This is a genomic window from Amycolatopsis sp. NPDC059235, assembly GCF_042754125.1.
GTDB lineage: Bacteria > Actinomycetota > Actinomycetes > Mycobacteriales > Pseudonocardiaceae > Amycolatopsis > Amycolatopsis albidoflava.
In genome coordinates this window covers 1-54327 of record NZ_JBHZAG010000023.1, presented here as the reverse complement: position 1 = coordinate 54327, position 54327 = coordinate 1, and the positions used below count along the sequence as shown (strand labels likewise).

Sequence of the window (54327 nt, the reverse complement as noted above, 5' to 3'; positions counted from 1 at the left end):
CGCCTATTCCACTCCGGGCGACGGATTGGTCGCGGATCTCAAGCTGATGAACCGCGTGGCGGTCCGCCGGAACGGCACTGCGGTCGTCGGCCCCGGCACGCGGCTGATCGACGTCTATCACGCGCTGGCCGCGGAAGGCCGCGCGCTGCCGGGCGGAACCTGCGGTTCGGTCGGCATCGCCGGGCTCGCGCTCGGCGGCGGAATCGGCGTGCTGATGCGGAAATACGGGCTGACCTGCGACCACCTGGCCGGTGCGAAGGTGGTGACGCCGGGCGATCTGCGGGTGCGTTCGGTCGACCCTGGTTCGGACCTCGGCTGGGCGCTCACCGGCGGAGGCGGCGGGAACTTCGGCGTCACCACGGAATTCACCTTCCGCACAGTGCCCGCGCCGCCGCGGGTCACGGTGTTCGTGGTGAACTTCCCCGAGGGATCCGGCACCGACGTTTACGGGGCCTGGCAGGACTGGATCACCGCCGCGCCAAGGGAATTCTGGTCGAACATCTCGGTGCTCGGCGGCCCGAATCCGGCCGCGGGCGTCCCCGGCTGTCTCCTCGGCGGCGAGCAGCAGGCGCGCGAACTCATCGCCGACCTGGAACGCCGAGCCGGAGTCAAGGGCACCGTGAGCGGCTTCCAGGAGACCGATTATCTGGGTGCGATGGATTTCTGGTCCGGAAACCTGGGACGTCGCCGATTCATGGCCGCGTCTCGGGTTCTGACAAGGAAAGCGGATCCGGCACAGATGAGCGCGCTCGTCACCGGCGAGACGAAAGTCGCGCTGGAAGTGAACCCGCTCGACGCGGCGGTCTCCGACGTCCGGCCTACCGACACCGCGTTCGCGCACCGCGGCGTTTTCGGCGACGTGCAGGTTTATCTCAGCGCGGACCCGGACGTCGACCGGGAGACGGCGAAGCACGAAGTGAACGACGTCCAGGCGCGGCTGGCGAAATTCGCCACCGGCGGCGCGTACGTCAACTACATCAACGACGACCAGAAGGATTGGGCCACCGCGTACTACGGGGTGAATCTCGGGACGCTCCGGGCGGTAGCGGCGAAGTACGACCCGAGTGGGGTGCTCGCGTTCGAGCAGGGTCTCTCGCCGCGCCCGGTGTGAAAGCCGGTCTGCGGCCGGCGCAGGACTCCGGCCGCAGACCGGCGGGCTAGGCGGCGACCTGCAGGATCCAGGTGACGCCGAAGCGGTCCCGGAGCATGCCGAACCCCGGGGCCCACTGGGACGGGCCGAACTGCTCGATCACCGTCGCGTCCTCGGACAGCTTCTTCCAGAACTCGCCGACCTCGTCGACGGAATCGCCGCCGACGGACAGGAAGAACTTCTCCGTGGTGACGGTCATCCCGTTCTCGCGGGTGGTCTCGCCGACCGGCGCGGCGGCGGCGAGGCCGGGGACGTCGTAGGCCATCACCTGGAATCCGTTCTCGCCGGCGACCTGACCGAACACCACGTGGTCCGCGCCGGGCGCGTCCTTGGGCATCCCGAAGTCGCCGTAGGTCGCGATGCGGATCTCCCCGCCGAACACCGACCGGTAGAACTCGAGCGCCTCCCTGGCCTCGCCCCGGAAATTCAAGTGGGCGACGGCGTGCACTGCCATGATTTCGACTCCTCGGTTCCAGCGCCGGACTCGTTCCCGCGCTGGAACCGAGACTCGCAGCAGTAGCGGTCAGGCAGTGGCCGCTATTTCCGGCATGATCGAAACCATGCGAAAGGTGACCGACGACGAACGACGAGACCGCATCGGGCTGCGGCACGCGCTGGCGGCCGCCGCGCCCGGAGTGGAGGCCGCCGTGCGCGCGGTCACGTGCTTGCACGCGACCGAGGCCAGCAGCATCTACCTGTCCGCGTACGCCCGTTCCCGCGCCGACCGGGCGTCCATTTCGGACGCATTGTTCGGGCAGCGCACGGTGGTGCGGCAGTTGGCGATGCGCCGGACTGTGTTCGCGTTTCCGGTCGATTTGTTCGCTGCGGCAAGGGGAAGCGCGTCGGCCCGGGTCGTCCGGCAGATGGCCGCGCGGCTGGCCAAGGACGCCGAACTGGCCGGGATCGACGACGGTCCGGCTTGGGTTGCCGACAGGTGCGCCGAGGCACTCGCCGCGATCCGCGAGGAACCCGGAACCACAGCGCAGCTACGCGCCCGCCTCCCCGAGCTGAGCACCCGGATCGCTGCTGAAGGACGGCCCACCGTCCTCGCTCCGGTGGGCTCGCGCGTCCTCTCCGTGCTCGCGGCTGGCGGTTCGGTCGTGCGCGGGGACAACGCCGGTCGCTGGCAGACGTCGCGTCCAGTGTGGACGGCGGTTGAGCAGTGGCTCGGCGAGGACCCGGGGGCGCTGGACGAACGGGAGGGCTACCGGGAGCTAGTGCGGCGATGGCTGTGGTCGTTCGGGCCGGGGACCGAGGACGACCTGGTGTGGTGGCTCGGCGCGACGAAAACCGCGGTCCGCCGGGCGCTGGACGACGTCGACGCGACGCCTGCCCTGCTGGAGGACGGGACCCCGGCGTGGCTGCATCCCGACGACGAGGACGAGGTCCTCCTCGACGGCGACTGGGCGGCGCTCCTCCCGACCCTCGACCCGACCACCATGGGCTGGCGCCGCCGCGACTTCTACCTCGGCGACCACGGCCCGCACCTCTTCGACGGCGCGGGCAACGCCGGTCCGACGGCGTGGTGGAACGGGCGGATCGTCGGGACCTGGACGCAGCGGCCGGACGGGACGGTGGAGGTCGTGGCGATCGATCCATTGCCGCGGGCCGCGGTGCGGGCGTTGGACCAGGAGGCCGCGAAGCTCACCGCCTGGTTCGACGGTGAGCTGGTCGCGACCGGTTACGTGTCGCCGCTGGTTCGGGGCCGGGTCAGTCGCGGCGACGGAGCCTCGGGTCGGTAAGCGACGGCGGAACGTACGAGACGTCGATCGGACCCACGTCGGCCCCCGGCGCGACGATCTCGTCAATCCGGTCCAGGACATCGTTGTCCAGCCGGATGTCGGCACCGGCCAGCAGGTCGTCCAGCTGCGGCAACGTCCGAGGCCCGATGATCGCGGACGTCACGGCCGGATGGTTGACCGCGAACGCCAGCGCCAGATGCGTCAGCGAAAGCCCGGCTTCCTCGGCGACCCGCGCGAGCTGCTCGACCGCCGCGTGTTTGCGCTCGTCGCTCATGTGCCGTGGCACGAACCGCAGCTGCGCTTCCCGGAGTTGCTCGCCGCCGGGCCGGTAGCGGCCGGTCAGCAGGCCCATCGCGAGCGGGCTCCACACCAGGACCCCCATGCCGTACCGGTGGCACACCGGCAGGATTTCGCTCTCGATCCCCCGGTTGAGCAGCGAGTACGTCGGCTGCTCGGTCCGCAGCCGGGCGAGCCCCGCGCGTTGCGACACCCACTGGGCTTCGACGATCTCGGAGACCGGGAAGTTCGAGGACCCGACGGCGCGCACCTTCCCGCTGCGCAGCAGGTCGGTCAGCGCGGAGAGGGTTTCCTCCAGATCCGTGTCCGGGTCGGGGTGGTGGAGCTGGTAGAGATCGATGTGGTCAGTTCGCAAGCGCCGCAACGACTGTTCGACCTCCGCGACGATCCAGCGCCGGGAGCTTCCACCGCGGCCCGGGCCCATCGAGCCGTTGACCTTCGTGGCCACCACCACGTCGTCGCGGCGACCCCGCAAAGCCGCGCCGAGGATCTCCTCGGACTCCCCGCCTGGCCCGTAAACGTCAGCGGTGTCAACGAAGTTGATCCCCGCGTCAAGCGCCCGGTGCACCATCCGGACACACTCGCCGTGATCGGGGTTGCCGATCCGCCCGAACTTCATCGTGCCGAGGCAGTAGGCGCTGACCTTGATCCCGGTCCGTCCCAAAAGCCGCATCCGCATGTGCCGGTTTCCTTTCCTGAGCAACGCCACGCTGGCAGAGGAAGCGGCCAGCCAGTGACCGCTACCCCGCGCGATCTGCGAAGGTGATCAGGTGACCGACGTCGTGCTGCCGCCCCGGCTCCGCCCCGGGGACCGGGTCCGGCTCGTCTCCCCGGCGAGCTGGCCAACTGACGAGCTGCTCGCGGAATCCGTGCGTACTCTGGAAAACTGGGGGCTGACCGTCGAAGTCGGCAAGCACGCCCTCGATCGGCACGGCTACCTCGCCGGGCTAGACGAGGACCGGTTAGCCGACCTCAACGACGCCTACCGCGATCCCGGCGTACGCGCGGTCATCGCCACTCGCGGCGGGGCCGGGGCGTACCGGATCGCGGACGGGATCGATTTCGCGGCGGTGCGCGCGGATCCCAAGCCGCTTATGGGGTTCAGCGACATCACCAACCTGCACCTCGCGCTGTGGCGGCACTGCCGGATCGCCGGAATCCACGGCTTCCTCGCCGGCGAGCGCTCCGCCGAATCGACCCGGCGGCTGCTGTTCGAGCCCGAGCCCACGACGCTGCACCGCGACCCGAACTCGCTCACTGCCGCGGTGTCGTTTCCCGGCACCGCCACTGGGAACCTCGTCGGCGGTCACCTCGGCACCGTCATCGGGTTCATCGGCGCCGGACTGCCCAGCCTCGACGGCGCGATCCTCTTCCTCGAAGCCCCGCGCGCGATCGGGCTCGGCCAGGTCGACCGGCAGCTGACGCACCTCATGCGATCCGGTTCACTGCGCGGCCTGCGCGGGGTCGCACTCGGCCGGTTCCCCGGGTTCGAGGACTACACCGACCGCGGCTGGACCGTGCTCGACGTGCTGCGCGACCGGCTAGGCGCGCTGGACGTCCCGGTGCTCGGCGGCATCGACGTCGGCCACGGCACCGCCCCACTGTCACTCCCGCTCGGGCCGGTCGCGACGCTGAGAGAGGACACGCTGACCGTCGGGGCCGCGGTGTCGTGAGTGTTTATTCCGGTTAGAACCGGCTGCTGTCTACGGTAGCGAGCGCCCCAATGCCACATTGGGTGCGTCAGATGCACCCAATGTGGCGTTCGGTGCGTCAGATGCACCCAATGCCACATTGGGGATTTCTCAGTGGTGCGGTGTGTGGTGGGTTCGTTGCAGCGGTGGCTGGGGCCAGCCTGGTCGCGTGGCTCCGTTCCTGGCGAAAGTCCGTGAGGGGAACCCTGAGGGACTCTGAGTCCGTCAGGGTTCCCCTCACGGACTTTCGGCATCACGCGTCAGGCCAGCCGCGCGACGCGAGAACCCCGCGCAAACCGGGGTCTACCCGCAGGGCTGCGCGGTGGCATGCGGCGCGGGGCCGCGACAGCTGCGGCGACGCGGCCGACCCTCGCCACGCCGCTCCCCGCGCCCGCAGACGTCCTTCACGGACCTCCCCAAGGCCTACTACTGAGAAAACCTCATTGGGACGCAAGACCGCGCGCAACACGGACCCGCAGAGCACCGCGGCCTCGGGAGTGCCGATGCCGGTTAGAACCGACATCCCAGCTCACGAGGTTCCGGAGACCCAGCTCAGGTGCCGGTAGTGCAGCCCGTTCTTCGACTCCTGCCATTCCCCGACGGTGTCCGGTTCCCGGCCGATCTCCGGCGCGTAGACGTCGCCCTCGAAGGACTCGCGGAGTTCGGTCACCTCGATCCGGTCGGCGAACGGCAGCGACTCCTGGTAGATCCGCGCGCCGCCCATCACCCATACGTCACCGTCGGCGGCCGCAAACGCTTGCTCCAGGCTGGGGAACGTCTCCGCGCCTTCTTGCGGCGTGCGGGACACCACCAGGTTCCGCCGTCCCGGCAGCGGCCGGACGCGTTCCGGCAGCGACTCCCACGTCCGCCGGCCCATCAGCACGGTCGCGCCCGCGGTCACCGTGCGGAAGTGCTTCATGTCCTCCGGAATGTGCCACGGCAAGGCGTTGTCGCGGCCGATGACGCGGTTCGCCGACTGTGCCCAGATGAGTCCGATCATCAGACGGCCACCGGAGCCTTGATGCCGGGGTGCGGGTCGTAGCCCTCCAGCGAGATGTCCTCGTAGCGGTAGTCGAACAGGCTCTCCACCGGCTTCAGGCTCAGCGACGGGAACGGCCGCGCGTCCCGGGAGAGCTGCTTGCGCACCTGGTCGACGTGGTTGTCGTAGATGTGACAGTCGCCGCCGGTCCAGACGAAATCGCCGACGCGCAGGCCGACCTGGTCGGCGATCATGTGCGTCAGCAGGGCGTAGCTCGCGATGTTGAACGGGACGCCGAGGAAGAGGTCCGCGCTGCGCTGGTACAGCTGGCAGGACAGCTCGCCGTTGGCCACGTAGAACTGGAAGAACGCGTGGCACGGCGGCAGCGCCATCTGCGGAATGTCCCCGACGTTCCACGCCGACACGATGATGCGCCGCGAATCCGGGTTCTCGCGCAGGGTGCGGAGGACGTCGCTGATCTGGTCGGCATGCCCGCCGTCAGGAGTCGGCCAGGACCGCCATTGGACTCCGTAGACCGGGCCGAGGTCGCCGTCCTCAGCGGCCCATTCGTCCCAGATCGTGACGCCGTGGTCACGCAGCCAGTTCACGTTCGAGTCGCCGCGCAGGAACCACAGCAGTTCGTACGCGATCGAGCGGAAGTGCACCTTCTTCGTGGTGATCAGCGGGAATCCGTCGGCCAGCCGGTAGCGCAGCTGGTGCCCGAAAATCGACCGGGTGCCCGTACCGGTGCGATCCCCCTTCTGGGCTCCCGTGTCGAGCACGTGCTGAAGCAGGTCTTCGTACTGCGTGTCCGGCATGTCCGCGGATGTTAGTCGAGACAGCGCCGTGTCAGCCGGATATCAGCCGCGGCGGTGACGCTGGTCGCACCACCACACAGAGGGGGATCTCCGATGACACGCCCACCCGGCCTGCCGCTCGAGCGCGACGCAGGCCCGTTCGCCCCGCCGTCCGCCATCACCAGGCTGCGGGAGTCCCGGCCGGTGAGCCCGCTGAAGTTCCCGGACGGGCACGACGGCTGGCTGATCACCGGCTACGACGCGGTCCGCCAGGCGCTCGCCGACCCGCGGTTCAGTTCGCGCCAGGACCTCGGCCCGGTGCATGTGCCATATGAAACGCCGAGCATGCCGGAAGCGCAGGAGGAGTTCGAACCGTCGCCGCAGACGCCCGGCCTGTTCATCACGATGGACCCGCCGGACCACGGCCGGCTGCGCCGGAAGCTCACCGGCACGTTCACCGTCAACCGGATGAAACGGCTCGAGGAGCACATCGCCGAAATCTCCGAACGGCAGCTCGACCATCTCGCCGAATGCCCGAAACCGGCTGACCTGGTGACGGAATTCGCGCTTCCGGTGCCGTCGCTGGTGATCTGCGAAATGCTCGGGGTGCCGTATTCGGACCGGGAAATGTTCCAGAAGAATTCCTCGCAGATCATGCTCCGGGACCAGAGCATCGAGGACAAGATGGCCGCTTGGACGGCGATCTCGTCGTACCTCGGCGAACTCGCGGTGAGCAAGCGTGCGGACCCCGGCGCGGACATCCTGTCCGACCTGGCCCGCGACGACGACCTGAGCATCGAGGAACTCGTCGGGATCGGGTTCCTGCTGCTGCTCGCCGGGCACGAAACGACCGCGAACATGCTGGCGCTCGGCACTTTCGCGTTGCTGGAGAACCCGGAGCAGATGGCGGCACTGCGGGCCGATCCGGACCTGATTCCCGGCGCGGTCGAGGAACTGCTGCGCTATCTCGCCGTAGTCGACGTCCTTTTCCGGTACGCGGCCGAAGACCTCGAACTCGGCGGCGAAAAGATCAGCAAGGGATCGACCGTTCTTATTTCGATGTTGGCCGCCAACCGCGATCCTTCGCATTTTCCCGACGGCGAGGCTCTCGATGTCGAACGGAAAGCGCGCACACATCTGTCGTTCGGGCACGGCGTGCACCAATGCCTCGGCCAGCAACTCGCCCGGATCGAAATGCGCGCGGGTTTCGCCGGACTGCTGCGCCGCTTCCCGACGCTCGCGCTCGCGGTCCCGCCGGAGGAGGTGCCGCTGCGGACCGGCATGAACATCTACGGCGTCCACGAACTGCCCGTGACCTGGTGAAACCGCACGCGTCAACAGATCAGTTGACGCGTGCGCACGTCAACGTATACGTTGACAACCATGGCAGACTCCGTGCAGGAAATGGCCGCCCGATACTTCCGGCAACGCAGAAACCCCTTCCTCGACGAACTGGTGCGCACGGCGAGATCCGGACGCCAACCCGGCGAAGACCTCAGCGCCGAGGACGCGGCAGGCGCGTTGCACCTGGTCCCGGACGTCCGCGGCGACCTGGACCGGGCGGAGGTCACGCTGATCGAATCGGTCCTCGACCGCGGCTGGACCTGGGAACAGCTGGGGGCGGAGTACGGCAACCGGTCCAAGCAGGCGATGCAGCAGCACTACCGGCGGCGCGGCGGGAAACGTTCCTGGCCAGCAGGGGAACGCCCGCCGCGCGCCGGATCACCGCACCGCCTGGGCGACGAGGACCTCGACCCAGCCGACGTGGCGAAGGTGCGTGAAGCGATCAGCGCCCTGCTCGCCACCGCGCACGACGTCGCCGAAACCCACACCGTCGACGGGGTGTGGACCGCGGGCGAACCGATCCTGGAAGAGATCTCGACGGTCGGCCTGGATCCGTTGCCCCGCTTGGAAGTCGCGTGCGCCACCGCGGCCCGGGCCATCTCGGACATGGTCATCGCGGGCTGGGAACGCCGCGATCCGGGACGGGAGGAGCGGCGGCGGCAGTCGTGGACGGTGCGGCTCGAAGACGAGATGCGGGACATGGCGTCCTGGCTCGACCGGGAACCGCAAGGACGGCCCCTCCCCCGCGTCGACCGTCCGCTGACCGTCGGGACGACCACCGCCGTACGGGCGGACCACGTCGAGATCGCCGCCGAGGACGTCGAGCAGGTACAGGAGTCGATCAGCCTGACGCTCGACCGGCTCGAAGCCCACCGCGCCGTGTTCGACCAGGTCATCGACGAACTGCGACGCCGGCAGGCCGAATTGTCCTGAGCCGTCAGCGGACCCGGGACTGCAGCCACTTGTCCCACGGCCGTTCCTTGTCCTTGGCGAACGGCACGTCCGCACGCAGCCCGCGCGGGATGAGCACCAGCGCTTCGCCCGCGAAGCTGACCCCGATCGCGAGCTGATACGGCCTCGCCTGTTCGTGCATGCCGAATTTCACTGCCAGCACAGTGAATCCGAGCGACACGGCCACACCGAGCACGAACAGCGCGAGGCTCGACTTGCGGTAGCGCTGCCACAGCTCGCCCTTCTTGGCGTACAGCCGGATCGTCGCCCCGCGCGCCGCGCCGAAGGCGAGACCGACCACGCAGCTGCCGACAATCCACCACACGTCAGCGCTGGTCAGCCCCTTGAAACCGACCACCCCCACGACACCGATGGCGATCAGCACCACCGGCGGCGCGACGGTGTCCCGCCAGTTCAACGGCTCCCCGAGCATCCGGAACACCAGCATCACCACGACGCCGACGACCAAACTCACGAGCACCCACCCGCTCATCGCGGACCCCCTTCACCGAGCGCTGGGCCTCGTGAGTATTCGTGCCGGTCGGCGCAGGCACTCACGACCCCAGCGTTCACCCAATTTGGCACGGTCATGCTAAATCCATCGTGGCATCGTCGTGCTATAAACGCAACCATGCCGAAGATCGTGGTGCCGGAAGACCGGCGGATGGCCGTCAGCGAAGCCGTGGTGCGGGTAGTCCGCCGCTCCGGCGTCGAGGGCGCGACACTCGGCAACGTGGCCAAGGAGGCAGGCCTCGCGATCGGATCGATCCGGCACTACTTCGCCGACCACGAGGCGATGATGATCTTCACCATGGACCAGCTCGGCCGCCGGATCGGCGAGCGCGTGGCGGTCCGCGCGGACCGGCTCCTCGCAGCCGACACCGATCGCCGGACGCTCGTCGAAGACCTGCTCGCCGAGTTCCTCCCGCTCGACGACGACCGCCGGGACGAGGCCGTCGCGTGGCTGGCGTTCACCGTCGCCGCCCGCACCCGGCCGGCGTTCCGCGCGAGCGCCGCCGCCCAGCACCAGTACTTGCGCGACCTGATCACCCGGATCCTGCGCGAGGCCGTCGCGCTCGGCAGGCTTTCCGGGGAACTGGACCTGACCGTCGAGTCGGTCCGGCTTTCCGCGCTGCTCGACGGACTGACCATGCAAGCGGTGCTGCACCCGGAATCGACGCCCCCGGAATTGCTCCGCGACGCACTCCGGCGAAGCCTGCCGTAACCCCCGGTCCCTTGTGGACCAAAGTCCCTCCGGCGCGATTCATCGGTTGTGAACGCGCTGTGAATATTGCGAATTACCAGTCGCCGCGATGAGCGAAACCGCGGCGGTGCCAGTTGTTTTCCCGCAGAACCGGATGTGAACACTCACACGGCGTGCCGGAGCCGTTGCTCTGCGGGAGCGGGCGAGAACACAGTGATGCTCGGCCGGGTCACCCCGGCAAGCTCCCTTCCCCGTCTGGCACAAGGAGATTCGATGGATTACCGACCCACCCGGCGGACAGTCCGGATTACGGTGGCGACCGGGGCAGCCGCGCTTGCCGTGGCGCTGCTGCCGGGCACCGCGCTGGCCCAGTCGACCAACGACGCGAACCAGCCGAACGGCCTCATCAAGACCGCCACGCACACCAAGGTGGTCGAAGTCCAGCCGCTCGGCGGGCACCTGAACCGCGCCGCGCTGCCCGCTTCGAAGCAGCTCTCGTACAACCAGCAGGTGCAGGAAAACGACCAGTGGTGCTGGGCCGCGGACGGCTCCAGCATCGAGCAGTCCCAGGGCGGCTCCGCCTCGCAGGCCGATTTCTGCGCGGCGGGCAAGGGCACCCAGTCCGGGTACTGCCCGAACGAAGGCGGCCAGATCTCGGAGATCGTGCAGGGCTTCATCGGCACCGGGTTCAACGCGGAGAGCGCGAACGGGCCGATCAGCTACGACTCGGTCCAGAACCAGGTCAACTCCGGAATCCTGAACCTGACCGGCATCTACTGGACCTCCGGCGGCGGCCACGCCGAGGTGATCTACGGATACGACACCACGAACAACTCGATCATGGTCGGCGACCCGTGGCCGAGCTACGAGCGTTACCAGACCTGGGACTACACCCAGTACCAGAGCAACGCCCAGTTCAACTGGAACGACACCATCGTCAACATCAAGAAGGGCTGACGAGCCGCCATGGGTGAGATCTGCCGGAAGTTCGCCGCCGGCGCGGCGATCGCGGTCGCGGCGCTCCTGTCCGCCGGCCCCGCCGAGGCCGCCGGGGCCTCGTGGGTCGCGCCGCCGTCGGAGCAGGACGTCGCGGCCGCGGTCAAAGCCGCGGAAACGGCGCGCGCGATCAGTTTCGCCACGTCGAACTTCCGGCAGGTCGGCCACGGCGAGCCCGGCCGGATCACGGTCGGGCACCAGGGAATCCCGGTCTACACGCTCAATCCCGATTTCGTCGCGGCGAAGCCGGGAGCCGCGGCGGGCGTGCTGCGGTCGATCGCGGTGACGGCCACCTCGGCCACCGGTGCGAAAGCCACCCTCCGCGCCGCACCCGACCGCGCCGCGCCGAGCGGCTGGTCGGTCGGGAACGTGTTGTCCGGCAACGACGAGGAGCGGCTCAGCGCCCGGCTGCGCCCGGGTTCGGTGCTGCTGAACGAACCGCAGATCAACGGCTGGTACGACCTCGGCCGCGACGGCGTCGTGCTCCTGCAGGCCAGCCTTCCCCAGTCGCCGGTCGGCCAGTTCACGACGATCGCCGACTACGAGCAGCAGGTGCATTCCCGCTACGCCGACAAACTGCCCGGCTCGGATTACCAGCGGGGCGGCGGAATCGGGTTCAAGCAGACCCTCCAGCGCGACACCGGGCCGGCCGGTTCGCTGACCGTCGGACTGATCGTGTTCGGCTCCGCGGTGGCGGCGGCAGGCGCGTTCCTGTTGTGGCGCTGGACGAAACGCCGGATCAGTCCCAAATGAGATCGACTCCGGCGATGCCTACGCCGAGTTCCTCGAAGTAGGCGCTGACCGTGTTCCCTGGCCCGCAGAACAGCGGCTCGCGGACCAGCAGCTCCAGGTCCTCGCGAGGCCGGACGGTCCGCAGGCAGCGCGCGGGCAGCGCGGCCGGGTCGAAGCGCAGCCGCAGCAGGTACGCCGACATGCGAGAGCGCACGACCCGGTGGAAACTCCCCGGCCGGACCGAGGCGGAGGGACGCAGCGTGAAGCCGAACGTGTGCGTCTCCCCCTCGGCGAGGCCGCGGTCGAAGAGCACCTCGAACACCATCCCCGCCGAGCGCATGCTGCGCCGCACCCGCCCGACCCGGCAGCCGTCGACCGCGATGATCTCCGTCGCCGTCACGTCGCTGCCTTCCTCGTCCTGGTGCGTGACCAGGAAACTGTCCGGTCCGGATCTTCGGGCCCGCACCACCATCGTCGACGTGATCTCCTCGGTCCGGCCCTGCGCGCCGAGGGTCAGCACGTCGACGACCGTCGCGACGTCGAGGTCCGCGTTCTCCTCGACGCCGGGCGTTCCGCTCAGCTCGTCGCGCAGCGCGAACGTTTCGGCCCAGCTCTGCTGAAGTTCCGGCAGCGACGGCCTGCGATCGGCGTCCGCGGTCCGGTGCGGCCCGATCAGCACGACCAGGCTGTCCGGCGGCAGGTTCAGCACCGACTCCAGAGCGCGCACGACGTCGAGCGACCGGGGCGCGGACGGACTGCGCAATCCGCGCTGCCAGTAACTCAGCGTGGACTCCGCGACCGAAACCCCGTGCGCGGCGAGATGCGCGCGAAGCCGCGAAAGGGACAGCCCGCGCCGGTCGACGGCCTCGGACAACGCGCGGTGAAACGGGCCGGACCGGACTGTTCGCGACGACCACCGGACCGCCAAGCTCTGCTGCTGCATCTGGCTTCCCCTGCTCGTGCCGAATAACTGTTCAGCATGAGCAGTTCGTGACCGGGCAACAACCGTCCATGGTCGAGAATCGGACATTTCCCCCGGCTTGGGGAGCCTCAGCCGTCCTCGAGGGTCCGCCAGATGCCCGCCAGAAGGCGCAGCTGCTCGTCGTCCAGCCGGTCGAAGAACAGCGTCCGCAGGTCTTCGTGGTGCCGTCGGCGGGCTTTGCGGATCAGCGCGCGGCCCTGCGCGGTCAAAACGGCGTCGAAGCTGCGGGCGTCTACCGCCGATTGGCGGCGTTCGATCAGGCCGCGGCTGACGAGGCGGTCGGCCAGCCGGGTGAAGCCGCCGGTGGACATCAGCCGCCGCTGCGCGAGGTCGGTCATCCGCATGCCCGCGTCGCCGGCTTCGGCCAACAGGGCTAGCACGCTGTACTCCGCCATGCTCACGTTCAGCGGCGCCAGCCCGTCCGCCAGCGCTCGCCACAGCCGCTCGTGCGTGAAGAGGAACCCGCTCCACGCCTCCTGTTCCAGGTCTCGCAGCCCGTCGCTCGCCATGGCGACACGGTAGCCCGGCCCCGGCAAACGGGTGACCACGGCCGTCACCGGAAATAGTTGTCTGCGCAGACAGGTTAATTCCGGCAGGCTCGGCCGCGGGTGCTGCCGGGCACGCGAAAGGAGTCGACCATGGCTGAACCGCAGACCGCCGCCCAGACCGCTGAGGCGCGGCCGTTCGAAATCGGCATCCTGACCTTCGGAGAACTCACCAAGGACCCGGTTTCCGGGGCACTCCCCTCGCCGCGGCAGCGGGCGCGCGAGACGATCGAGCAGGCGCGGCTCGCTGACGAGGTGGGGCTGGACGTCTTCGGCGTCGGCGAACACCACCGCACCGACTTCGTCGGGTCCGCGCCGGCCATCCTGCTCGCCGCGGCGGCCGAGCGCACCGAGCGGATCCGGCTGACCAGCGCGGTGACCGTGCTGAGCTCCGAGGATCCGGTGCGAGTGTGGGAGCAGTTCGCGACGATCGACCTGTTGTCCGCGGGCCGCGCCGAGATCATCGCGGGCCGCGGCTCGTACACCGAGTCTTTCCCGCTCTTCGGCTACGACCTCGCCGATTACGCCGATCTCTTCCGCGAAAAGCTCGACCTGCTGCTGGCGATCCGCGAGCAGAATCCGTTGACCTGGAAGGGAAAGTTCCGCGCGCCGCTCGACGACGCCGACATCGCGCCGCGCGCCGACGGCCTGCCGATCTGGGTAGGCGTCGGCGGGTCCGCGGCCTCGGCGATCAGCACTGGACGACGCGGGCTGCCGATGGCGATGGCGTTGCTGCTGGGGCCGTTGACGCAGCACGAGCAGACCGCCGCGCTTTACCGGCAGGCCGCGCGGGAGGCCGGGCACGATCCGGCGGCGATCAGCATCAACGTGCACGGATATGTCGGGCGCACCAGCCAGGAAGCGCGCGAGACGATGTATCCGTACTTCGCGCAGGGCATGCTGGAGAACAATCATCAGCGCGGCGAAGGAATGCTGCTGTCCCGGTCCGCTTTCGACGCGCAGGCCTCGCCCGGGTCGGGGCTGCTGGTGGGAAGTCCGGCGGAGCTGATCGAGAAACTGCTTGCCTACCATGAGTTTTACGGCCTGAACCGGGTGCTGGTCCAGCTCGGCTTCGGCGGAATGCCGCAGAAGGCGCACCTCGAAGCGATCGAGCGGCTGGGCACCGAGGTCGCCCCGGTCGTACGGCGGGAGATCGCGTCGTGAGCGGGCTGCGAGTGGCGGTCGTGAACGGGAGCCCGAGCCGGCCGTCCAAGACGATGGGGTTGGTGGACGTCATCCTGGAAACCCTGGGCGGCTTGGTCCCGCTTGAGGCATCCCGGATCGACGTTTACCGGCTGGGGCTCGGCGGAACCAGTGAACGCTCGGACGCGCCGCCGAAGGTCGAGGCCGCGTTGCGGAGTGCGGAAGAAGCTGACCTGCTGATCGCGGCGACACCGGTGTTCCGCGGTTCGTATCCGGGCATGTTCAAGCAGTTCTTCGATCTGGTTGACCAATACGCGCTGGCTGACAAACCCGTCCTGCTGGCGGCGACCGGCGGCGGCGACCACCACGCCCTCGTCTTGGAACACGCGCTGCGGCCGTTGTTCGGGTTTTTCCAGGCCCTGACGCTGCCGGTCGCGATCTTCGCTTCCAGCGGCGATTTCGACGGGACCGTGCTGTTGAATCCGCGCGTGCACGGGAGGATTCAGCTCGCGCTCTCGACCGCGGTCCGGTACCTGCCAGTGCTGAAGTAAGCCACCGCGAATTCCGTCAACCGTTGCGCCGCGGCGGAAAGGTAGGCGTCCGCCCGCCGCACCACCGTCAAGGTCCGATCACAACCCGGAGCATCCAGCTCCAACCCGACGGCCGCCTCGTCCTTGGCGGCTCGTCGGGCCACCTCCGGCACCAAACCGATCCCCAGCCCGCTCGCGATCAGCTGGCCGGTCGCGCCGGGTTCGTCGCTCTCGCAGGAGTAATTCGGCTCCAACCCGGCCTCGGCGAAGAGGCGGTCGGCGAGGGTGCGCGGCCAGTAGCCGGGGCGGGTGGTCACCATGGGCTCGTTCGCGAGGTCCGCCATCCGCACCCGTTTGCGCCGCGCGAGGCGGTGCGTGTTGGGCACGGCGAGAATCACCTCCTCGCGCAGCAGTTCCCGCGCCTGCAGGCCGGGTTGCCGCAGCGGCTGCGAAGCGAAGCACAAATCGACCTCGCCCGCGCACAGTTGCTGCGCCATGGTTTCCGCCGAGGATTGGTACAGCCGCAGCTCGATGCCGGGGTACTCCGCGCGGAAGGCGCTCATCAGGCCGGTGAGCGTGAGCAGGGTTTCCGACGCGACGGCGACCCGGCCGTGCTCGAGGCCGGACAGGTCGACGAGCTCCTGTCGGGCGTCGTCGAGTTCGCGCAGGGCCCGGTCGACGCGGCGCAGGAACGTGGTGCCGAAGTGGTTGAGCCGCAGCCCCCGCCCGGCCCGTTCGAACAGCGGCACGCCGAGATCCGCCTCCAGCCGCGCGATCGCCCGGCTCAGCGACGGCTGCGCGATGTGCAGCTCGGCCGCCGCCTGGCTGAGGTGGCCGCGATAGGCGACCGCCTGGAAGTAGCGCAGTTGCAGCAGGTCCATCCCATAGCTCCGAGGTCATGAGTATATGCCGTTTTTGGTCTTGGACGGCATGAGAAGTTCAGCTTAGCGTCTGTTCGGGGGAAGAGTTACGCGCACAAGGGGGAACAGTGGCCGAAGCGGCCCTTACACGCGGGCGGACGTTGCTGGTGGTGATGCGGGCTTTCGTGACGGTCCACGCCGTCGCGATCCTCGGTCAGCCGGTGTTCGCCGGACGGTACCTGATCGGCGATTACGGCATGCTGGCGATGCACGAACTCGGCGCGAACATCGTGTCGACGGTCGCGCTGGCACAGCTCGTGCCTGCCGCGTTGTACTGGTGGCGAGGCGGCGTCCAGTGGCCGTTCTGGGCGAGCCTGCTGCTGGCCGGCGGCGAGACCGCGCAGTACTTCGCGGGCCTGGCTGGCGCTCTTGACCTGCACATTCCGCTCGGCGTCGCGCTGGTCGCGATCGCGCTCGGGACGCTGTTCGGCATCTGGCGGACCGGGACGCGGCGATGAGCGGGATGTCGCGCCGCCGGTTTCTCGGGCTGGCCGGCGGGGCCGGAGTGGTGCTCACCGCCGGGTTCGTCACCCCGCGGCTGTTCCGGGACGCTGCCGCCACCGGCGAGCTGCTGACCAGCGAAGTTCCGCTGCCGCAACCGTTTCAGGTGCCCTTGCCGGTGCCGCCGGTGCTGAATCCGGTCTCCCGCGACGGTGGTGTCGACCGGTACGAGATCGTCCAGCGGGCGAGCACCGCGGAGATCCTGCCCGGCCTGCGCACGCCGATTTGGGGCTATCAAGGCACTTTCCCCGGCCCGACGATCGAATCCCGCAGCGGCCGGACCACGATCGTGCGGCACCGCAACGAACTTCCGGTGCCGACGGTCGTGCACCTGCACGGCGGACGCACGCCGCCGGAGTCCGACGGATACGCCACCGACCTCGTCCTGCCCGCCGACGGCCGGTATCTGGCCGGCGCCGGGCACGGTCATTCCGGGATGGCCGATCCGGACGCCGTCGTCACCACCGGCACCCGCGAGTACACGTATCCGTTGCGGCAGAAGGCCGCGATGCTCTGGTATCACGACCACCGGATGGATTTCACCGGCCCGGCGGTGTATCGCGGGCTCGCCGGACTGCACGTCGTCCGCGACGCCGAGGAAGACGCCCTGCCGCTGCCGCGCGGCGAGCGGGAGATCCCGCTGATGATCACCGACCGCGCGTTCGCCGAAGACGGATCGATGCGTTACCCGTCGCTCGACCCTTCATTGCGGACCGTTCCCGGTGTCGAAGATGCTTACGCCGCAGGGGTTCTCGGTGACGTGCTGCTGGTGAACGGCGCACCGTGGCCAGTCGCGGAAGTGTCGGCGACCCGATATCGGCTGCGTTTCCTCAACGGTTCCAACGCCCGCCGCTACGACCTCGCACTCGACCCGCCGCCCCCGAGCGGACCCGCGTTCACGCAAATCGGCTCGGATCAAGGCTTGCTCGCTGCCCCGCGCGGGCACGAACATCTGCCGATCGCGCCCGCCGAACGGTATGACCTGGTGGTCGATTTCGGCACCTATCCGGTCGGTACCGAGGTGACGCTGGTCAACCGGCTCGGCACCGGGACCACCGCGCAAGTCATGCGCTTCCGCGTCGTCCGCCGAGCCAAGGACGACAGCCGAATCCCGGCGCGACTGTCCGAAGTGGAGCGACTTGACCGTGCACAAGCGACCGTGACGCGCGAGTTCGCGTTCCGAAGTGGACAGGTCAACGGCAGGCACGGCTGGACCATCGGCGGCGAGGCCTTCACGCCGACGCGCATCGCGGCCCAGCCGAAACTCGGCGACGTCGAGATCTGGCGGTTCGTCGCGGATCTGCACCATCCGATCCACCTGCACCTGGTGCACTTCGAAGTACTTTCCCGCGGCGGCAAGGATCCCGCCCCGCACGACGCGGGCCGAAAGGACACTGTGGACCTTCAGCCCGGCGAGGCGGTCGAGGTGATCGCCCGGTTCGACGGGTATCGCGGGCGGTACATGTTCCATTGCCACAATGCCGAGCACGAGGACATGGGGATGATGGCCACGTTCAAGACCGTCTAGGAGGTGGCGCGGTCACCACGAACCTCGCCAGCTGGGTGTTCCCGTCACCGTGACCTCGTGCGGCAGCGTTCCTACGCTGACCGCGACGGTTTCCTCTTCGATTCTGGAGGTGCGGCAATGAACTCCACAGCCCGGCTGGCCGGCGCTGCGCTCGGCCTGTCCGCGGTGCTGGCCCTGACCGGCCAGACCGCCGCGACAGCCTCGCCAAAACCGGCGGCGAATTCGGTGACGTGCAATTCCGGTCCGCTGCAGGTGAAGTTCTCCGAATTCCCCGGTTCCCCGCCGAACGTGTTCTGGTCGCTCGGCGTCTTTTGTTCCGCTCCGGCACAAATCTCCCTGTCGTCCCGGTTGGTCACCGGATTCAGCACGCTGGCCTTCGGCACCAATCCCAGCGCGTTCACCCAGCTGCTGTTCACCACCTCGCCCGGCAACAAGTCCGTGTCGGTCCCCAAGGGCATCCCGGTGGAAGTGCTGGCGTCAGCCACGATCGCCAACCGCACCGGCGGCGTCGTGACCATCGCCAGCGCCGCGGGCGGAAACTGCACCCGGAACAATTCGGTGCAGGTGACGTGCAATTACGCCAGCGGTTTCTTCCGTCCCTGACCGGGCTGGGCGTCCGAGTGCCGGCGGCCGCGGCACTCGGCGTCACGGGCGCGCGGACAGCGCGGCGAGAGCCAGATGCAGCACCTGCAGATCGTGGTAGCCGCTCACCGACAGCCCGGTGCGCTGCTCGACCTGCCGAAGCCTGCGGTCGAGAGTATTGGGATGAATGTGCAGCGCGGCAGCCACTCGCCGCCGGTCGGCGTCGCCGAGCACCCAGCCGCGCAAGGTGTCCACGAGCGCCGGCGAATCGGCCAGCGGCGCGACCACGGCGGACAACCGCGTCGCGAGATCCGGATCGCCCGACACCAGCCGATCCGCCAGCACCTGCGACAAGTCGTAAATACCGGCCGGATAGCCGCGACTGCGCACCAGCCGCCAAACTGTCACCGCTTCCCGGAAGGCACCGAGAAGTCCCTGCGTGCTTCCCTTGGCCAACACCACCTGGACGCCAGGCCCGAGCGCGCCGAGAGCCGGGACCGACGCGTGTTCCGGCACCCGGATTCCCGGCCCGTCGAATACCGGCAAGGGATGCAGCAAGATGACGAAATTCCTGCGCGCCAACACTAAGGAGCCGCTTTCGAGCAGCGACCGCTCAAGCCGGGCCAGCTTGCCCGCGAGGTCGCCGCTCGAATCCGCGGGCGACACCAAAGCAATCAGATGCGCCGGAGCCCGCGAGCCCACCTCGGCGGCCGAACCGCTCAGCAAGCCGCGGATCACCTGTTCCCGGTACCGCCCGGTTTCCGCTCGTTGCCGATGCCAGCCGAAGAACGCGCCCAGTTCGGCGTCCTCGGCCAGCGGACCCAGCTGAGCCGACCACCTCACCAACGGCATCAGCGTGGCCCGGTCGGTCACCGACGCTTCGGCGAGCGCGATCCGCATCGCGGCGGTGTAACTGGTGGTGACGCCGAGCCGCAGCGACTCCGCGGAAAACCCTCCGTCGGCCACGACCTGGCCGAACTTTTCGTACGGGGACAGGGTTTCCGGGTCGACAATCTGGTCCGACCGCGCGCAGTCGAAAGCGAGGTCCGCGCCGAACCGGATGAGTTCGATCGAGCGCGGGATCAGCGCGAGCGCCCCTGGCCCGTGCACGGCCATCGTGGTATTCAGCTCGTTCCGCACCCCGGTCAGCACGCGGGGCAGCAGCCGTTCCAGAACAGCCCGGGTTTCTCCGCTTCGCATGGCGACGGTTTCCTGACGGCGAGGTGCGCCCAGCATAGCGGCGGAACTGCTTGGTCCACACCTGTCGAGCGGCCAGATCAGGAACGCCGTCACGGCCATCAGGGACCGCGAATCCGTCCGCTCCGCCGCCAGACCCTCCTCCGCCACCGAGGCCGGTCAAGCTAAGCCGGTCTGGGCGCGACCGGTCCCGAATCCAGCCGATACCCGGCCCCCGCGACCGTCTCGATCACCGGCGGCAACCCCAGTTTCCGCCGCAACGTCATGACGGTGACCCGCACCGTATTCGTGAACGGATCGGCGTGCTCGTCCCACGCCTTCTCGAGCAACTGCTCCGCACTCACCACCGTCCCGTCCGCGCGCATCAGGACCTCCAGCACCGCGAACTCCTTGGGCGACAACGGCAGAAACCGGCCGTCACGCGAAGCCTGATGGCGCGGCAGATCCAGCACCAGCCCAGCCGCCTCCAGCACCGGCGGCAACGCCGGACGCGCCCGGCGGGCCAGCGCGTGCACCCGGGCGACCAGCTCCGCGAACACGAACGGCTTGGTCAGGTAATCGTCCGCGCCCAGGTTCAGGCCTTCGATGCGATCGGTGACGTCGGCGGCCGAGGTGAGCATGAGGATACGGGTCTCTCCGCCCGCGTCCACGATCGCCGCGCACACCTCGTCGCCGTGGACGGTCGGCAGGTCCCGGTCCAGAACAACGACGTCGTAGGCATGCACGGCGACGCGTTCGAGCGCTTCGCCGCCGTCGTAGCAGACGTCCACCGCGATGGAATGGCGGCGCAGCCCCTCGGCGATCGAATCAGCCAGGAGCGGCTCGTCCTCGACAATCAGTACCCGCATTCGATCATCATGCCTTGAACGGCGATAAAGGCCAGATAAGGATCAGGCGGGCAACCGGACGTCGACAGTGAGCCCGCCATTCGGATTCGCCCGCGCCGACACCTCCCCATCATGCGCACGAGCGACAGAACGCACGATCGACAACCCCAGCCCCGAGTGATCCGCCGCACCCGTGCGATCCGGCTTCCCCCGCCGAAACGGCTCGAACAAACCCGGCACCGCCATCTCGTCCACAATGGACCCGGAATTGCGCACACTCAACGCAGGCGTCGCACCGATCGTGATCGACACCCATCCATCCGGAACGTTGTAGCTGATCGCATTGCTCACCAGGTTCAGCACCAGCCGTTCAAGCAGCACCGCATCACCGATCACCGTCCGCGCGCGCAGCCGGGTTTCCACCGTCACGCCAGCGTCTTTCGCCTGCGCGGCGGTAAGTTTGACGACTGAGCGGACCACTTTGTCCAGTCGCACCGGTGCCCGCGCGCTGAGTCCGCGATCGCTGCGCGCGAGCACGAGCAGCCCTTCGATCAGCCGCTCGCTGCGTTCGTTGGTCTGCAACAAATGCGCGCCCAGTTTGGTCAGCTCCGGCCCGGCATCGGGGTTCTCCAACGCGACCTCGATCAGCGTGCGTTGCACCGCGAGCGGCGTGCGCAACTCGTGCGAAGCGTTGGCCACAAACCGTTTCTGGCTGTCGAACGAACCGGCGAGACGGTCCAGCATGCTGTCGAAAGTGTCGGCGAGTTCCTTGAGCTCGTCGCGCGGGCCGTCGAGGTTGATCCGCTCATCGAGCTTCCCGGCTTCGAGCCGTCGCGCGGTCGAGGTGATGGTGTGCAGCGGCCGCAGCGCGCGGCCGGCCATGAACCAGCCGAACAGCAATGCCAGCGCCGCCGTCACCACCAGTGCGATCGCCGAAGCGAGGACCAAAGTGGACATTGTCGAGCTGCGGTAATCGGTGAGCACCGCTGTGGCCACCCGTTCCGCCGAAGCCGAAGCGGCATCCGCCGGGATCGCGCTGAAAGTCGCGTCCGCGGGAAGCGCTTCGGCGGACATCACCTGGCCGAGTCTCAACGACACCCCGTCGCCGAGGTACTGCGCGGGCACGGGCAGCTCGTTGCTGACGACAACGTAGGTCACCACCACCAGCACGATTCCGGCCAGCAGGAAGAACCCGCCGTACAGCGCGGTGAGCCGGGTCCGCACGGACAGCCGCAGCGGGCCCCGGCGCGCGTCGGCGTTCTTCTCGGCCAAAGGTCCTCCCCGGTCGTCGCTGCCGAGAAGTCTGCCGGATCCGGGCATAAGGAGAGGATAAACAAGATCGCTTAACGGGCCTGTATCGCCGCGTCGGTACTACTTGGCCACCGGCGGGAACCACCCGCTCGAGCGAAGGAGAATCCGATGCGGAAAGCACGTCTGGCGGCCGTCGGGGCCGGAGTGGCGCTGGCGCTGCTCACCGGGTGCTCGTCCGGGGACACCGCGCCGCAGGTGCCGTCGATCTCCAGCCCGAAGGCGAGTTCGGACCCGGGGGCCGCGGCCGGGAAAGCCGATCCGGCGGCGGACCGCGACGCGATGCGCAACTACGCGAAATGCATGCGCGAACACGGCGTCGACACGCCGGATCCGGGCGAGAACGAAGCCCCGACCATCAACTTTTCCAACGATCCCAAAACCACGGCGGCACTCGACGCCTGCAAGAAGCTGCTGCCGGGCGGCGGAGTGCCGAAGAAGCTGACGCCGGAGGAGATGGACAAGGCGCGCAAGGACGCCAAATGCATGCGCGAGCACGGCGTCGACATGCCGGACCCCGACGCCGAGGGCGGCGCGCGGGCGCTGCCGATGAAGGACGACGGGACCAAATTCGAGGAAGCGCTCAAGGCGTGCGGAATGGGAATGGCCGGAAAGTGAGCGGAAAACGAGCACGCTGGATCATCGCCGCGGGAGCGACCGTCGTCGTGGTCGGCACTACCTCGGCCGTCGTACTGACACATGTCGCCCCCGGCGGCGAACCGGCCGCGGCGGCGAAGCCGGTGGCGACCGCCGAAGTGACCAAATCGGACTTGAAGGAAGAGGAGAACGCGACCGGGAAACTCGGCTACGGCAAGGAATCTACGCTGAGCGGCCGGAAGAACGGCACGCTGACGTGGCTGCCCGCGCGCGGCGACGTGCTCGGCCGCGGCAAGACGGCGTACACAGTGGACGCGAAACCGGTTCCGCTGTTTTACGGAAGCCTGCCGTTCTATCGCGCGCTGAACGACGGCGTGGACAAGGGCCCGGACGTCAAGGAGCTTGAGGAGAACCTGAAAGCGTTGGGGTACGGCGGCTTCGGCACGCCGGACGAGAAGTTCACCTCAGCGACCGCGGCCGCGCTCAAGCGGTGGCAGAAATCGCTCGGCCTCGAACAGACCGGGTCCTTCGATCCGGCCGACGTCCTGCTCGCTCCCGGCGAGATCCGGGTGTCGGCGGTGAGCGGCCAGCTCGGCGGTCCGGGAGCGGGCGAGGTCTTCAAGTACACCGGCACCGCGCGCGTCGTGGAGGCTGAACTGGACGCGACCAAGCAGAGCGTCGCGGTCAAGGACGCGAAGGTGTCCGTCTCGCTCAACGGCCGTACGCTGACCGGCACCGTCACCGACGTCGGCAACACCGCCACGGAGGACAAGGAAAACGGCAAGGCCAAGGTCACCGTCCAGATCCGGATGGACGACCCGGCGGCCACTGGCGATGTCCTCGACGTTCCGGTCTCCGTGCGGTTCACCAAGCAGGTCCACCAGGACGTGCTGGTGGTCCCGGTCGGCGCACTGGTCGCGCTCGCCGAAGGCGGGTACGCGGTCGAGGTCGACGAGCAAGGCAAGCGGCGGCTGGTCGGTGTCGAGACCGGGTTGTTCTCTGGCGGCCAGGTCGAGGTCAAGGCGGCCGGCCTGCACGCGGGCCAAAAGGTGGTGACCACGTCATGATCCCTGTACTGGCCGCGTATCAAGTTTCGCGCACCTACGGCGGGAACGTGCCCGCGTTGCGGAAGGTCTCACTGTCCTTTTCGGACGGCGAGATGGTCGCGATCGTCGGTCCTTCGGGCTCGGGCAAATCCACGCTGCTGCAGCTGATGGGCACGCTCGACCGGCCGACCGAGGGCCGGATCGAGATTCGCGGACACGACGTCGCGCAGCTGTCCGACCGCAAACTCGCCGCGCTGCGCTCGCGGTGGATCGGGTTCGTCTTCCAGCAGTTCTTCCTCGACGACGGCGAAACCGCGGTGGGCAACGTGTGCGGCGGCCTGTTGTACAGCGGAGTCCCGAAACGGAAACGGCGCGCGCGATCGGTGGAGGCGCTCGACCGGGTCGGGCTCGGGCATCGGGCCAGTCACCTGCCGGGCGAACTCTCCGGCGGCGAACGCCAGCGGGTCGCGATCGCGCGGGCGGTCGTGAACACGCCGCCGATCCTGCTCGCCGACGAACCCACCGGGAACCTCGACACCGGAAACGGCGCTGCAGTGCTGTCGCTGCTCGCGGAACTCAACGCCGCCGGCACCACGGTCGTGCTCATCACCCACGACCGGGAGATCGCGGCCGGAATGCCCCGCCGGATCGAGATTCTCGACGGAGAACTGCGCCTCGACACCGGCGCGGCCGATCTCGAGGGAGCAGCGCGGTGATCGCGCCGCCCAGCCCGAACCGGCTCGGCCCCGCCGACCTGATTTCCCTTGGCGCACATGGGATGCGCACCCGCCCGCTGCGCGCGATGCTGTCCGCGCTCGGCATCGCCATCGGCGTCGCGGCGATGGTCGCGGTACTCGCCATTCCGGCCTCCGCGGACCAGGCGCTGCAAGACAAACTCGCCGCGATGGGCACCAACCTGCTGCGCGCCGAAGCTGGTCAGACCCTCATGGGCGGTTCGGCGAAGCTGCCGGACTCGGCGGTCCCGATGGTGCGGCGGATCGCGCCGGTCGAGGGTGCGGTGGAGGTCGGCAAGGTCAACGCCAAGGTGTACCGCAACGACCGGGTCGGCAAGGACGATTCGGCGGGCGTCTCGGTGTTCGCCGCGCGGCCGGATCTGCTGCCGCTGCTCGGTGGCAAGGTCCGGGCGGGAACGTTCCTCAGCCCGGCGAACCAGCGGTTCCCGGCGGTCGTGCTCGGCTCGGAAGCGGCGTCGCGGCTGGGGATCGACCGCCTCGACCCGGCCCGGCCGCCGCAGATCCTGATCGGCTCGGCGTGGTTCAGCGTCGTCGGGATTCTCGCCCCGATGCCGCTCGCGCCGGAGGTCGAACGCTCGGTGCTGATCGGCTGGGACGTCGCCAAGCAGGTCTTCGGCTTCGACGGCCACCCGAGCACGGTGTACCTGCGTGCGCGGGAGTCGCAGGTCAACGCGGTGCGCTCGGTGCTCGCCGCGACGATCAACCCGGCCGCGCCCAACGAGGTCGCGATCGACCGGCCGTCCGACGCGCTCGCCGCGCAGCAGCTGACGAAGAACACCTACGGCGCGCTGTTCCTCGGCCTCGGCGGGGTGGCGTTGCTGGTCGGCGGCGTCGGCGTGGCGAACACGATGGTGATCTCGGTGCTGGAACGCCGGCGCGAGATCGGGCTGCGCCGCGCGCTCGGCGCGACCCGGGGCCAGATCCGCGGGCAGTTCCTCGCCGAATCGGTGCTGCTGTCCGGATTGGGCGGGCTGGTCGGGGTGGTGCTCGGGGTCGGCGCGACGGCGGGCTACGCGCTCAGCCAGGGCTGGCCCGCGGTGCTGCCGCCGGTCGCGCTCGCCGGCGGGGTGGCGGTCTCGGCCGCGGTCGGCGCGATCGCCGGGGCGTATCCGGCGATGCGGGCCGCGCGGCTTCCGCCGGCCCAGGCGCTCGCCTGAGTCCTCGGGCGGCCCGCACGGCCGCGTGAACGCCACCCGGTCGTGCGGGCAATTACCAACACTGGACTCCCGTCTAGTGCTATGGTTCAACTACGGTTACAAGTACTAACGTTCGATTGAGTTCTTAACTAACGCTGGCTGCCGAGGTACCGCAGGCACTACCGCGGCCCGGCAGCGCGGGGGATCGATGTCGCGCGCCGAATCGCGGATCCTCGGCGGAGGCGGAGGACGCGGCGCTGCCGCCGGGAACGACTGGTCTGTGAGCTGACATGAGCGCATTGCCCGAACGAGTGGCGATCATCGCCAACGACCCGATCAGCGGCGAGGGCGCCGCCGCCTACCTGCGCGCCGCGCCGCGCTACGCCGTGATGGCGCCCGCCGAGGTCCCGCGCGCGGACGTGCTGCTGGTGATCGTGCCGGAGGTCCGCGAGAAAACCCTGCTCGACCTGACGCGGATCCGCCGGACGACGCTCGCGCCGGACGTGCGCGCGGTGCTGGTCGCGGACCGGATCGAGAAGGCCGAACTGAGCAGGCTCGGCGGCTTCGGCCTGTCCGCCGTGCTGTACCGCGGTTCCGCGACGCGCGAGAAGATCCTCGACGCGCTGGCCGCCCGGGTGCCGGCGGCCGAACCGGAGGAGGTCCGCGCGACCAGGCTGACCAACGAGTTCCGCGCCAGCGAGGGCGAGGCCCGCTATCCGCGGGGTTTCCTCGACCGGCACCGGCTGCAGAGCCGCGAGGTGGAAATCCTCGGCCTGCTCGCGGACGGCTTCGGCACGGTCGAAATCGCCGACCGGATGGCGTATTCGGAGCGGACGATCAAGAACATCATCAGCACCCTGCTGGTGCGGTTCGATCTGCGAAATCGCTCGCACGCGGTCGCGTACGCGCTGCGCACCGGCATCATCTGAACGGCTCAGATCGCGCCGTTCCGGAGGGCGTAGGCGACGGCGTGCGTCCGGTTGCGCAGATCCAGCCGCTGCGACAAATCGTGGATCACCTTCTTCACCGCGCGTTCGGAGAAGTTGATTTTCTCCGCGGTTTCGGCGGTGTCGAGGCCGTCGGCCAGCAGGCGGAGCACGTCGATTTCCCGTTGGGTCAGGCCGGAACTGTGCGTCGGGCGGGGATCCATCGGGCGGCGGAAATGGCTGAGCAGCGTCCCGAGCGCCGCCGGGGGCAGGATTCCGCCGCCCCGGGAAGCGGTGAGCACCGCGGCGGCCAGCTGCTCGCTCGACGTGCGTTCGCGGTTCAGCAGGGCGACCACGTTGCACTCCACCGCTGTCAGCACCGCCGCGCCCGAGGTCTCCTCGTCGACGAGCAGAACGACCGGAGCGTCCACAGTGGCCTTCAGCCCGCGCAACACCGAGGTCGCCTCCACCGAGAGCAGCTCGGCCGCGACGATGATCACGTCCACCTCGTCGGCGACGACGGAAAACTCGGGTCTCGCCTGCAGCCAGCTCCGGATCCCCGTGTCAGTAAGCGGATCCGAAGCGTGAATCAGCACCCGGACCGCTTCCTCGTGCACCGCCGCCCCGTTCATCCCATTCCCCCTGCCGCCGGTCCTCCCGGATTGCCGAATTTAGGGCCCCGGCGCGGCGACCGGCGATCCCGCGCGGGGTAAAGATCAGGTACAGCCAGCTGTACCGACCATGGTCCCGCGATACTGGGGAGGACGAAAGGACGCCGATGGCACGGACGGGACGCCGCCCCGGGCAGACCGAAACGCGGGAGGCCATTCTGGCCGCCGCGCGGGACCTGTTCGGCCGGAACGGGTACGAGGGCGCGACGATCCGCGCGATCGCCGCCGAGGCGGGCGTGAATCCCGCGCTCGTGCACCATTTCTTCGGCAGCAAGGACCAGGTTTTCGCGACCGCCCTGCACCTTCCGGCCGACCCCGGCGTCGTAGTCGCGGCAATCCTCGACGGCCCGCGCGCGGAGGTCGGCGAACGGCTCGTGCGGCTGTTCCTGACCCTCTGGGAAACCCCGGCCTCGCGCGACGCGTTCTTCGGCGTGCTGCGCTCGGTCTCCACCACCGAACAGGCCGCGGACATGCTGCGCGGCTTCATCCAGGGCGCGCTGCTGGACAAAATCGCCGACGCCCTCGACATCCCGCCCCTGCGGGTCACCGGCATCGCCGCCCAGCTCGTCGGGCTCGCGATGGTCCGCTATGTCATCCAGGTCGAACCCCTCGCCGGGGCCAGCCATGACGAGGTTCTCGCGCTGATCGCGCCCGCCGTGCAGCAATACGTCGACCGCCCCTGAACCCGCCGCAGTCCGTGAAGGGAACCCTGACGGACTCTGAGTCCCTCAGGGTTCCCCTCACGGACGTCTGCCGCCCCGCCCGTGCTTGACAGGGAAATTCCGCGCGCGCAGAATTAACCGCATGATTAATTCCGCGGTGGTCATCGACGGCCTGCGGGTCGTCCGGGGTGGCCGGGATGTGCTGCGCGACGTGAGCTTCCGCGTCGAGGCCGGTTCGGTCACCGGGCTGCTCGGGCCGAGCGGCTGCGGGAAAACCACGTTGATGCGCGCGGTCGTCGGCGTGCAGCTGACCCACGGCGGCACGGTGACCGTGCTCGGCGAACCCGCCGGAAGCCGTCGGCTGCGAAGCCGGATCGGGTACGCCACGCAGGCGCCGGCCGTCTACGCCGATCTCACGGTCACCGAGGCCCTGCGCTATTTCGCCTCCGTGCTGGGCGCGCCCTCGCGATCGGTGGCCGACGCGATCGAACAGGTCGGCCTCGGTTCGCACGCCGACGCGCTGGTCGGCCGCCTTTCCGGCGGGCAGCGCAGCCGGGCCAGCCTCGCCGTCGCGTTGCTCGGCAAACCCGAGCTGCTCGTGCTCGACGAGCCGACCGTCGGGCTGGATCCGTTGCTGCGCGAGCATTTGTGGAACCTTTTCCACCGGCTCGCCGCGGAAGGCACCACGCTTCTCGTGTCCAGCCACGTCATGGACGAAGCAGCCCGCTGCACCCGGTTGCTGCTGATGCGCGACGGCGCGCTGCTCGCCGACGATTCGCCGGACGCCCTGCGCGCCGCCACCGGCGAACAAGACCTCGAACGCGCGTTCCTGCACCTGGTGAAGGCTCAGCGATGACTGTCTCGATCACTCTCGCCACCACCCGCCGGATTCTCGCCCAGCTGCGGCACGATCCGCGCACCGTCGTGATGCTCGTTCTCGTGCCGACGCTGCTGATGTTGTTGCTGCGCTTCGTGTTCAACTCGGCCGAGGTGTTCAGCCGGATCGCGCCCGCGCTGCTCGGCGTGTTCCCGTTCGTGATCATGTTCCTGATCGCCTCGATCACCACCCTGCGCGAACGCACCGCGGGCACCCTGGAACGGCTGATGACGATGCCGCTGGGCAAATTCGACCTGCTCGCCGGGTACGCGCTGGCGTTCGGGCTGGTCGCGGTGCTGCAGGTGGCGGTCGCGACGGCGGTCAGCCTGTGGTGGCTCGGACTGACAGTCGCCGGTTCGGTGTGGTCGCTGCTGCTGATCACCGCGCTCGACGCGTTGCTGGGCATGGCGCTGGGCTTGTTCGTGAGCGCGTTCGCGACGAGCGAGTTCCAGGCCGTGCAGTTCATGCCGCTGTTCGTGCTGCCGCAAGCGTTGCTGTGCGGGCTTTTCCAGCCGCGCGACGAGATGGGCTGGGTGCTGCACTGGCTGTCGGACGTGATGCCGCTGTCCTACGCCGTCGAAGCGCTGACCCAGGTGACACACAGCGCGGACTGGACGATGACGTTGTCCCGCAACATTCTTATCGTGCTGGGATGCGCGGTACTGGCACTGGGTCTTGGCGCGGCGACGCTCCGCCGTCGTACGCCTTAGAGCCGCCGAGCCGCGGCCTCGTAAGCCGCACGGTTGCGGTTAAGCCATTTCGCGAAGTACCGATCGGACTGCGAGTAGACGTATCCAGGCGGGACGAACAACACGGCGAAGACCGTGAAGGTGCCGAACCCGACGACCGCCAGCTTCAGCACGGCACCAGGCGGGTTACTGGACATAAAGGACAGTCCACATACGACAGCGGCAAGGAGCCCCATCCCCGCTGCGGCAAAGAAAGCCCCGCGCAGGTTCCCGGGAGTACGGCCGGCGGGCGGATGCGAATCCGGGTTCATCGCGCGTTCGGTCGCGGGCCTGCCGCGCCAGATCAAGACTCCGCCGAGCCACAGCACCGCGAAGAAGACGCCGCCGCCAGCCAAGCTGAAACCTCCCGCCGCGGAGTGGGCCAGCATCCCGACCAGGAGCCCGCTGACGCCGAAAAGCCCGGCGAGGCTGGCCGTCATCACCCGGTAGACCCGCCGCGTGGTGACGATCGCCTGCAGCCGGACGGTGTAGTCGCGCAACCGTTGTTCGGGAGTGTCCGCGACCGCCCGGACCTGGTACCCGCTCACGGCTTCCGGACGAACCCGGCCGCGCGGAGCCGCTCGGTCTCGCGGACGTCGATGCTCGTGCGGACGCCGTTCGTCACGGTGACGTCGCCGTTGAGCACCCCGAGCGCGATGATCACGAAGCCGAGCGTGCGGATCAGCATCGCCCAGCCCGCCTTCCAGAGCCCGATCCGGCCGCCGTCACGAAGCCGGACGAGGCGGATCCCGTTGAACAGCGCGCCGAGGCCGCGGCCGTTGCCGTAGAACCAGCCGTACAGCAGCGGCAGCACGAAGAGCCCCGCGATCCCGATCACGCTCGCGCCGACCGCGGCGTCGACGCTGTACGACTTGAAGTAGTACGCCACCGCCGCGGCCACCGAGAGACCGGTGACCAGGACGAAGTCGACCAGCCAGGCCCAGATCGTGGAAGCGGTGCGCGCCTCGACATACAGGTCGCCGTTCTCGAACGCACGGATCCGCGCCGCCGCGGCCTTGCCGAGCACGGGCTCCGCCTGCGTGCGGAGGTGGGCCATGACGTCTTGCTCAGTCTTCACGCCAACCTCGACGCCGATCGAGGGCCGGAGGTTCCCTGGACCGGCGCACATCACCCGGGCTTCACGCGTCAGCGATCAGTCCCACGTGGCGGGCTCACGCGAAGCTGTAATCCTCCAACGGGAACCGCGCCGCCTCCCGGTGCGCGCTGATCGTCGACGTCGGCCGCAGCAAGGTCGCCTCGCCGTGCTGGTTGAAGTAGTAGCTGTTGGCGGTCGCGCACTGACCGAGCGCGAACACCGAATGCCCGACCTTGTGTTTCATCCGGTCGAGGAACTCGTCGTTCGCCCGCTGGGTCACCTCGAACACGTCCGAGCCGCGAGCGCGCATCCCCTTGAACAGCCGGTCGATGTGCTTCATCTGGCATTCGATGGTCGTGAAGTACGACAGGCCGCTGTAGGAATACGGGCTGTTGAGCGAAATCAGGTTCGGGAACCCGGGCACGGTGACGCCCTCGTACGCCTGGAACCGGTTGTCCCGCCACCATTTCCCGAGGTTCTTGCCGTCCTTCCCGATGATCTCGATCGCCGGGAAGTTCACGTCCCACAGGTTGAAGCCGGTGGCCAGCACGAGCGTGTCGATCTCGGTGCGCTTGCCGTCCGCCGTGACGATCCCGGTCTCGTCGATCCGCTCGATGCTGGTGGTCTCCAGGTGCACGTGCGGGCGGGTGAAGGCCGGGAAGTAGTCGTTGGAGAACGTCGGCCGCTTGCAGCCGAAGGAGTAGTCCGGGGTGAGTTTGCGACGCAACTGCGGATCGCGGACCTGGCGGTACAGGTGCGCGCGGCACCAGCGTTCGGCGATCCGGTTGGCGCCGCGGAACTGCCGGTACTGCACGACGCCGGAGATCATCATCAGCTCCAGCACCGAACTGCCCGCCAGCCGCACCGCGCGCTGCACCAGCGGCAGCTTCGCGAACGCCTGCTGCAGCGCCTTCGGCACGGCGTAATCCGGCTTCGGGCTGACCCAGATGGGCGTGCGCTGGTAGACGGTCAGGTCCGCGGCGACCTTGGCGATCTCCGGGATGAGCTGGACGGCCGTCGCGCCGGTGCCGATCACCGCGGCGCGTTTGCCGGCGAGGTCGTAGCTGTCGTCCCACGCGGTGGTGTGGATGACCTTGCCCGCGATCTTCTCGATGCCCTCGATGTCCGGCATCTTCGGCTGCGACAGGAACCCGGTGGCGGTGAGCAGGTACTTCGCGGTGACCGTCTCGCCGCCTTCGATGCTGACCCGCCAGCTGGAGCCGTCCCAGGTCGCGCCGGTGACCACCGTGCCGAACCGCATCGAACCGCGCAGTCCGTACTTGTCCGCGACGTGCTCGGCGTATTTCTTCAGCTCCGCGCCCGGCGCGAACAGCCGTGACCAGTACGGATTGGGCTCGAACGAGTACGAGTAGGTGGACGACGGGATGTCGACGGCCAGCCCCGGGTACCGGTTGACGTGCCAGGTCCCGCCGAGGTCGTCCTCGCGGTCGAGAATCAGCAGGTCGCGGTAGCCGAGACGGCGGAGCTGGATGGCCGCTCCCATCCCGCCGAAGCCCGCGCCGACGATGACGGCGTCGTAGTGCGCGTCCATGTCCGACCTCTCGTCCGGAATTACTTGTCAGTAACGGAACGGTATGTCACTTCGCCGGACTTGGCAATACACTGCAGTGCGTGACAGCCCAGGAGAGCGCCCGCACCACCCGAGCCGAGCGCAAGAAGCAGGAACTGCGCCGCGAGATCATCGACGCCGCCTTCGACTGCTTCGCCGACCTCGGCTACCACGCCACCGGCATCTCCGACATCGCCACGAAGCTCGGCATCGGGCACGGCACCTTCTACCGCTACTTCCAGAACAAGCGCGACATCGTCGACCACGTCATCGACGACCTGGTCGCCCGCATCGTCACCGCGCTCACCGCGGAGAACGCGCCGGACGCGGTATCCACTTTGGACGCCTACCGCGAGCAGACCGCCCGGATCGGCGACGCGCTCGCGCAGATCTTCGGCGAGGACCCGCGCGTCCCGCGGCTGCTGCTGTTCGAAGCCGCCGGTATCGACAAAGCGATGGCGGCCCGGGTGCTGGACTTCTTCGAGCTGGCCACCGAGCTGACCGCGGCGTACCTGTCGCACGGCGTGGAACTCGGCTACCTGCGCGCGGATCTCGACGTCGACAACAGCGCGCGGGCGATCAACGGGATGATCCTGGCGTCGGCGATCGCCTCGCTGCGCAACCCGGACCCCGACGAACAACGCCAGCTCAGCGAAGCCGTACGACGGATGATGTACGACGGGATCGCGGCTAGGCGAGAGTGACGCCAGTCAGCTTGTCCGGGTTGCGCACGAAACACAGCGTCGACACACCCGTCGCTCCGGCTCGCACGGTGACGGTGGTCGTCGCCTTGCCGTCCTGCAGGAAAACCGCTCCGGCGCCGCCGTTGATGATCGCGGGAACAATCGTCACCTCCTCCATCGTGGAGATTCCGATCAGGAACTGCGCGATCCGATCCGGGCCGTACAACGGCTTGCGCGCGGCCAGCACCTTGCCGCCGCCGTCGGAGTACAGGACCGCGTCCGGCGCGATCAGCGCGGCGACCTTGTCGATCTCGCCGGAAAGCACCGCTTCGGCGAGCTTCGCCAGCCCCTCGGCGTCGCGTTTTCCCTGATCCGGCAAGGAATCGCCGATCGCCGAGGTCACCGCCCGTTGCGCGCGCGAGACGAGCTGCCGGGCCGCGGCGGGCGTGGTCTCCAGCACCTCGGCGACGGAGGGGTAGTCGACGTCGAGGACCTTCCGCAGGACATACGCCGCCGCCTGCTCCGGGGTCAACGTGCTGAGCACGAAGTCGAGCGCCTGGCCCAGACCGTCGCGATGCAGCATCTCCCACTCCGGCGAATCCCCCTCGACCACCGGATCCGGCAGCCAGGGACCGGGGTAATTCTCGCGCCGGCGCCGCTGCGCGCGGACCGCGTTGAGCGCCAGCCGCGACACCATCACCGACAGAAACGCGTGCGGGGCGCGGACCGTTTCAAGATCGACACGGGACCAGGTCTCCCACGCGTCCTGCACAACGTCCTCCGCGTCGTAACGCGATCCGGTGATGTGGAAGGCGGCGGCGAGCATCGTCGGCCGATGCGCGGTGAAGACGTCGCCGTGATCCATGCCGGCCAAGTCTAGGCACCCGCCGGCCACGAGTACCGGCCCGCGCGATCTCGCTCCTGCGTCAGCCATCGCACGCTCATCCGGCAGATCGTCTCCTTGACGAGCCCGCCTGCCCGGCCGTCGATCGCGAGCGCACGCTCGGTGTCGTCCGGGTGCAGGAACTGGACGCGACCGCGTCCGCTGCCGAGATCCGTGCATTGCAGCACGTAGCCCATCCGGAACTCCTCCCCCGCCCGCCCTTCGCGGCGCGCGGTGATGACGTCGGCGGCGTGCGCGCCCATCGGCAACGCGGTCGCACACGCGGCGCGGAGGTAGTTCGGCGCGCCGAGATGCACGGCGTCGCCCGCGCCGAGGATGTTCGGGTGGCCCTTCACCGTGAGCTGCTCGTCCACTAGCAACCGGCCGAATTCGTCGACCGGCAGCCCCGAATCGGCGGCAAGGCTCGGCACGGTGAACCCGGTGGTGTCCACGACGAGCCCGTCGAGCTCAGCCGGGTCTACGCGGCCGACCTCGATCTCGACTCCTTGTTTGGCGAGAAACCGCAGGTGCGCCTGGATCGCTCGCCGACCAGGGGCGGTGGAGACCAGCTTGACCGCGCGCCCGGCCTCGCGCAGCGCTCCGGCGAGCTCGACCCCGGTCAGCCCCGCGCCGACGATGGTGACCGGAGCGTCCGGCGCTTCGGCGAGGGCTGCTCGGAGCCGGTCAGTCTCGTGCTCGGAGACGATCCGGTAGGTGCCGTTTTGGTCGCTGGCCCCGGATCCGATCGCGTAGACGAGGGTGTCGTAGGGCAGGTTCTCGCCGGAAGCCATCAGGATCTTCTCGTCGCCGATCCTGGTCGCGGTGTCCTGAATGACCTCGACGGCGGGGTTCAGCACGGTGTCGAGATCGAGCCGGGCGTTTTCCCGGAGGCCGGTTGCCACGCGGTGGAGCCGGATCCGCTCGACGAACCACGCGTTCGGCGTGACCAGCACCACTTCCTCGCCGCGTCCGGCCAGCCGGTTCGCTGCCATGACCCCGGCGTATCCCGCGCCGAGCACTGTCGTCGTCATGCTGTCCTCCTCCGCTTCGGGTCTTTCAGCGGATGGACACCGCCCGCGGAAAATCTGTGACAGCTTCAGAGCCGGCGGGACAGGTAAGCGCTGTTCGGGTCGTCTCGGTAGCTGCCGAACGGCGCGCACGGCGTGAAACCCGCTCGGGTGTACAAGGCGCGGGCCGGGGCGAAGAAGTCCATGCTTCCGGTTTCCAGGGAGATGCGCTCGATGCCGCGGTCTTTGGCGTCCCGGAGCAGGTGGTCCAGGAGCGTGCGAGCGATGCCTTGCCCGCGTCGCGCGGGGTCGGTGCGCATGCTTTTCAGTTCCTCGTGCCGAGGTTCCAGTGCCGCGAGGGCCGCGGTGCCGACGACGCGGTTGTCGGCTTGGACGGTCCAGAGCCTGATGCCGGGACGCTGGAGTGCGGCCAGGTCGAGGGCGTGCCGGCTCTCGGCCGGGGAGGTGGGGGCCAGATCGTCCAGGTGCGCCTGCAGGAAGGCGTGAAGCTGCGGGTCCGCGAAGTCGGCTCGGGTGATCTGCAGAGGCATGGTGCCGAGCCTGCCCTGCGGATGTTTCGCGGTCGTTGCCGCCCGATGTGGCGTTGAGCGCACCCAACGCCGCATCGGAGCGGTTCAGAGCGCCAACCGCGGCCAGGAAGCCTTGTCGCGCAACAACTGCCGGTCGTGTGTGGCCACCACCACCGCGGCCGGGGTCTCGCTCAGGGCGGCGGTCAGCTCGTCGACCAGCGTCGCGGACAGGTGGTTCGTCGGCTCGTCCAGCAGCAGGACCTGCGGCCGCGCGGCCAGCACTAACGCCAGGTCCAGCCGCCGCCGGGCTCCGGTCGACAGCTCGGCGATCGGACGGTGGCGGTCGTATCCGCTGAGCAGGCCCGGGTCGGCCGAGCCTGGGAACCGTTGTTCGAGCAGCTCGGCGGCGGTGCGGCGCGCGGGCAGGCCGGATTCCTGGCCCAGCCAGCCGATCCGTACCGACCTCGCGGGCGTGACCGTGCCCGACGTCGGCTCCAGCGCCCCGGCCAGCACCGCCAGCAACGTCGATTTTCCCGCCCCGTTCGGGCCGGTGACGACGAGCCGGTCCGCACCGCCGAGGGTCAGATCGACCGGGCTGTCCAGCCGCCCAGCGACGGTCACCCCGGCCGCCCGAAGCGCGACGGTTCCTTGGTGCTGCGGTAATTCCGGCATGGCGAACCGCGACGGCGGCGGCGGGACGGCCACCACATGCGCGTTCAGGTCCTCCTGCCGACGGTGGACCGCGCGGACCAAGCCAGGCGCCCGAGTCGCGCGGCTGTGCTTGCCGTGGCCCTTTTCCGGACGCCAGTTGTCGCGCAATCGGTTCTGTGCCGCGGAAAGCTCGTCCGCCAGCCGCTGACGTTCCGCGAGTTGCTCGGCGTGCAGCGCCTCCCATCGGGCCCGTTCGGCCTGCCGGGCCTCGACGTACGCCGAATAGCCGCCGCCGTAGCCGCGCGGGCGGCCGTCGCTCGACGGGTCGAGGTCCAGTACAGAGGTAGCGACATCGGCGAGCAACGCACGGTCGTGGCTGACCAGCACGACCACGCCCGGGTACGCGCGCAGCCGCTCGGTGAGGTGGGCGAGACCGGAGGCGTCGAGGTGGTTGGTCGGTTCGTCCAGCAACAGCACGGAATGCCCCGCGCCGAGCAGGCACGCCAGCCGGACTCGGTGCCGTTGCCCGACCGAGAGTGTCCCGAGTGGACGGTTTCGATCGTCGACCGCATTCAGCGCGGCCAGCGAAACCTCGACCCGCCGGTCCGCGTCCCAGGCGTCGAGAGCTTCGGCATCCGAGAGAGCTGTGGCAAAAGCGTCGTCTGCGCCGGGTTGCTCTTCAGCGAGCGCGGTCGTCGCGGCTTCCAAGCGGGCCAACGCATTTCGTACCGCAGCCAGTTCGAGGTCGATCAGATCGCCGACGGTTTCCTGTTCTCCCAAGGGAATCTGCTGATCGGCGACCCCGAACGTGCCGACGCGGCGAACCTCGCCATGGTCGACCGGCTGAGCCCCGGCCAGCACGCGCAACAGGGTGGTCTTGCCGCGCCCGTTCTCGCCGACAATGGCGACCCGGTCGCCGGCCGCCGCGACGAGATCGACCCCGGCGAGCACCGGACGTCCGCCGAAGGCGACGTGCACGTCGGACAGTCGGACGTGCGCCGTGCGCACGAGCGCAGGCGTAAGCGGAGATGTCATGAGGAAATGCCTCCGAAGAAACGTGATGAACAGCAAGGACGAGGGCCGGTGCCGCGAACGCGCGCGGACCGGTGGAGGCGGTCATCCCTCAGAGGTAGAACTGGTGCTGTATCACGATCGCCAGGGTAAAGATCTTCCCGGCGGCGCGCATCCGAATTTCATCGCGCGTGGGCTCGGGCCGCCAGCACGATCGGGAGCGGAGTGCCGGTCTCGGCGAAGCGGTCGAGAGTCAGACCTGCGTCGAGGAATCCGTTCAGCAGTTCGGCCAGCGGCCAGTGCGTGGCACCGACCTTGTCCCGGATTCCCTGATCGGTCCACGATTCCTTGGTCCAGTGCCCGTCGAGGTAACCAGGGCGGACGACCACCGCGGCCGGATCGCCGCGGTCGGCGAATCCGCCGCAGAAGCACGGATGGACGCCGACGTGCACGAACACCCCGTCCGGCCGCAGCACCCTGGTCACCTCGCGCAGGACAGCGAAATACGCGGGCATGTCGGTGTGCACCAGCACCGCGACCACCGCCGCGACGCTGCTGTCCCGAATCGGCAGCCGCGCGGCGTCGGCCCGCGCGATCGGCAGCCGGGCGCGAGCATGCCGCAGCATCCCGCCGGACAAGTCAACGCCGACCGGAGTCCAGCCCAGCTCCCGCACCAGGCCAGCGCGCACGCCGGTGCCGCAGCCGAGCTCGAGGCACACGCCGCTGCCCTCGCCGAGAAGACCTCGCAGCGCTTCAGCACCGGGGTTCACCAGCTGGGCACGAAGGAATTCTTCCTCGTACCAATCCGCGATCTCGTCATAGGCCGCCACCGCTCCAGTGCACTCCCGAACCGGGTCTGGCCGCCACCGATTACGCGTTCGGCGAAGAAACCTTGCGGGCACAGAAGATCGTGTCGTGCAATTCCCCGCCGGGAACCTTCCGCGTCCGGCTTTCGGCGACCGTGATCACCCACTGCTCGGCGTCCAGACCAATGTCGTGGACCGTGATCGTCGACTCCGGCGGATGCAGCTCCCCATGGTGGTGCCCCACCACCAGCAACGTCCCGCCCGGCGCGACCCACTCCGCCAACCGCTCGAACAGCGGCCCGGCAGCGTGCACGTAATGGGTGGCGACCAGGTCGAACTGCCCCGGCGGGGTCCATTTCAGCAGGTCAGCACACACCCACTCGACCGCACTCGACCGTTCGCGTGCGTGCCGCAGCACTTCCTCCGACAGGTCGACCGCCGTCACCCGCCATCCGTTCTCGGCGAGCCAGACCGCCTCGTTGCCCTCGCCGCAACCGGCGTCCAGCGCGCGTCCGGGAGCGAGTTTCCCTGCTTCCTCTACGAGCCGCGGATGCGGTCCGAGCCGCGCGTGCCCGGCGGCGCCAGCCCAGTGCTCGTCCCAATAGGACTGATCGAATGCGTGCGGCACAAGGAGTTCCTTTCCTGCTTCCTGGTACCACCTTGCAAACCCGCCGGCACGAATGGCAAGCAATCTTGCCAATCTGTCAAACTCGGAGGATGGACGACGACCAGGCCCTGGACGCAGTCGGCCCCCGGCTGCGCGAACTTCGCCGCAAACGGGAGGTCACGCTCGCCGAGCTGGCCGAGCGGACCGGTATCGCGGCCAGCACGTTGTCGCGCTTGGAGTCCGGCAACCGGCGGCCCACCCTGGAACAGCTGCTGCCGCTGGCCCGCGCGCACGGCGTGACCCTCGACGAACTGGTCGACGCCCCGCAGACCGGCGATCCGCGTATCCACCTCCGCCCGATCAGCTGCGCCGACGGCGTGACGATCCTGCCGTTGACGCGCCGTCCGGGCGGGATCCAGGCATACAAATTCATCCTGCCCGGGCAACGGAAAAAGCAGGAGCCCGATCCCAAAACACACGAGGGTTACGAGTGGACCTATGTCCTCAATGGACAGTTACGGCTGGTTCTCGGCGAGCACGACATGACTCTTTCGCCCGGCGAGGCAGCGGAATTCGACACCCGGGTGCCGCACTGGTTCGGCGCGGCTTCGGCGGCACCGGTCGAGTATCTGTGCCTGATCGGACGGCAAGGGCAGCGCGCGCACGTCCGGGCGGCGCCTAAGGCATGACCGACGCGGGCAGCCCGAAGGCCGGGAAATGCTCCGCGCCGAGGAACGACGTGAGGTCGCGGATCCGGTCGCCGCGCAGGGTCAGGACGGTGATCGACCATGCCTCGTGCGGGAGAGTCGCCGAACCGCCGAGGTAGAAGGCCACCGCGGGCTGGGCGTTCGCGCTGGTCAGCCGGAAGCGCCAGCTCGGGCAGCGCGTCATCGGGACCTGGACGGCGAACTCCGTCACGGCGTCGCGGCCGCGGTACCAGTGCGGCAGCGGCGGCATCGACCAGGTGACGTCCTCGGTCAGCAAGCGCACCAGGCCGTCGACATCGCCGCTGGTGAGGGCAGTCGCGAAGCCGGTCACCAGTTCTTGGAGACGGGCGTCGCCGAGGGTGCGGAGCGTCTGCTGCTGAGTGCGCGCGGGGACGTGGGCCGAGAGGGTCCGGCGGGCGCGGGCCAGGGCGGAGTTCACCGAGGTCACCGACGTTTCCATCATCGCGGCGATCTCGGCGGCGGAGAACCCGAGGACGTCGAACAGCAGCAGCGCCGCCCGCTGATTGCCCGGCAGGTGGCGGCACGCGGCGACGAAAGCCAACTCGACCGCCTCGCGTTGTTCGTAGCTCGCCGCAGGAAAGTCGGGGCACGGGCCGAGCCAGGCCACGTCGGTGCGCGGGGCCTCGAACACGACTTGTTCGCTCGACGGGCCAAGGTCAACCGGCAGCGCGCGGCGGCCGCGTTGCTCGATGAGGTCCAGGCAGGTGCGCGTGGCGACCGTGTACAGCCAGGTGCGCAGCGCGCTCCGGCCCTCGAACCCGGGCAATCCGCGCCACGCTCGCAGCAACGCCTCTTGCACGGCGTCGTCGGCGTCGTGGATCGAGCCGAGCATTCGGTAACAGTGCGCACGCAATTCCGCACGCAACGGGGCCACCGCTCGGGTGAACGCGGCTTCGGAAGAAAATTCCGCCACGACCGACGATTCTGCCTCATCCGGCCGGTCTCACCTGGCAACCACGACCAAGGAGAACCGGAATGACCGCCACCTGGCCACAGATCCACGCCGAACGCGCCGCGCTGGCCGACGACTTCGCCGACGTCTCCTGGAGCACGCCTTCGCTGTGCGAAGGACTCTCCGTCCGGGAGGTGCTGGCCCACCTCACCGCGGGCGCGTCGCTCACGCCGATGCGCTGGATGGCGGGCGTGCTCCGCTGCCGGTTCGACTTCGATCGGCAGGTCGCGATGCGGTTGGCCGAGCATCTCGGCGACAGCCCGGCCGACACCTTGGCCCGCTTCCGCCGGGTCGTCACCAGCACGACCAAACCGCCGCTGCCGGTGGTCGCGATGCTGGGCGAGATCGTGGTGCACGGCGAGGACATCCGCCGTCCGCTCGGGATTCGCCGTGCGCACCCGATCGACACCCTCACGACGGTGGCCTGCTACTACCTCGGTTCCGACCTCGTCGTGCTCGCCAAAGGACGCGTCCAAGGCCTCCGTCTCGTAGCGACCGACAGTGACTTTTCCGGCGGCGCGGGACCGCTCGTGTCCGGCTCAACGCTCGCACTGATCATGGCGATGACCGGCCGTTCCCCGTATCTCGACGACCTGGACGGCGATGGCGTCGAGATTCTGCGGCAGCGCTGAGGGGCTTGCACTCCGCCGCCGAGAGTTCTATAACTGTGGAGACAGTTATAGAACTCTAAGGAGATGCCCCATGCGCACCCCGACCCGGAAAGGACGCTTCGGGGAGTACGGCGGGCGCTGGGTGCCGGAATCCCTGGTGCCCGCCTGCCTCGAAGTCGCCGACGCGTTCGAGAAGGCCTGGGTCGACCCCGGCTTCCGCGAGCAGCTTCAGGCAATGCTCGCCCGGCACGTCGGCCGGCCCACGCCGCTGACGCCCGCCGATCGGTTATCCGCCGAACTCGGCGTGCGCGTCGTGCTGAAGCGGGAAGACCTCACGCACACCGGATCGCACAAGATCAACAACGCGGTCGGCCAGGCGCTGCTCGCGCGGCGGATGGGCAAGCGGCGGCTGATCGCCGAGACCGGGGCCGGAATGCACGGCGTCGCGACGGCCACCGCGGGCGCGCTGCTCGACCTGCCGGTCACGGTATTCATGGGCGAACAGGACGTCGAACGCCAGTCGCACAACGTGTTCCGCATGCGCTACCTCGGTGCGGAGGTCGTCCCGGTCTCGAGCGGCAGCCGCACGCTCAAAGACGCGACCAGCGAGGCGATGCGGCACTGGGTCAGCTCGACCGAGGAGGCGCACTACTGCCTCGGCTCCGTCGTCGGGCCGCATCCGTATCCGTGGATGGTGCGGGAATTCCAGCGCGTGATCGGCGAGGAAGCCCGAGAGCAGTACGCGGCGATCCCGGATTTCGTCGTCGCGTGCGTCGGCGGCGGGTCCAACGCGGCGGGCACTTTCGCGGGATTCGCCGACACCAGCGCACGGCTGGTCGGAGTGGAAGCGATCGGCGGATCGGGCGCGACATTCGGCCAGGCCGGAGTGCTGCACGGTTCGCGATCGCTGTTCCTGCAGGACGAACACGGGCAAATCCTCGAAGCCCATTCGATCGCGGCCGGGCTGGACTACCCGGGCGTCGGACCGGAACACGCACACCTGCGCGACCTCGGCCGGGCTCGATACGTCGCGGTCAACGACGAAGCAGCGGTCGCCGCGGCCTCGCAACTGGCTCGTACCGAAGGAATCATCCCAGCGCTCGAATCCGCGCACGCGCTTGCCTGGGTGGCCGAAGCCGCTGGTACTCCGGATCTTCCGGCGGGCTCGACGGTGCTGCTCACCCTGTCCGGCCGCGGCGACAAGGACATCGCCACGCTCATCGCCCGCTCCGAGGAGTCCCGCGCATGAAAACCGACCGCAAAATCCTGATGCCGTACATCACCGGCGGAGTTACTCCACAGTGGACTGAATATCTCCCGGCGCTGGCCGCAGCGGGCGCGGACGCGATCGAAGTCGGCATCCCGTTCTCCGACCCGACGTTGGACGGCGTGACCATTCAAGAGGCGTCGAACGTCGCGCTAGCCAACGGAACGACCCCGCAGAGTGTCCTCAATGCACTATCAGCGACCATAGTGGACGTTCCGATCATCGTGAGCACTTACGCCAACTTGGCCGTCCGCAAGGGTTTCTGCGCCGACCTGAAAGAAGCCGGAGTCGAGGGCCTGATCGTGCCGGATCTTCCCTTGGAGGAAGTACCCGCGATCGAGGACGAAATAGACCTGGCATTGCTGGTCTCCCCCGCGACGCCGGCCGACCGCGCGCAAGAGATCGTCGCGCGGAGCCGAGGTTTCGTCTACGCCGTCTCGTCCATGAGCACCACCGGCGAACGCGACCACCTGCCCGCCTCCGCGATCGACCTGGCCACCCGGCTGAAAAACGCCACCGACCTGCCAGTCCTCGTCGGCTTCGGCATCTCCCAACCCGCACACGCCGCCGAGGCCGCGCGCGTGGCCGACGGCGTGATCGTGGGCGCGGCGATCATGCGCCGGGTGCTCGACGGCGCTGGTCCGGAGCGGGTCGGCGAGTACGTCGCGACCCTGCGAGCCGCGCTGGACTAGAATCCGCTGGTCAAGCCAGACTGGACCAGAACGGACGCGCATGGCCCGATACCGAGCGATCGCCGCGGATCTCGCCGCGAAGATCCGCGCCGGGGAGTACGCGCCCGGTGCGGCCTTGCCGCCACAACGGGAGCTCAGCGCGTCCTACGGCGTCACGCTCATGACGCTCCGGCAAGCGCTGCGCGAGCTCAGCGACGAAGCCCTGATCGTGCAACAACCCGGCCGCGGCACCTTCGTGGCGTCCACACCAGCCTCGTACCAGCTGGGCTCCCTGCGCAGCTTCACCGAGGACCTGCGCGATCAGGGTTACGTCGTGCGCACCGAAGTCGTCAGTCAGTCTGTCCGGCGGCTGCCCGCGCGCGTCGCGGCTCGGCTGCAGGCTCGAGCCACCGATTCCGGCCTGCGCCTTGAGCGAGTGCGCGAGTTCGGCGGTCGCCGGGCAATCCATCAGGTGTCCTGGATCGCTCCCCCGCATGGAGAACGCTTGCGGGACACGGACTTCACCACGATCTCGCTCTACAGTGCACTGTCCGAACTGGACGTCGTGGTCGATAGGGCCGCCGAAACCATCCGCCCGGACGCCCTCGACGACAAGCTCGCCCGCCTCCTCGCCGAGCCCGTCAACACCCCGGTCCTGGTCAGCGAGCGCACCACCAGCACCCCGGACGGCACGATCGTCGTCATCGACCGCGCGACCATTCTCGGCAGCATGATGCACATCAGCACCGAACGCGCCGCCGATCGCCTCTCACTGCGTTGGGGCGCCGGAAGCTGAATCACGGTGCCCGTGCGCCAAAACCGCCAGGTGCAACGAAAGCCGAGTGTCCGGATCGGACAGATCCACCCCCAGCAACCGCTCCACCGTCGCCAACCGCGAATACGCCGCCGGACGACTCAAATTCACCGCCTTCGCGAACTCAGTCATCGAATAACCCGACTCGACAAACGCCCGCAACGTCCCGAACACTCGACCAGCCCGCGGCTCCGGCAACGTCAACAACGGCCGCAACTGAGCCTCGGTGAACTCATGCAACCGCGGATGCTCCCGCAACCACCACAACAACCCGCGCACCCCCAAGTCACCAGCCCGCCGAAGTCCAGGCGCACCAGGCGATTCGACGTCCGCGACATGCACCGCTTCCTGCAGCGCCGCCGGTAACTCACCGAGCCGGCGCACCGGCCCAGCCGCTCCGAAAGCCGCCGCCAACCCAGCTGGAACACCGGCAACCACCCGCTCCAGCAACGCTTTCTCCGCCGCCACCGAAGAACACGGGAACACCGCGGCCACCCGACCCTCGGCCAGCACTCCGCCGATCCCGTCGCTGGTCAGCACCGCGTCCAGCAGCGCCCGCTCCTGCCCGGCCCGAGCCGGACGGCACACCAGCACCGCGTAGTACGCCGCCGACGCCAGCCCCAACGCCCGGGCCCGCGCGCGGACCGAACCTTCGTCCGCACCATGCAACAGGTCCCGCAGCAAATCGCCCTGCGCTTCGATTTCCACCGACAGCGGCGAGCGTTCCAGCAACTTCCCGACGGTCAGCGCCTCGGCCGCGCGTTCGAGCACCATCCACGCCGCCGGCTGCTCCGCCGACCGAGCGGGCACGACCAGCCGGCCCCAGCGTTCGCGCGGCGGCCCGACCGGCGTGCACATCCAGCTCTCCGGACCGCCCACCTCGGTCGCCGCGGAAAACGGCACCCGCCGGGACCGGGCGGGCCAATCGCGCAGGAGAGACTCCGCCGAACCGACGCCAGCGAACGCGAGCGCCCGATGCGTCCGGTCCTCCAGCACGACCGGCAACCCGATCAAGTCCGCCGCGTGCGCGAGGACCGCGTCCGGTGCCTGCGAAGCCGAACCGACCGTGCTGAACGCCTCGTGCGCGCGCTCGGCCAGCCGCAACCGCTCGTAATGCGCGTTGACGATCCGGGCGTGCACGATCTCGGTCACCTCGATGAAGCGGACCGTGCTGCGCAGCTCCACCAGCGGAAATCGTGCGGCGCGAGCGGCCTGTACCAGAGCGTTGGGCACCGCCTTCAGATGCTGCCCCGGCTCCACGACCAGCCCGATCGCGCCTGCGTCCCGCAGCGACCGCACGTAGGCCACCGCGTCGAAGCCCGGCTCGGTGAACGCCCTCCCGATGGAGAGCACCAGAACGTCGCTGGTCAGCGTCCCGGCGACGTCGCTCAACTCGCTCACGTGCACCGATCGCACCGGCACGTCGACCGCGTCCGCCGCCGAGCGCACGACCGGCGACCCGGCGGCCATCACGGGCAGCTCGAGGACGTCTCGCAAGGTCAGGTGCACGACGTCAGCATAACCCGACGATCTGTAAAGCAAGGACCCGTCAATCCGACGATTCGTCGGTTACCCGCGACCCGTCCGGGAGGGACCCTCAGAGGGCGAAGACCAGGAAGAAAGGTGGCTCGATGAGCGATTCCGTGCCGACGCTGTCCCAGTGGATCGCCGGCGGTGAGGCAGCAGGCGCGCCGGACGGCTACGGGGACGTCACGAACCCGGCGACCGGGAAGGTCACCGCGCGCGTGCCGCTCGGCTCGGCCGCGGACGCCGAGGCCGCGTTCCCCGCCTGGCGCAAGACTTCCCTGGCGAGGCGCAGCCGCGTGCTGTTCCGGTTCCGCGAACTGCTCGACGCCCGATCGTCCGAACTCGCCGCGATCATCACCGCCGAACACGGCAAGGTGCTGTCCGACGCGGCGGGCGAGGTCGCGCGCGGCCTGGAGGTCGTCGAGTTCGCCTGCGGGATCCCGCAGCTGCTCAAGGGCGCGGCGACGGCCAACGCGTCCACCGACATCGACGTCACGTCGCTGCGCGAACCGCTCGGCCCGGTCGCGATCATCTCCCCGTTCAACTTCCCCGCCATGGTCCCGATGTGGTTCTTCCCGATCGCGATCGCCGCCGGGAACACCGTGGTGCTGAAACCGTCGGAGAAGGTCCCGACCGCCGCGAACTGGCTCGCCGAGCTGTGGCGCGAAGCGGGTCTGCCCGAAGGCGTGTTCAACGTGTTGCACGGCAACAAAACCGCGGTGGACGCGCTGCTGCACAGCCCAGACATCGAAGCGGTCTCGTTCGTCGGATCGACCCCGATCGCGCAGTACGTCTACGAGACCGGCACCGCGAACGGCAAGCGCGTCCAGGCGCTCGGCGGCGCGAAGAACCACATGGTGGTGCTGCCTGACGCCGACCTCGACCTGGTCGCCGACCAGGCAGTCAGCGCCGGTTTCGGGTCTGCTGGCGAACGCTGCATGGCGGTGTCGGTGGTAGTCGCGGTAGGCGACGTCGCCGACGCGCTGGTGCCGCGGATCGCCGACCGCGCGAAGACCCTGGTGACCGGCGACGGCACCCGCGGCTGCGACATGGGTCCGCTGGTCACCGAAGCGGCGAAGGACCGGGTGTCCGGCTACATCGCCGCCGGTGCCGAAGCAGGCGCGACGCTGGTGCTGGACGGCCGCGAGGGCAAGTTCGACGCGGACGGCAACGGATTCTTCGTCGGGCCCACGGTGTTCGACCACGTCCGCCCGGACATGCCGATCTACACCGACGAGATCTTCGGCCCGGTCCTTTCGGTGGTCCGCGTGGAGACGTTCGCCGACGCGATCGAGCTGATCAACGCCGGACCGTACGGCAACGGCGCGGCGATCTTCACCAACGACGGCGGCGCGGCCCGCCGGTTCTCCGCCGACGTCGAGGCGGGCATGGTCGGCGTGAACGTCCCGGTGCCGGTCCCGGTGGCCTACCACTCGTTCGGCGGCCGGAAGAACTCGCTGTTCGGCGACACCCACGCGCACGGCGGCGAGGGCGTGCACTTCTTCACCCGCGCCAAGGTCGTCACCACCCGCTGGCCGGGCCCCGAACAGGGCGGGCTCGACCTCGGCTTCCCGCAGAACGTCTGAGAAGGGATCTGCGATGGACACTCAGTCGGCAGCAGCCCGGCACCTGTGGATGCACTTCTCCCGCATGGGAAATTACCAGGACTCGCCGGTTCCGGTGATCACCCGTGGCGAGGGCGTGCACGTGTGGGACGACCGCGGCCGCAAGATTCTCGACGGGCTGGCCGGGCTTTTCGTCGTGCAGGCCGGGCACGGTCGCCGGGAGCTCGTGGAAGTCGCCGCACAGCAGGCGAACGAGCTGGCGTACTTCCCGATTTGGGGCTATGCCACGAAACCGGCGGCGGAACTGGCCGAACGGCTCGCGCATCTCGCGCCGGGCGACCTCAACCGCGTCTTCTTCACCACCGGCGGCGGCGAGGCGGTCGAGTCCGCGTGGAAGGTCGCGAAGCAGTACTTCAAGCTGACCGGAAAACCCGGCAAGCACAAGGTGATCAGCCGCGCGGTGGCCTACCACGGCACCCCGCACGGCGCGCTCGCCATCACCGGCCTGCCCGCGATGAAGAAGGACTTCGAACCGCTCGCGCCGGGCGGCTTCCGCGTGCCGAACACCAACCTGTACCGGCATCCGGAGTTCGCCGACGACCTCGAAGCGTTCGGCCGCTGGGCCGCGGACCGGATCGAAGAGGCGATCCTGTTCGAGGGCGCGGACACGGTCGCCGCGGTCGTGCTCGAACCAGTGCAGAACTCCGGCGGCTGCCTCACCCCGCCGCCCGGGTACTTCGAACGGGTGCGGGAAATCTGCGACCGGCACGACGTGCTGCTGGTCGCCGACGAGGTGATCTGCGCGTTCGGGCGGCACGGCACGACGTTCGCCAGCGAGAAGTTCGGCCTCCAGCCGGACCTGCTGACCTGCGCCAAGGGGCTGAGCTCCGGCTACAGCCCGATCGCCGCGCTGATCACGTCGGACCGGGTGATGGAACCGTTCCTCGGCGCGGGAGTCGGCTTCCCGCACGGCTACACCTTCGGCGGGCACCCGGTGTCGGCCGCGGTCGCGCTCGCGAACCTCGACCTGATGGAACGGGAGGGGCTCAACCAGCGCGTACTGGACAATCAGGGCGCGTTCGAAGCAACCCTCGGCAAGCTGCTTGACCTGCCGATCGTCGGCGACGTCCGCGGCGACGGCTACTTCTGGGCCGTCGAACTGGTCAAGGACAAAGCGACCCGCGAGACGTTCAACGCCGACGAGCGGGAACGCCTCGTCCGCGGCTTCCTGCCGGGCGCGCTGTTCGACCGCGGCCTCTACTGCCGTCCAGACGACCGGGGCGACGTGGTCGTCCAGTTCGCCCCGCCGCTGATCGCCGGGCAGGCGGAGTTCGACGAAATGGAGCAGATCCTTCGGGACGCGCTGCTGGAGGCGCAGAAACTCGTCTGAGCCAACTGGCGAGGGAGGGGGCCGGGGCCGTGTGGTCCCGGCCTTCTTCCGTGCCGTCGCTTATCATGAGCGCCAAGGAATCCTGACCGCGAGGCGGCGCGCATGCCCGAGCACGAACCCGGCCTCGACCGCCGGCTGGCCGACGCCGTCGAGCGGCTCGGGAACGGCCTGCGCGCGCTTTCCCAGCGCAGCGCCCGCACGCAGGGCCTTTCGCCGCTGCAACAACAGGCGGTGCTGTCCCTGTCCCGCCAGCCCGCGACGCGGCGCGAGGTGAACACACTGGCCGCGGAGTTCGACGTGACCACGCCGACGATGTCCGACGCGGTCAGCACGCTGGAACGCAAGGAACTCCTCACGCGCTCACCGGGTTCGGACGGACGCCGCCGCCTCCTGACTTTGACCGACCGCGGCTTCGAGGTCGCTGCCTCGCTGTCGGCGTGGGATCAGCAACTGGTGCGGTCGCTGGCCGCGGTGCCGGAACCGGATCGGGCCACCACACTGAATACGTTGTTGCGGGTGATCGCGGATCTGCAGCGCGACGGCGCGATCAGCGTGGCCCGGGTGTGCACGACGTGCCGGTTCTTCGGGCGGGACGAACATCCCGACCCGAGGGCTCCGCACCACTGCCACTTGATGCGGAAACCCTTGGCGCTGACCGAATTGCGCACCGACTGCCCCGAGCACGTGCAGGCACCCGCCTGACCCCCTGCCAACAACTGCGCCACTGACCGTCTGTGAGGGAACCCTGAGGGACTCAGAGTCCCTCAGGGTTCCCCTCACGGACAGCGAAGCCGGCGGCGAACGGAGCCGGAGGGGGTCAGAGGGCGCCGATCGCCTCGCAGGCCTTTCGTACGCCGGCGCCGTAAGCTGGATCGGCCTTCGCGCAGTTGTCGATATGCCGCTCGACCGTCTCCCTCCGCGCGCCCTTGATCCCCCGCGCGGTGTTTTCGAAAAGCCGCTGCCGCGCGCCGTCGTCGAGCAGCCGGAACAGGTTGCCGGGCTGCTCGAAGTAGTTGTCGTCGTCCTCGCAATAGTCGAACCGGTCCGCGACCGCACCAGCGGCCCCCGCGGGCTCGGCGTACTGCGGCTACTCCGCCCACCGCCCGAAGGAGTTCGGCTGCACCCCCGGCACCCCGCCCTGGTTGCCGTCGACCCGCATCGCGCCGTCGCGGTGGTAGGTGTTCACCAGCGCCGCCGCGTGCGGGCAGTTGACCGGGATCTGGTGGTGGTTCACGCCGAGCCGGCAGCGAGTCGCGTCGCCGTAGGAAAACAGCCTGCCGTGCAACATTTTGTCCGGGCTGACCGAGATGCCCGGCGCCAGGTTGGCCGGGGTGAACGCGGCCTGCTCGACGTCGGCGAAGTAGTTCTCCGGATTGCGGTTCAGCTCCAGTTCGCCGACCTCGACGAGCGGGTAGTCCTTCTTGCTCCACACCTTCGTCAGGTCGAACGGGTGGAACCGGTAGGTCGCCGCGTCGGCCTCCGGCATGAGCTGCACATACAGCGTCCACTTAGGATAGTCGCCGCGCTCGATGGCCTCGTAGAGGTCGCGCTGGTGCGATTCGCGGTCCTCGCCGATGAGCGCGTCCGCTTCCCCGTCGGTCAGGTTCTCGATGCCCTGCTGGGTGCGCAGGTGGAACTTCACCCAGTGCCGCTCGCCCGCGTCGTTGATCAGGCTGAACGTGTGCGAGCCGAAGCCGTGCAGGTGCCGGTAGGTCTTCGGGATGCCGCGGTCGCTCATCACGATGGTGATCTGGTGCAGCGCCTCGGGAAGGTTGGTCCAGAACCCCCACTTGTTCTCCGCGTCGCGCAGGTTCGTCCGCGGGTCGCGCTTCACCGCGTGGTTGAGGTCGGGGAACTTCAGCGGGTCGCGGTGGAAGAAGACCGGCGTGTTGTTGCCGACCAGGTCCCAGTTGCCTTGCGACGTGTAGAACCGGACGGCGAACCCGCGGATGTCGCGTTCGGCGTCCGCCGCGCCGCGTTCCCCGGCGACGGTGGAGAACCGCACGAACGTCTCGACCTCGTTGCCGACCTTGCTGAACAACGCGGCCCTGGTGTAGCCGCTGATGTCGTGGGTGACGGTGAACTTGCCGAAAGCACCGGATCCCTTGGCGTGCATCCGCCGTTCCGGGATCACCTCGCGGTCGAAGTGCGCGAGCTTCTCCACCAGCCAGAGATCCTGGAGCAGCACCGGCCCGCGCGCACCGGCGGTGAGGCTGTTCTGGTTGTCGGCGACCGGCGCGCCTGCCGCAGTGATTCGCTTCGACAAACAGCGTAAATTACCCGGTCAGTCTATTCCCGATAGACCGATTCGCATTCCATCAGCGAACACGCTCTCATTTCCGAATACCTGCGCGCGTGCGGCTTGTCGCGAAGATTTGCGCACTGCTCACTCCTCGCTGTCGCGCACCACCAGCGCGATCTGCACCCGATTCACCACACCCAGCTTCGCGAACAGACTGCTCGTGTGCGCCTTCACCGTCGCCACGCTGATGTGCAGCCGTTCCCCGACCTCGGCGTTCGACAGCCCCTCCGCGATCGCCCGCGCGGTGTCCCGTTCGCGTTCGGTCAACGCGGCCAGCCTCGCCTGCGCCGCCTCCCGCGCGGTACGCCGGGTCTCCGACGAGCGCGGCCCCATCGCCGCAGTGATCAACCTGCTGGTGGCGGCCGGGGACAGCGCCGGGTTGCCGTCCGCGACCGAGCGCACCGCGGCCAGGATGTCCGGCGGCGGGGTGTCCTTGAGCACGAACCCGAGCGCCCCGGCCCGCAGCGCGCCGAGCACCATCTCGTCGGAGTCGAAGGTGGTCAGCACCAGGATCCGCGGCGGGTCCGGCCAGCTGAGGATGGCCTCGGTCGCGCTCAGGCCGTCGCGGCCGGGCATCCGCACGTCCATCAGCACGACGTCCGGCCGGATCCGGCGGACCTCGGCGATGGCGGCGTCGCCGTCCGCGGCCTCGCCGGCGACCTCCAGGTCGGCTTCGCCGTCGAGCATGAGCCGCAACGACATCCGCACCAGCTGATCGTCGTCGACGATCACCACCCGCACCCGGTCCACTCACTCGCTCCCTTCGCCGCGGGCAGGCCACGGCAGCCACGCGGTCAGCACGAACCCGCCGCCGGGGTCCGCGTGATGGTCAAGTTCACCACCGGCGAGCTCGACCCGCTCGGACAGCCCCAGCAACCCGAACCCCGCCGACGGCGGTGCCTTCTCGCCCCTCGCCGCGCCCGAATCCCGCACGGTCACGCGCAAGCCGTCGCCTTCCTCGCCCTCTACTGTGACACGCACTTCCGCGCCAGGTGCGTGTTTCCCGGCGTTGGTCAGTCCTTCTTGGACGATCCGGTACACCGTGCGGGCAAGCAGATCCGGCGGCGTACCGATGGATTCCGGGGTGTAAGCGACGTTGACCCCGAGCGCCCGGGCGTCCGCGACCAGCGCGGGCAGAGTCGCGAGCGACGGCTGCGGCGGCTCGAGCCCACCCGGACTCGCCCGCAGTACGCCGAGCACCTCCCGCAACTCCTCCAACGCCTGATGCGCGCCGTCCGCGATCCCCTTGGCCAGCAGCGACACCTGGTCAGGGTCCAGATCCGTCCGATGCCCCAGCACCCCGGCCTGCATCGCGACCAGCGAAACCCGATGCGCGAGGACGTCGTGCATCTCGCGCGCGATCCGGTGCCGCTCGACGATCCGCGCCTCCGCCGCCCGCGCGACCTGCTCGCGTTCCGCACTCTCCGCACGTTCCCGCAGCGACTGCAACTCCTCGCGCCGCGCCCCGATCGCCGCCCCGACCGCCACGACGATGCCGGTGATCAGCACGATGAACGCCACCGACAGCCACCAGGGGTCGGGATCGGCGCCGCGCGGGTAAATCCCTTCGGTGACCGCTCCCGTCGCGATGCAGGCGAACCCGATGAACGCGGTCTCGAGCGGCCGTCGCCGGGTAGCGAGCGACCCGAGCACGAGCAGCGCCGCACCACCCGCGGACGACGACACCGCCGAGACGATCACCACCCCAGTCGCGATCGAAAGCGGATACTTCCGCCGCCACAACGTCGCGACCAGGCACCCGACGCCGATGATCGGGTCGCCGAAGAGCAGCCACCCGATCCGCGGGTCCTCAGAGCCTTCCGGCAGCTGAGCGGCCACCGCGAACCAGGCGAACGCACCAAGCAGCGCGGCTACGACCAGCCGCCACCCCTGCTGCCACGGCTTGAGCCTGACCTGCGGAACGATCACCCACCCATCTTCGCCGATCCGCCCGCCCCGTGCAGCCGCCCACGGCACAGCGCCGCTTTAGACCAAAGTCGTAACCCTCGACTTTGGTCGGCCCCGGTTCGCTCCGCAGGTCCGATGCGTGTTGTGGGCGCGACCGCCACACTTGAGCCACCACGAGTTAGGGAGAACACATGAGCAAGGGCGGCTACACGGCAGTGCAAACGGTCGGCATGGTGATCACAGTCGTATGCGCACAAGCCGCGATCCGCAGTTTCTTCGACCACGACGCACGCCAACTGTGGGGCGCGTTCGATTGGGTCCCCGGCGGATGGACCGGTCAGCTCATCGCCTTATTGGCGCTGACGCTCGTCGGAGTTGCAATCGCCAGCTGGGGCGCCAACCGGGCCAAGACGAAAAGCTGAGTCCACTAGCGACTCAATGCACTTCAGGCCCCAACGCCGCATACGTTTCCGGTCGCCTCCGTCGCAAATAGACCGCCATCGCGAGCCCAGCGACAATCAGAATCGGCAACAACCACGGCAACAGGCCAATCCACGCCGCGTCCGACCCAGCCATGGTCGGAAAGTTCAGAACAGCAAGCACAATCACGCCGATCAACCCGGCCCCGCCCAGTCCCGGCGCAATGAACGTGCTCCACCAATGCGGATCCCGCCGCTGCCGGAAGAACACCACCACCGCGATCGACGCCATCGCCTGCAGCACGAGGATCGCCAACGTCCCGAACCCGGTCATCGACGACGTCAAGAACGCGACCGGGTCGAGCCCCAGCACCGCGAAGATCGCCGCCACCACGGTAGCGAACCCGATCTGCGCCGCGCTGGCGTTGCGCGGCGTACCAGAAACCGTGCGCCCCAACGCCTTCGGCAACACACCGTCCCGGGCAAGCGCGTAGATGTAGCGACTGGCGGAGTTGTGCAACGCCAGCAACGCGGCGAAAAGGCTGACCACCAGCAGAAGTTGCATGACATCGGTGAGCGCGGTCCCTAGAACGTCCTGCGACGTAGCAAGCAACAGATCGCCCGCCGCAAGATGGTCCTGCGCCACCGATTTCGCGTTCCCCACCCCGATCGCACTCACCAACGCCAACGACGTGACCGCCGCGAACACGCCAATCGCGATCACCGCGATATAGGTCGCACGAGGCACCGACTTGTTCGGGTCGCGCGCCTCCTCGCTGAACAACGCAGTCGCCTCGAACCCGATGAAACACGTGGCAGCGAACAACAATCCCAGCCCGATCGACCCCGACGTCACGACCGCGGGCGACAACGCGCTGAACGAGTACCCGGACTTCACCAGCACCGCGACGTCGAACACGACCAAAATGCTGACCTCAAGGATCAACGAAACGGCCAGCACCTTCGCCGAAACGTCGACCCCGCGCCGGCTCAGCAAAAAGACCGCCACCACCGACAACCCAGCCCAAAACTCCCACGGCACATCAAGATGAAAGACCCGGTTGACGACACCCCCCGTCAACGCACCAGAGGTCCCGACGGCCCCCGCCACGAAGCAGTTGTACCCAGCCAACGCAACGAACGCCCCGGAAAGCCCGGCCGGCCGCCCCAGCGCCGCGACAAGATACGCGTAGAACCCGCCGGCATTGGACACGTACCGGCTCATCCGCGCATACCCGATGCCGAACAACAACAGCACAACCCCAGCGATCAGGAACGACGCGGGCATCCCGCCGCCATTGCCGAGCGCGATCCCCAGCCCCGCGATGACAACCATCCCCGTCAACGGCGCGACGGCCGCCAGCACGAGAAACGCGATCCCGCCAGTCCCGAGCGCATTAGCGCGAAGCCGCCCCCCCGACGGCCTCCGGTGTCGACTGCTGTGCCATCCCAGGCCTCCTGATCCACTGCGAGGCTCCCGTTGCCCCGCAGCGCCCCAGTGTGCTTGCTCGACGCCCGATCGCCTTGTCGTCGCAGGCAGAGGTCTTGGCAATCCGCGCACCCCGCCCCCTTTGGTTCGCGCGTTCCGTGAGGGCCACCTTCACGGACTCAGAGTCCCTCAGGGTTCCCCTCACGCCCAGCAGTGGTCCGTGAGGGACCCCTTCACGGACTTAGATTCCCTCAAGGAGCCCTTCACGGACCCCGCCCGCTCGCCTCCGCGATCTGCCCCAATGAAGCGTCCGGTGCGTCCCACGCACCCAACGCGGCGTCCGGTGCGTCACATGCACCCAACGCCACATTGGGGCGCAAGCCCCGCCTCACTCACCAAACCGCCGCCGATGCACCCACCCATGGAGGCACCCACCCCGCCCCCAACCCCGATACGAAGCCTCCTCTGCGGTTCGGGGGTGCTTGGCAAGGCATCTTTCCCGCCTTGACAAGCACCCCCGAACCGTCAGGGCAATAAAACTGAGGGGTGGTGGCCC

The 54327-nt window shown here is 68.9% G+C and carries 57 protein-coding genes and 1 pseudogene (1 of these 58 only partly in view); 31 read left to right on the top strand and 27 right to left on the bottom strand.

Annotated features, from left to right (window positions below):
* On the top strand, positions 1-1111 hold the 3' portion of the coding sequence (locus ACFXI3_RS17560; RefSeq protein ID WP_378400403.1) for an FAD-binding oxidoreductase. Its footprint begins 320 nt before the window's first position; the window shows 1111 of its 1431 coding nt (coding positions 321-1431); the start codon falls outside the window, past its left edge; it ends in the stop codon at positions 1109-1111.
* Positions 1112-1157: 46 nt separating this feature from the next.
* On the opposite strand, the gene ACFXI3_RS17555 is transcribed toward ACFXI3_RS17560, so the two are convergent.
* A complete protein-coding gene (locus ACFXI3_RS17555; protein WP_378400401.1) occupies positions 1158-1604 on the bottom strand; it encodes a VOC family protein in 447 nt (148 codons plus the stop codon).
* A gap of 106 nt (positions 1605-1710) precedes the next feature.
* On the opposite strand from ACFXI3_RS17555, the gene ACFXI3_RS17550 reads away from it, so the two are divergent.
* The gene (locus tag ACFXI3_RS17550; protein WP_378400399.1) at positions 1711-2892 is read left to right on the top strand and encodes a winged helix DNA-binding domain-containing protein; all 1182 of its coding nucleotides are present in this window, start codon (positions 1711-1713) and stop codon (positions 2890-2892) included.
* Here ACFXI3_RS17550 and ACFXI3_RS17545 read toward each other — a convergent pair.
* Positions 2861-3868, bottom strand: coding sequence for an aldo/keto reductase (locus ACFXI3_RS17545; RefSeq protein ID WP_378400397.1), 1008 nt, complete (start codon positions 3866-3868; stop codon positions 2861-2863). The two genes, ACFXI3_RS17550 and ACFXI3_RS17545, sit on opposite strands and share 32 nt — an antisense overlap.
* A 91-nt stretch (positions 3869-3959) precedes the next feature.
* Between ACFXI3_RS17545 and ACFXI3_RS17540 the strand changes: the two genes are divergently transcribed.
* Positions 3960-4862, top strand: a complete 903-nt coding sequence (locus tag ACFXI3_RS17540; protein WP_378400395.1) for an LD-carboxypeptidase — start codon at positions 3960-3962, stop codon at positions 4860-4862.
* 547 nt (positions 4863-5409) lie between these two features.
* On the opposite strand, the gene ACFXI3_RS17535 is transcribed toward ACFXI3_RS17540, so the two are convergent.
* A complete protein-coding gene (locus ACFXI3_RS17535; protein WP_378400393.1) occupies positions 5410-5880 on the bottom strand; it encodes a dihydrofolate reductase in 471 nt (156 codons plus the stop codon).
* Positions 5880-6677, bottom strand: coding sequence for a thymidylate synthase (locus ACFXI3_RS17530; protein WP_378400391.1), 798 nt, complete (start codon positions 6675-6677; stop codon positions 5880-5882). Before ACFXI3_RS17530 ends, ACFXI3_RS17535 begins: the two co-directional genes overlap by 1 nt.
* Positions 6678-6770: 93 nt before the next feature.
* On the opposite strand from ACFXI3_RS17530, the gene ACFXI3_RS17525 reads away from it, so the two are divergent.
* Together ACFXI3_RS17525 and ACFXI3_RS17520 are read left to right on the top strand one after the other, a co-directional pair.
* Positions 6771-7979, top strand: coding sequence for a cytochrome P450 (locus tag ACFXI3_RS17525; protein WP_378400389.1), 1209 nt, complete (start codon positions 6771-6773; stop codon positions 7977-7979).
* 60 nt (positions 7980-8039) lie between these two features.
* Positions 8040-8933, top strand: a complete 894-nt coding sequence (locus ACFXI3_RS17520) for a hypothetical protein (protein WP_378400387.1) — start codon at positions 8040-8042, stop codon at positions 8931-8933.
* Between the two features lie 4 nt (positions 8934-8937).
* On the opposite strand, the gene ACFXI3_RS17515 is transcribed toward ACFXI3_RS17520, so the two are convergent.
* Positions 8938-9444 carry a DUF1453 domain-containing protein gene (locus ACFXI3_RS17515; RefSeq protein WP_378400385.1) on the bottom strand — a complete coding sequence of 169 codons (507 nt, stop codon included), beginning with the start codon at positions 9442-9444 and terminating at the stop codon, positions 8938-8940.
* Between the two features lie 138 nt (positions 9445-9582).
* Here ACFXI3_RS17515 and ACFXI3_RS17510 point away from each other — a divergent pair, with 138 nt between their 5' ends.
* From ACFXI3_RS17510 to ACFXI3_RS17500, 3 genes are all read left to right on the top strand, one after another.
* Entirely contained in the window at positions 9583-10176 is a 594-nt protein-coding gene (locus ACFXI3_RS17510; RefSeq protein ID WP_378400383.1) for a TetR/AcrR family transcriptional regulator, read from the top strand.
* Between the two features lie 252 nt (positions 10177-10428).
* Positions 10429-11112: a papain-like cysteine protease family protein gene (locus ACFXI3_RS17505; RefSeq protein WP_344271287.1), complete on the top strand. Its 684-nt coding sequence runs from the start codon at positions 10429-10431 to the stop codon at positions 11110-11112.
* 9 nt (positions 11113-11121) lie between these two features.
* On the top strand, positions 11122-11904 hold the full coding sequence (locus ACFXI3_RS17500) for a hypothetical protein (RefSeq protein ID WP_378400381.1): 783 nt from the start codon (positions 11122-11124) through the stop codon (positions 11902-11904).
* On the opposite strand, the gene ACFXI3_RS17495 is transcribed toward ACFXI3_RS17500, so the two are convergent.
* Complete coding sequence (locus tag ACFXI3_RS17495; protein WP_344271281.1) at positions 11891-12826, bottom strand: helix-turn-helix transcriptional regulator; 936 nt, start codon at positions 12824-12826, stop codon at positions 11891-11893. The two genes, ACFXI3_RS17500 and ACFXI3_RS17495, sit on opposite strands and share 14 nt — an antisense overlap.
* A 107-nt stretch (positions 12827-12933) precedes the next feature.
* A complete protein-coding gene (locus ACFXI3_RS17490) occupies positions 12934-13374 on the bottom strand; it encodes a MarR family transcriptional regulator (protein WP_344271278.1) in 441 nt (146 codons plus the stop codon).
* Between the two features lie 129 nt (positions 13375-13503).
* On the opposite strand from ACFXI3_RS17490, the gene ACFXI3_RS17485 reads away from it, so the two are divergent.
* Positions 13504-14574: an LLM class flavin-dependent oxidoreductase gene (locus tag ACFXI3_RS17485; protein WP_378400378.1), complete on the top strand. Its 1071-nt coding sequence runs from the start codon at positions 13504-13506 to the stop codon at positions 14572-14574.
* Positions 14571-15104, top strand: coding sequence for an NAD(P)H-dependent oxidoreductase (locus ACFXI3_RS17480; RefSeq protein ID WP_378400376.1), 534 nt, complete (start codon positions 14571-14573; stop codon positions 15102-15104). Before ACFXI3_RS17485 ends, ACFXI3_RS17480 begins: the two co-directional genes overlap by 4 nt.
* Here the strand turns inward: ACFXI3_RS17480 and ACFXI3_RS17475 are convergent.
* On the bottom strand, positions 15056-15964 hold the full coding sequence (locus ACFXI3_RS17475; RefSeq protein WP_378400374.1) for a LysR family transcriptional regulator: 909 nt from the start codon (positions 15962-15964) through the stop codon (positions 15056-15058). The two genes, ACFXI3_RS17480 and ACFXI3_RS17475, sit on opposite strands and share 49 nt — an antisense overlap.
* A gap of 107 nt (positions 15965-16071) precedes the next feature.
* Here ACFXI3_RS17475 and ACFXI3_RS17470 point away from each other — a divergent pair, with 107 nt between their 5' ends.
* The 3 genes from ACFXI3_RS17470 (at position 16072) to ACFXI3_RS17460 (ending at position 18635) form a co-directional block, all read left to right on the top strand.
* Positions 16072-16461 (top strand): hypothetical protein, encoded by a 390-nt coding sequence (locus tag ACFXI3_RS17470; protein WP_344271266.1) that lies wholly within the window; start codon positions 16072-16074, stop codon positions 16459-16461.
* Positions 16458-18032 (top strand): multicopper oxidase family protein, encoded by a 1575-nt coding sequence (locus tag ACFXI3_RS17465; RefSeq protein ID WP_378400372.1) that lies wholly within the window; start codon positions 16458-16460, stop codon positions 18030-18032. Before ACFXI3_RS17470 ends, ACFXI3_RS17465 begins: the two co-directional genes overlap by 4 nt.
* Positions 18033-18149: 117 nt before the next feature.
* Positions 18150-18635, top strand: a complete 486-nt coding sequence (locus ACFXI3_RS17460; protein ID WP_378400370.1) for a hypothetical protein — start codon at positions 18150-18152, stop codon at positions 18633-18635.
* A gap of 42 nt (positions 18636-18677) precedes the next feature.
* Here the strand turns inward: ACFXI3_RS17460 and ACFXI3_RS17455 are convergent, their stop codons facing one another.
* The 3 genes from ACFXI3_RS17455 to ACFXI3_RS17445 all read right to left on the bottom strand — a co-directional run bounded on the left by ACFXI3_RS17455 (position 18678) and on the right by ACFXI3_RS17445 (position 21958).
* Positions 18678-19814, bottom strand: coding sequence for a PucR family transcriptional regulator (locus tag ACFXI3_RS17455; RefSeq protein ID WP_378400368.1), 1137 nt, complete (start codon positions 19812-19814; stop codon positions 18678-18680).
* A 161-nt stretch (positions 19815-19975) separates the two neighbouring features.
* Positions 19976-20659 carry a response regulator transcription factor gene (locus ACFXI3_RS17450; RefSeq protein WP_378400366.1) on the bottom strand — a complete coding sequence of 228 codons (684 nt, stop codon included), beginning with the start codon at positions 20657-20659 and terminating at the stop codon, positions 19976-19978.
* A 42-nt stretch (positions 20660-20701) separates the two neighbouring features.
* Positions 20702-21958, bottom strand: a complete 1257-nt coding sequence (locus tag ACFXI3_RS17445) for a sensor histidine kinase (RefSeq protein WP_378400364.1) — start codon at positions 21956-21958, stop codon at positions 20702-20704.
* A 99-nt stretch (positions 21959-22057) separates the two neighbouring features.
* Here ACFXI3_RS17445 and ACFXI3_RS17440 point away from each other — a divergent pair, with 99 nt between their 5' ends.
* The 5 genes from ACFXI3_RS17440 to ACFXI3_RS17420 all read left to right on the top strand — a co-directional run bounded on the left by ACFXI3_RS17440 (position 22058) and on the right by ACFXI3_RS17420 (position 26409).
* Complete coding sequence (locus ACFXI3_RS17440) at positions 22058-22564, top strand: hypothetical protein (RefSeq protein ID WP_378400362.1); 507 nt, start codon at positions 22058-22060, stop codon at positions 22562-22564.
* Complete coding sequence (locus ACFXI3_RS17435; protein WP_378400360.1) at positions 22561-23610, top strand: peptidoglycan-binding protein; 1050 nt, start codon at positions 22561-22563, stop codon at positions 23608-23610. The genes ACFXI3_RS17440 and ACFXI3_RS17435 overlap by 4 nt, the downstream gene beginning before the upstream one ends.
* A complete protein-coding gene (locus ACFXI3_RS17430) occupies positions 23607-24305 on the top strand; it encodes an ABC transporter ATP-binding protein (protein WP_378400359.1) in 699 nt (232 codons plus the stop codon). The genes ACFXI3_RS17435 and ACFXI3_RS17430 overlap by 4 nt, the downstream gene beginning before the upstream one ends.
* A gap of 62 nt (positions 24306-24367) precedes the next feature.
* Positions 24368-25501 carry an ABC transporter permease gene (locus ACFXI3_RS17425; protein ID WP_378400492.1) on the top strand — a complete coding sequence of 378 codons (1134 nt, stop codon included), beginning with the start codon at positions 24368-24370 and terminating at the stop codon, positions 25499-25501.
* 269 nt (positions 25502-25770) lie between these two features.
* Entirely contained in the window at positions 25771-26409 is a 639-nt protein-coding gene (locus ACFXI3_RS17420; RefSeq protein ID WP_378400357.1) for a response regulator transcription factor, read from the top strand.
* A 5-nt stretch (positions 26410-26414) separates the two neighbouring features.
* Here ACFXI3_RS17420 and ACFXI3_RS17415 read toward each other — a convergent pair whose 3' ends face one another.
* Positions 26415-27038, bottom strand: coding sequence for a response regulator transcription factor (locus tag ACFXI3_RS17415; RefSeq protein WP_344271238.1), 624 nt, complete (start codon positions 27036-27038; stop codon positions 26415-26417).
* Positions 27039-27184: 146 nt separating this feature from the next.
* Between ACFXI3_RS17415 and ACFXI3_RS17410 the strand changes: the two genes are divergently transcribed.
* The 3 genes from ACFXI3_RS17410 to ACFXI3_RS17400 all read left to right on the top strand — a co-directional run bounded on the left by ACFXI3_RS17410 (position 27185) and on the right by ACFXI3_RS17400 (position 29326).
* A complete protein-coding gene (locus ACFXI3_RS17410; protein WP_378400354.1) occupies positions 27185-27760 on the top strand; it encodes a TetR family transcriptional regulator in 576 nt (191 codons plus the stop codon).
* Positions 27761-27881: 121 nt separating this feature from the next.
* Positions 27882-28595 carry an ABC transporter ATP-binding protein gene (locus ACFXI3_RS17405; RefSeq protein ID WP_378400353.1) on the top strand — a complete coding sequence of 238 codons (714 nt, stop codon included), beginning with the start codon at positions 27882-27884 and terminating at the stop codon, positions 28593-28595.
* Complete coding sequence (locus ACFXI3_RS17400; RefSeq protein ID WP_378400352.1) at positions 28592-29326, top strand: ABC transporter permease; 735 nt, start codon at positions 28592-28594, stop codon at positions 29324-29326. Before ACFXI3_RS17405 ends, ACFXI3_RS17400 begins: the two co-directional genes overlap by 4 nt.
* On the opposite strand, the gene ACFXI3_RS17395 is transcribed toward ACFXI3_RS17400, so the two are convergent.
* The 3 genes from ACFXI3_RS17395 to ACFXI3_RS17385 form a co-directional block, all read right to left on the bottom strand.
* Positions 29323-29892: a hypothetical protein gene (locus ACFXI3_RS17395; RefSeq protein WP_378400350.1), complete on the bottom strand. Its 570-nt coding sequence runs from the start codon at positions 29890-29892 to the stop codon at positions 29323-29325. The genes ACFXI3_RS17400 and ACFXI3_RS17395 overlap by 4 nt on opposite strands.
* Positions 29889-30422 (bottom strand): hypothetical protein, encoded by a 534-nt coding sequence (locus tag ACFXI3_RS17390; protein ID WP_378400348.1) that lies wholly within the window; start codon positions 30420-30422, stop codon positions 29889-29891. Before ACFXI3_RS17390 ends, ACFXI3_RS17395 begins: the two co-directional genes overlap by 4 nt.
* Before the next feature lie 94 nt (positions 30423-30516).
* Entirely contained in the window at positions 30517-31992 is a 1476-nt protein-coding gene (locus ACFXI3_RS17385) for a flavin-containing monooxygenase (protein ID WP_378400347.1), read from the bottom strand.
* A gap of 80 nt (positions 31993-32072) precedes the next feature.
* Between ACFXI3_RS17385 and ACFXI3_RS17380 the strand changes: the two genes are divergently transcribed.
* Positions 32073-32714 (top strand): TetR/AcrR family transcriptional regulator, encoded by a 642-nt coding sequence (locus ACFXI3_RS17380; protein ID WP_378400346.1) that lies wholly within the window; start codon positions 32073-32075, stop codon positions 32712-32714.
* On the opposite strand, the gene ACFXI3_RS17375 is transcribed toward ACFXI3_RS17380, so the two are convergent.
* From ACFXI3_RS17375 to ACFXI3_RS17350, 6 genes are all read right to left on the bottom strand, one after another.
* A complete protein-coding gene (locus tag ACFXI3_RS17375; protein ID WP_378400344.1) occupies positions 32701-33558 on the bottom strand; it encodes a sigma factor in 858 nt (285 codons plus the stop codon). The genes ACFXI3_RS17380 and ACFXI3_RS17375 overlap by 14 nt on opposite strands.
* Before the next feature lie 11 nt (positions 33559-33569).
* Positions 33570-34607, bottom strand: coding sequence for an NAD(P)/FAD-dependent oxidoreductase (locus ACFXI3_RS17370; protein ID WP_378400342.1), 1038 nt, complete (start codon positions 34605-34607; stop codon positions 33570-33572).
* Between the two features lie 65 nt (positions 34608-34672).
* Positions 34673-35134 (bottom strand): GNAT family N-acetyltransferase, encoded by a 462-nt coding sequence (locus tag ACFXI3_RS17365; protein ID WP_378400340.1) that lies wholly within the window; start codon positions 35132-35134, stop codon positions 34673-34675.
* An 84-nt stretch (positions 35135-35218) separates the two neighbouring features.
* Positions 35219-36799, bottom strand: coding sequence for an ABC-F family ATP-binding cassette domain-containing protein (locus ACFXI3_RS17360; protein WP_378400338.1), 1581 nt, complete (start codon positions 36797-36799; stop codon positions 35219-35221).
* A gap of 158 nt (positions 36800-36957) precedes the next feature.
* The gene (locus ACFXI3_RS17355; RefSeq protein WP_378400336.1) at positions 36958-37605 is read right to left on the bottom strand and encodes a class I SAM-dependent methyltransferase; all 648 of its coding nucleotides are present in this window, start codon (positions 37603-37605) and stop codon (positions 36958-36960) included.
* A 40-nt stretch (positions 37606-37645) separates the two neighbouring features.
* Positions 37646-38209, bottom strand: coding sequence for a class I SAM-dependent methyltransferase (locus ACFXI3_RS17350; RefSeq protein WP_378400334.1), 564 nt, complete (start codon positions 38207-38209; stop codon positions 37646-37648).
* Between the two features lie 89 nt (positions 38210-38298).
* On the opposite strand from ACFXI3_RS17350, the gene ACFXI3_RS17345 reads away from it, so the two are divergent.
* Positions 38299-38877 carry a helix-turn-helix domain-containing protein gene (locus ACFXI3_RS17345; protein WP_378400332.1) on the top strand — a complete coding sequence of 193 codons (579 nt, stop codon included), beginning with the start codon at positions 38299-38301 and terminating at the stop codon, positions 38875-38877.
* On the opposite strand, the gene ACFXI3_RS17340 is transcribed toward ACFXI3_RS17345, so the two are convergent.
* Complete coding sequence (locus ACFXI3_RS17340; RefSeq protein WP_378400330.1) at positions 38867-39829, bottom strand: sigma-70 family RNA polymerase sigma factor; 963 nt, start codon at positions 39827-39829, stop codon at positions 38867-38869. The two genes, ACFXI3_RS17345 and ACFXI3_RS17340, sit on opposite strands and share 11 nt — an antisense overlap.
* 62 nt (positions 39830-39891) lie before the next feature.
* Here ACFXI3_RS17340 and ACFXI3_RS17335 point away from each other — a divergent pair, with 62 nt between their 5' ends.
* The 4 genes from ACFXI3_RS17335 (at position 39892) to ACFXI3_RS17320 (ending at position 43213) form a co-directional block, all read left to right on the top strand.
* Positions 39892-40500: a maleylpyruvate isomerase family mycothiol-dependent enzyme gene (locus tag ACFXI3_RS17335; protein WP_378400328.1), complete on the top strand. Its 609-nt coding sequence runs from the start codon at positions 39892-39894 to the stop codon at positions 40498-40500.
* Between the two features lie 70 nt (positions 40501-40570).
* Positions 40571-41728, top strand: coding sequence for a tryptophan synthase subunit beta (gene trpB, locus ACFXI3_RS17330; RefSeq protein WP_378400326.1), 1158 nt, complete (start codon positions 40571-40573; stop codon positions 41726-41728).
* A complete protein-coding gene (trpA, locus tag ACFXI3_RS17325; protein ID WP_378400324.1) occupies positions 41725-42438 on the top strand; it encodes a tryptophan synthase subunit alpha in 714 nt (237 codons plus the stop codon). Before trpB ends, trpA begins: the two co-directional genes overlap by 4 nt.
* Positions 42439-42478: 40 nt before the next feature.
* On the top strand, positions 42479-43213 hold the full coding sequence (locus ACFXI3_RS17320; protein ID WP_378400322.1) for a GntR family transcriptional regulator: 735 nt from the start codon (positions 42479-42481) through the stop codon (positions 43211-43213).
* On the opposite strand, the gene ACFXI3_RS17315 is transcribed toward ACFXI3_RS17320, so the two are convergent.
* Positions 43187-44740 (bottom strand): PucR family transcriptional regulator, encoded by a 1554-nt coding sequence (locus tag ACFXI3_RS17315; protein ID WP_378400320.1) that lies wholly within the window; start codon positions 44738-44740, stop codon positions 43187-43189. The two genes, ACFXI3_RS17320 and ACFXI3_RS17315, sit on opposite strands and share 27 nt — an antisense overlap.
* Before the next feature lie 122 nt (positions 44741-44862).
* Between ACFXI3_RS17315 and ACFXI3_RS17310 the strand changes: the two genes are divergently transcribed.
* From ACFXI3_RS17310 to ACFXI3_RS17300, 3 genes are all read left to right on the top strand, one after another.
* Positions 44863-46344 (top strand): CoA-acylating methylmalonate-semialdehyde dehydrogenase, encoded by a 1482-nt coding sequence (locus ACFXI3_RS17310; protein ID WP_378400318.1) that lies wholly within the window; start codon positions 44863-44865, stop codon positions 46342-46344.
* Between the two features lie 13 nt (positions 46345-46357).
* Positions 46358-47713, top strand: coding sequence for an aspartate aminotransferase family protein (locus tag ACFXI3_RS17305; RefSeq protein ID WP_378400316.1), 1356 nt, complete (start codon positions 46358-46360; stop codon positions 47711-47713).
* Positions 47714-47815: 102 nt separating this feature from the next.
* Complete coding sequence (locus ACFXI3_RS17300) at positions 47816-48415, top strand: MarR family winged helix-turn-helix transcriptional regulator (RefSeq protein WP_344271174.1); 600 nt, start codon at positions 47816-47818, stop codon at positions 48413-48415.
* Positions 48416-48530: 115 nt separating this feature from the next.
* Here the strand turns inward: ACFXI3_RS17300 and ACFXI3_RS17295 are convergent.
* From ACFXI3_RS17295 to ACFXI3_RS17285, 3 genes and pseudogenes are all read right to left on the bottom strand, one after another.
* Positions 48531-49979, bottom strand: a pseudogene (locus ACFXI3_RS17295) (catalase).
* A 120-nt stretch (positions 49980-50099) separates the two neighbouring features.
* A complete protein-coding gene (locus tag ACFXI3_RS17290; protein WP_344271172.1) occupies positions 50100-50765 on the bottom strand; it encodes a response regulator transcription factor in 666 nt (221 codons plus the stop codon).
* Entirely contained in the window at positions 50766-51944 is a 1179-nt protein-coding gene (locus ACFXI3_RS17285) for a sensor histidine kinase (RefSeq protein ID WP_378400313.1), read from the bottom strand.
* 170 nt (positions 51945-52114) lie between these two features.
* Between ACFXI3_RS17285 and ACFXI3_RS17280 the strand changes: the two genes are divergently transcribed.
* Positions 52115-52345 (top strand): hypothetical protein, encoded by a 231-nt coding sequence (locus ACFXI3_RS17280; protein ID WP_344271167.1) that lies wholly within the window; start codon positions 52115-52117, stop codon positions 52343-52345.
* A gap of 13 nt (positions 52346-52358) precedes the next feature.
* Here ACFXI3_RS17280 and ACFXI3_RS17275 read toward each other — a convergent pair whose 3' ends face one another.
* Entirely contained in the window at positions 52359-53678 is a 1320-nt protein-coding gene (locus ACFXI3_RS17275; RefSeq protein ID WP_378400311.1) for an APC family permease, read from the bottom strand.
* Positions 53679-54327: the final 649 nt, after the last annotated feature.

Bases quoted from the DNA above. Each gene is read 5' to 3' on its own strand.
- ACFXI3_RS17555 (WP_378400401.1), bottom strand. From the start codon at position 1,604: ATGGCAGTGCACGCCGTCGCCCACTTGAATTTCCGGGGCGAGGCCAGG.
- ACFXI3_RS17550 (WP_378400399.1), top strand. From the start codon at position 1,711: ATGCGAAAGGTGACCGACGACGAACGACGAGACCGCATCGGGCTGCGG.
- ACFXI3_RS17545 (WP_378400397.1), bottom strand. From the start codon at position 3,868: ATGCGGATGCGGCTTTTGGGACGGACCGGGATCAAGGTCAGCGCCTAC.
- ACFXI3_RS17535 (WP_378400393.1), bottom strand. From the start codon at position 5,880: ATGATCGGACTCATCTGGGCACAGTCGGCGAACCGCGTCATCGGCCGC.
- ACFXI3_RS17530 (WP_378400391.1), bottom strand. From the start codon at position 6,677: ATGCCGGACACGCAGTACGAAGACCTGCTTCAGCACGTGCTCGACACG.
- ACFXI3_RS17525 (WP_378400389.1), top strand. From the start codon at position 6,771: ATGACACGCCCACCCGGCCTGCCGCTCGAGCGCGACGCAGGCCCGTTC.
- ACFXI3_RS17520 (WP_378400387.1), top strand. From the start codon at position 8,040: ATGGCAGACTCCGTGCAGGAAATGGCCGCCCGATACTTCCGGCAACGC.
- ACFXI3_RS17515 (WP_378400385.1), bottom strand. From the start codon at position 9,444: ATGAGCGGGTGGGTGCTCGTGAGTTTGGTCGTCGGCGTCGTGGTGATG.
- ACFXI3_RS17510 (WP_378400383.1), top strand. From the start codon at position 9,583: ATGCCGAAGATCGTGGTGCCGGAAGACCGGCGGATGGCCGTCAGCGAA.
- ACFXI3_RS17505 (WP_344271287.1), top strand. From the start codon at position 10,429: ATGGATTACCGACCCACCCGGCGGACAGTCCGGATTACGGTGGCGACC.
- ACFXI3_RS17500 (WP_378400381.1), top strand. From the start codon at position 11,122: ATGGGTGAGATCTGCCGGAAGTTCGCCGCCGGCGCGGCGATCGCGGTC.
- ACFXI3_RS17495 (WP_344271281.1), bottom strand. From the start codon at position 12,826: ATGCAGCAGCAGAGCTTGGCGGTCCGGTGGTCGTCGCGAACAGTCCGG.
- ACFXI3_RS17490 (WP_344271278.1), bottom strand. From the start codon at position 13,374: ATGGCGAGCGACGGGCTGCGAGACCTGGAACAGGAGGCGTGGAGCGGG.
- ACFXI3_RS17485 (WP_378400378.1), top strand. From the start codon at position 13,504: ATGGCTGAACCGCAGACCGCCGCCCAGACCGCTGAGGCGCGGCCGTTC.
- ACFXI3_RS17475 (WP_378400374.1), bottom strand. From the start codon at position 15,964: ATGGACCTGCTGCAACTGCGCTACTTCCAGGCGGTCGCCTATCGCGGC.
- ACFXI3_RS17465 (WP_378400372.1), top strand. From the start codon at position 16,458: ATGAGCGGGATGTCGCGCCGCCGGTTTCTCGGGCTGGCCGGCGGGGCC.
- ACFXI3_RS17460 (WP_378400370.1), top strand. From the start codon at position 18,150: ATGAACTCCACAGCCCGGCTGGCCGGCGCTGCGCTCGGCCTGTCCGCG.
- ACFXI3_RS17455 (WP_378400368.1), bottom strand. From the start codon at position 19,814: ATGCGAAGCGGAGAAACCCGGGCTGTTCTGGAACGGCTGCTGCCCCGC.
- ACFXI3_RS17450 (WP_378400366.1), bottom strand. From the start codon at position 20,659: ATGCGGGTACTGATTGTCGAGGACGAGCCGCTCCTGGCTGATTCGATC.
- ACFXI3_RS17445 (WP_378400364.1), bottom strand. From the start codon at position 21,958: ATGCCCGGATCCGGCAGACTTCTCGGCAGCGACGACCGGGGAGGACCT.
- ACFXI3_RS17440 (WP_378400362.1), top strand. From the start codon at position 22,058: ATGCGGAAAGCACGTCTGGCGGCCGTCGGGGCCGGAGTGGCGCTGGCG.
- ACFXI3_RS17430 (WP_378400359.1), top strand. From the start codon at position 23,607: ATGATCCCTGTACTGGCCGCGTATCAAGTTTCGCGCACCTACGGCGGG.
- ACFXI3_RS17425 (WP_378400492.1), top strand. From the start codon at position 24,368: ATGCGCACCCGCCCGCTGCGCGCGATGCTGTCCGCGCTCGGCATCGCC.
- ACFXI3_RS17420 (WP_378400357.1), top strand. From the start codon at position 25,771: ATGAGCGCATTGCCCGAACGAGTGGCGATCATCGCCAACGACCCGATC.
- ACFXI3_RS17415 (WP_344271238.1), bottom strand. From the start codon at position 27,038: ATGAACGGGGCGGCGGTGCACGAGGAAGCGGTCCGGGTGCTGATTCAC.
- ACFXI3_RS17410 (WP_378400354.1), top strand. From the start codon at position 27,185: ATGGCACGGACGGGACGCCGCCCCGGGCAGACCGAAACGCGGGAGGCC.
- ACFXI3_RS17405 (WP_378400353.1), top strand. From the start codon at position 27,882: ATGATTAATTCCGCGGTGGTCATCGACGGCCTGCGGGTCGTCCGGGGT.
- ACFXI3_RS17400 (WP_378400352.1), top strand. From the start codon at position 28,592: ATGACTGTCTCGATCACTCTCGCCACCACCCGCCGGATTCTCGCCCAG.
- ACFXI3_RS17385 (WP_378400347.1), bottom strand. From the start codon at position 31,992: ATGGACGCGCACTACGACGCCGTCATCGTCGGCGCGGGCTTCGGCGGG.
- ACFXI3_RS17375 (WP_378400344.1), bottom strand. From the start codon at position 33,558: ATGGATCACGGCGACGTCTTCACCGCGCATCGGCCGACGATGCTCGCC.
- ACFXI3_RS17370 (WP_378400342.1), bottom strand. From the start codon at position 34,607: ATGACGACGACAGTGCTCGGCGCGGGATACGCCGGGGTCATGGCAGCG.
- ACFXI3_RS17365 (WP_378400340.1), bottom strand. From the start codon at position 35,134: ATGCCTCTGCAGATCACCCGAGCCGACTTCGCGGACCCGCAGCTTCAC.
- ACFXI3_RS17360 (WP_378400338.1), bottom strand. From the start codon at position 36,799: ATGACATCTCCGCTTACGCCTGCGCTCGTGCGCACGGCGCACGTCCGA.
- ACFXI3_RS17345 (WP_378400332.1), top strand. From the start codon at position 38,299: ATGGACGACGACCAGGCCCTGGACGCAGTCGGCCCCCGGCTGCGCGAA.
- ACFXI3_RS17335 (WP_378400328.1), top strand. From the start codon at position 39,892: ATGACCGCCACCTGGCCACAGATCCACGCCGAACGCGCCGCGCTGGCC.
- trpB (WP_378400326.1), top strand. From the start codon at position 40,571: ATGCGCACCCCGACCCGGAAAGGACGCTTCGGGGAGTACGGCGGGCGC.
- trpA (WP_378400324.1), top strand. From the start codon at position 41,725: ATGAAAACCGACCGCAAAATCCTGATGCCGTACATCACCGGCGGAGTT.
- ACFXI3_RS17320 (WP_378400322.1), top strand. From the start codon at position 42,479: ATGGCCCGATACCGAGCGATCGCCGCGGATCTCGCCGCGAAGATCCGC.
- ACFXI3_RS17310 (WP_378400318.1), top strand. From the start codon at position 44,863: ATGAGCGATTCCGTGCCGACGCTGTCCCAGTGGATCGCCGGCGGTGAG.
- ACFXI3_RS17305 (WP_378400316.1), top strand. From the start codon at position 46,358: ATGGACACTCAGTCGGCAGCAGCCCGGCACCTGTGGATGCACTTCTCC.
- ACFXI3_RS17300 (WP_344271174.1), top strand. From the start codon at position 47,816: ATGCCCGAGCACGAACCCGGCCTCGACCGCCGGCTGGCCGACGCCGTC.
- ACFXI3_RS17280 (WP_344271167.1), top strand. From the start codon at position 52,115: ATGAGCAAGGGCGGCTACACGGCAGTGCAAACGGTCGGCATGGTGATC.
- ACFXI3_RS17275 (WP_378400311.1), bottom strand. From the start codon at position 53,678: ATGGTTGTCATCGCGGGGCTGGGGATCGCGCTCGGCAATGGCGGCGGG.